We start from the raw sequence: 57,671 nt of genomic DNA, 5'->3' as shown, positions 1-57,671 counted from the left end.
CGGTTCCGGGACACGCCGTCGATCCTGCCGCCGTCGAGGCCCGCCTCGCCGACGACGTCGATCATGACATCAAGAGCATCCTCGTCGTCCTCACCGATACGGCGACCGGGGTGCGCAACGACATCGCGGCGATCCGCCGAGCGATCGATGCCGCCCGGCACCCGGCGCTGCTGATGGTCGATGCGATCGCGTCGCTCGGGTGCGATCGCTACGAGATGGACGAGTGGGGCGTCGATCTCACCGTGGCCGCCAGCCAGAAAGGCCTGATGACACCGCCGGGAATCGGCTTCGTCTGGGCGGGCGAGAAGGCCCTGGCCGCACACGCGCGGGCCGACATGCGCGTCGGCTACTTCGACTGGGCGTCACGACGCAACGTCGACGCGCACTACCAGCTCTACAACGGCACCCCGCCGATCTCGCACCTGTACGCGCTGCGCGAAGCACTCGACATGATCTTCGAGGAGGGGTTGGAGTCGGTGTGGAACCGCCACGAGATCCTGGCGTCGTCGGTCTGGGCAGCCGTCGATGCCTGGGCGACCGATGACGGCATCTCGTGCAACATCGCCGAGCGGGCGTCACGCTCACACGCGACCACGACCGTGCGCACCGGCAGCATCGATGCCGACCGGCTGCGAGCGATCTGCGAAGAACAGGCCGGCCTCACGCTCGGTCTCGGGATCGGCGGCGACGAGCCCCGATTTCGCATCGGCCACATGGGTCACCTCAACCCCCCGATGCTCCTCGGCACGCTCGGCACGGTCGAAGCGGCGCTCCTCGCGCTCGGCGCACCGATCGGTGGCTCGGGTGTCGCCGCCGCCGCTGCCGTCATCGCCGACGCGCTCGATGTCTGACCGGCCGGCCTAACCGCGCCGTGCGAACCGGAACGGCAGAACCGGCGAGTTCGGCTCGCGGCGAACGAACGGGCGCCGCCCTCAGCGTCCGAGCGCGACCATGGCTCCCGGCGCGACATCCTCGGACGCGTCGCCGACCCGAACTCGCACCGCCGCGTCGTTCGCGGCGGCAGTGACGACACGCACCTCGTCCGGCGTCACCGTCACGCGCACCCGCTGGCCGCGCCAGCGCAGCGGATACGAGATCGAGCGCCACGACGACGGCAGTGCCGGGGCGATCACCAACGTGTCATCGTCGAAGCGCAAACCGCCGATGCCGTAGACGGCCAACTGCACCGTGCCTGCGCACGCCGCGGTGTGGATGCCGCCGATGAAGGTGCCGGCGACCACCGCGTGATTCGCGTTGAGCAGGTCGACGGTGGCGGTGGCGCGGAAGTGGCCGAGCGCCACCTCGGCGCGCCCCAGCCGAGCGGAAACCATCCCGTAGGCGGCATGGCTGAGCGACGAGTTGTGCGAGCAGCGCGGCTCGTAGTACTCGTAGTTCGCCGCGGCGACCGCGTCGTCGAAACGGTCGGCGTGCAACCACACCAACATCGCGACGTCGGCCTGCTTCGACACCTGCGTCCGCACCGCTACACCGTTCGGCCAACCCCAGTACTCGGACGGATCGAGCAGACGCGACCGCACGACATCGGGCGTGACGTCTTCGAGGTCGAAGAACCCGTCGAACTGCTCGATCAACCCGGTGTCGGGATCGGGCTGCGGCAGATGCAGTCGTTCTCGAACCCGTCTCCACGCATCGAGGTCGTCGTCGGTGACGCCGATCCGCTCGCAGAGCTCTCGCAGCTGCTGCGGGTGGCTGACGGCGAGACGCTCGTGGATGCCGATCGCGACGTCGAGCGCAGCGTGCGTCTGATAGTTGGTGAACGCGTTGTCGTCGACGTTCTCGTGCCACTCGTCGGGTCCGAGCAGTCGGATGTTGTGGAACGTGCCGCGCCAGTCGTCGTAGCGGACGAACGAGCGCAGGAACTTGGCGACCTCGAACGCGATCTCGGCACCGTGGTCGACGAGGAAGTCGACATCGTCGGTGACGTCGAGGTAGCGCTGCAGCGTCGTCACGATGTCGGGCGCGATGTGCATCTGCCAGACGTTGAAGTGGTTGCGGATCGGCCGCCCGGTCAGCACGTCGTGGAAGAACACGTCGGGGCACAGCTCGTCGCCGGTGGTCCCCGAGATCCAGGCGTAGTACGCGCCGTCGTAGCCGAGCCGCGCCGCCTTGCGACGTGCGCCGTCGAGCGTGCGATGTCGGTACACCAGCAGCGACCGGGCGATCTCCGGGTCGGTCGCCAGGAACGCCGGCAGGTTGTACACCTCTTGGTCCCAGAACGCCGCTCCCTGGTACGCCTGACACGACAACCCCCGAGCGCCGATCGGCAGGTGATCGGTGTGCGCGGGGGTACAGATCCGATTGTGGAACGCACTGAAGCGGAGTGCCGCCTGGTCGGTGATCGAACCCTCGATGACCACGTCGGTCTGGTCCCACACCTGCCCCCACGCGCGCCGGTTCCGGTCGCGACACGCATCGAAGACGTCCTCACCGCCCACTCGGACGGCGTCGACGACGAAGGGGCGCGGTGCCACACCGTCGTTCGACGACGCCACCGCCGCGACGAGGTCGACCACGAGGGTCCCCGCGTCGCAGGTCCCGACCTGCGACGTGACGGCCCGCCCGTCCGCCGGCTCGACTGCCGCCAGCTCGACATCGAGCGGCGTCCAGTTCGTCGCGGCGCTCGCGTCGACGGCGACGGACGTGGCCGTCGCGATCTCGATGCCGCTCTCCACCGTCGTGGCGAACGCCGTCACGATCGACCGGCCACCCGAGCTGTCCCACTCGTGATCGACGCTCGGGAGGTGCACCCCGTTGAGACTCCACGGCACGAGATCGACACCGGCGCTCACGTCGACACGCGCCGGACGATCGAGCGTGATCGACAGCCGCTGGCCGAGCAGATGCAGGTCAGCGAGGCTGGCGAAGCGCGCGACGTCGAGCGTAACATCGACGTCGCCGACGACGTGGCGCCGGCGCGCCCGGAACTCCCCGGCGGCGAGATCGAGCGTCGCCTCGACGTCGACCGCGTCCTCGATGCGCAGCGCGACGCCGTCGATGCTGACCTCGACGTACAGCGGATTCGGCGCGGTGGTCAGCTCGCGCCAGTGACCGTCGGCGCAGTCGTAGGTGTCACTCACCACCAGCGCGACGTAGCCGTCGGCGCGCTGCTCGGGCCAGGTGGCTCGATAGCCGAGATATCCGTTGCCACACATGAAGTTGGAGCCGACTGCGACGGCGTGCTCGACCTCCCAGCCGGTTTCGGTCAGCTGCCAGCCCCCGAGGTCGGACACCCACAGCGAGTCGGTGAAACGTGCGTCGGATCGGGCGGGAAGGGTCGAGGTCATGGTGCGCATCGGCCGGCATCGCACAGCCGAAGGTCGGTGGGCGCCCACGACTGTAGACAGCGCGGCGCGGCATCGTCGACCGTCGTAGCCTGCGACGTGTGAAAGACCTGGTGACTCCGGACCCTTGGGCGGTCGTACAGCACGGCTTCGACGCAACCCGACATCGCATCTACGAGAGCTTGTTCAGCCTCGGCAACGGGCACTTCGGCGGGCGCGGCAATCACGAGGAGCGCTACTCCGGTGACACCCTCCGCGGCAATTACCTGGCTGGCGTCTACTACCCCGATCCGACCCGTGTCGGCTGGTGGAAGAACGGCTACCCGGACTACTTCGCGAAGGTCCTCAACGCGCCCGATTGGAAGGCGCTGGATCTGCTCGTCGACGGCGAGCCGGTCGATCTCGCGACGGCCGAGATCGTCGACTACCGACGAGAGCTCCACCTGCGAACCGGTGAACTCGAGCGCCACGTCCGCGCCGTCCTCGCGAACGGACGCAGCGTGGCGATCGAGTCAGTGCGCTTCATCTCGATGACGCGGCGCCACCTCGGTGTGTTGCGCTATCGCCTGACCGTGCTCGACGGACCAGCGTCGGTTTCGATCGAGTCGCAGGTCGACGGTGACGTGGTCAACGAGGACTCGAACTACGACGAAGGGTTCTGGAACCGCGTCGAGGAATCGGTCGACGGCTCGCGGACCACGATGATCACCTCGACGAAGAAGACCGAGTTCGTGGTCGCCACGTCCGCCGACGTCCTGATCGGCGTGGGCAGAGCACCCGAACCCGTACCCGCGGAGCAGTGGCGGCCGAGCACCCGTGATCGGTTCGCGTCGGCGACGACATCGATCGACGTCGACCGGGGGCAGACGATCGAAATCGTGAAGTTCGGTTCGACCATCTCGACGCGCGACCGACCGGGGGCCGCGGGAGCGGAGTTGGTCGGCGCAGCGCATCACGAACTCGACGACGCGATCTCGGTCGGCTTCGACCTGCTCCGAGCGGAACACCGCGCCGCATGGGAACGGCGGTGGGAGATCAGCGACGTCGTCATCGACGGCGACCCGGCCGCCCAGCAAGGCATCCGCTTCAACATCTTCGGGCTCAACTCCACCTTCACCGGCGACGACCCCGATCTCAACATCGGACCCAAGGGCTTCACCGGCGAGAAGTACGGCGGCGTCACCTACTGGGACACCGAAGCGTTCTGCCTGCCGTTCTACCTCGCCACCGCCGAACACGAGGTCGCCAAGAACCTCCTCCGGTACCGACATCGTCACCTCGACAAGGCGATCGAGAACGCCGCGAAGCTGGGGTTCCGCGACGGCGCTGCGCTGTACCCGATGGTGACGATCAACGGCGAGGAGTGCCACAACGAGTGGGAGATCACCTTCGAGGAGATCCACCGCAACGGGGCGATCGCGTTCGCGATCTTCAACTACATCCGCTACACCGGCGACGACGCGCACCTGCTCGAGGGAGGCATCGAGGTACTCGTCGCGATCTCGAGGTTCTGGGCGCAACGGGTGTCGCAGTCGCAGGTCGACGGGTCGTGGGTGATGCTCGGCGTGACCGGGCCGAACGAGTACGAGAACAACGTCGACAACAACTGGTACACGAACCTGATCGCCCAGTGGACGCTGCGCTACACGCTCGACGCGATCGAACACGCTCGGTCGATCGACCCGGTCCGGATCGACCAGGTCCTGACCGAGATCGGCTTCGACGCAGCGAACGAGCCGGCCCGCTGGACGTCGATCGCGGACGGGATCCGCCTCCCGCACGATCCCGAGCGAGACGTGTTCCTCCAGCAGGACGGCTACCTCGACAAGGAGCACCTCACGGTCGCCGACCTCGATCCGGTCGAGCGGCCGCTGAACCAGCACTGGTCGTGGGATCGGATCCTGCGCTCACCGTTCATCAAGCAAGCCGACGTGCTGCAGGGTCTGTGGGTGTTCGAGGACCGCTTCGATCTCGACACGCTGCGGCGCAACTTCGACTTCTACGAGCCGCGCACCGTGCACGAGTCGTCGCTGTCACCGTCGGTGCACGCCGTACTCGCCGTGCGGCTCGGACGCCTCGACAAAGCGCACGAGATGCTGCTGCGAACCGCACGCCTCGACCTCGACGACTACAACCACGACACCGAAGACGGCTGCCACACGACCTCGATGGCTGGGACGTGGATCGCAGCCGTCCACGGCTTCGGCGGCCTGCAGGTCGTCGACGGAACGCTGCATCTCGATCCGGTGCTCGCGCCCGGATGGACGCGCTTGGCGTTCCAGGTGCAGTACCGCGGACGTTGGCTATCGGTCACTGCGACCACCGATCACGTGACGATCGTCAACCGCAGCGACCGCGACGTCGCGATTCGCCGCGGTGACGCCTCGATCGACATCGTGCGCCTCGGAACCGTCACCCTGCCAGCCTGAGGCCAGCCGTCCTGCCGGTGTGCGCCATCGTGGTCGCCCGACCGGTATCGCGCAGCCATGAGTGCACAGGGCCGGCCGCATAGGCTTGTCACACCGTGACGAGTACCGCTGACGACGCCGACGAATCCGTTCGCAGCACGTCGAGCTCAGTGCTGCTCTTCCCGTCGCCGCCGTCATACCAGCGGTGGTCGGCCGGTCATCTGCTTCGACTCCTGATCGGACTGGGTCTCGTCGGCATCGGACTGTTCGCAGCAGCGTTCGCCGAATCGACGATCTCGGGGTTCGAGCGCGACGTGGTCGATGCCGTCAGCCGAATCCCCAACCAGATCGAACAGGCGGTCCTCGGCGCAGCGCAGATCATCGCGACCTTCGTTCCACTCATCGCCCTCACCTTCATCATCTGGACACGACGCTGGCGACTCCTCGCGACCCTGTGGTTGTCGTCGGCAGCTGCGAGCGTCGCCGTCTCCCTGCTCACCTCGTGGCTGGGCGACCGCAATGTGGCCGACATGCTCGCCGACCGCACCGAGAGCGGCACCACGCTCATCGCCGCATCCTTCCCGACGACGGAGTTCCTGAGCTCGGCGGTCGCCACCGTGGTGGTCGGAGCGGCGCATCTCCCTCGTCGATGGCGACGCGCGTGCTGGACGTGGGTCGTGATCTTGATGGTCCTCCGGCTGCTCGGGCCGGGCCAGCCGCCACTCGACGTCTGGATCGGCGCCTCGATCGGTCTCGTGGTCGGCTCGCTCGCCCTGGTGCTCTTCGGGTCACCCAATCTCGAACCCCGACCCGACCAGGTGCTCGCTGCGCTCCACGTCATCGGACTCGACCCGATCGAGGTGCGGCGCCTCGAAGGAATCAGCAACGGCGCCGTGTATGAGACCACCGAGCGCGACGGTGCAGAGCGCTTCGTCAAGCTGCGCACTCCCGAAGACCGCAGCTGGGATCTCCTGACCCGGTTGTATCGCGCGGTGCGACTCCGATCGTCGGAAGTCGGACGCCCGTACAGCACGCTCAAGCGCCGCGTCGAACACGAGGCCCTCGCCGCTCGTACCGTCCGCGACGGCGGTACTCGCAGCCCGACGGTGGTCGGCCTCGGAGTCACCGACGCGGGAGCCGCGTTCCTCGTCGAGGAGCGCATCGCTGGGCGGCGTCTCAGTGCGGTGCCGACCGAGGAATTCACCAACGACGTGATCCGTTCGATCTACCGCAGCGTCCGATCCGTCCACGAGACGCGGACAGCGCATCACCATCTGACGCTCGACAACATGATCGTCGACGGCGACGGAGAGGTCTGGCTCGTCGACTACGACGACGCCGAACTCGCCGCGCAGCCGCGGGAGATCTCGCGTGACGTCGCCGAGGTACTCGTCGCGATCGGGCTCGTCGTCGGTCCGGAGCGCAGCGTCGCCCTGGGAGTCGACGAACTCGGCGCCGATGCCGTGGCCCGAGCGTTGCCGCTGGTGCAGCCGCTCGCCTTGAGTCGTTCGCTCGGCAAGTCGATCAAGGCGGAGCGCGATCTGCTCGACCGACTCCGGCACGAGATGCACGAACGCACCGGTGCCGACGACGTGCCGCTCGAACGCCTCGCCCGGGTTCAGCGGCGAACGCTGCTGATGATCGTCGCCGGCGCGCTGGCGTTCTATTCACTGCTTCCCCAGTTCGGCAATCTCGGCGACACCGTCGACGCCTTCGGCGCGGCACGTTGGGAATGGCTCCCGGCCGTGCTCGCTGCGGCTGCGGCCTACTTCGTGTTCGCGACGATCTCGTTCCTCGGCTCGGTCGCGCAACCGATGTCGGTCGCCGCGTCCGCCCGCAGTCAGGTGGCCTCGTCGTTCGCTCAGCTCGTCGGCCCGGCCAGCGCCGGCAAGATGGCGCTCGCCGGTCGGTTCCTGCAACGCAACGGGCTCACGCCCGCAGAGGCGAGCGCCTCGGTGGCGCTGAACACGATCGCCGGTCTCGTCACCCACCTGTTGTTGATGGCCGGGTTCTTCGCGTGGGCCGGTGGTGCCGACGTCGGAGGCGTGTCGCTGCCGAGCCTCGGCACCCTGCTGCTCGTCGCCGCCGTCGCGATCGCAGCCGCCGGAATCGCCTCGCTGTTCTCGGTGGTCAGGCGCACCGTGATCCGCCCGATCATCGACGGAATCAGGCGGGCGGCGGGCTACGTGGCTCAGGTCGTGCGCAGCCCGATCCGGGTCACGGCGCTGCTCGGCGGGTCGTCGCTGATCACCCTCAGCTATCTGTTCGCGCTCGTGTTCGCGGTCGAGGCGTTCGGCGGCGGGCTCACCGTCGCGCAGATCGGAGCTGCCTATCTGGGCGCCGCTGCGATCGCGAACATCGCGCCGACACCCGGCGGGCTCGGACCACTCGAGGCGGCGATGATCGCAGCGCTCACCGGGTTCGGGCTCGAAGCAGCCGTCGCGATCTCGTCGGTGCTCACCTTCCGTCTCGCGACGTTCTGGCTCCCGATCGCACCGGGCTGGCTCACCTTCCTGTGGATGGAACGCCGCGGCGAGATCTGACGCGAGGCGACGCTGTATGCCGACGCTTCGGCCCGAGGTCCGGACCGTCGATCGGGTACGTTTCGCCGATGTCTCTCAGCGGCCGGTGTCTGTGCGGATCGATCTCCTATGAACTGTCGGGCGACGTCATCGCCACGGCTGTGTGTCACTGCGACAACTGCCAGCGACAGGGTGGCAGCGCGTTCTCGGTGAACCTCGTCGCCCACGAGAGCCAGTTGACGGTCACGGGCGAGTTGGCGACCTTCGAGGATCGCGGCGAGAACGACGACGACGTCTACGTGCTGCGCCGGTTCTGCGGGTCGTGCGGATCGCCGATCTACTCGGCGCTCGTCTACTCCGAGGGCATCATCGCGGTGAAGGCGGGCACCCTCGACCACAAGGCCGATGTGAACCCGACCGTCCAGGCGTGGTGCGACCACAAGCAACCGTGGGTCGACCTCCCCGGGATGGCGATCTCGCTCGACCGGGAGTGACGCTCAGCCGTCACCCTCCGGAGCGTCACGGCGGGGGAGTTCGTCGCGATGTCGGGCGTGGTCGACCTTGATGCAGCGATCCTGCACGACATCGAGTCCCGCGGCGACCGCACGCGCCGCTGCGGTGTCGTCGACGAGTCCGAGCTGGAACCACAGCGACGACGCGCCGACGGCGATCGCCTCGTCGGTCACCGTGGCCAGGTCCTCGGTCTTGCGGAACACGTCGACCATGTCGGGGACGACGGGGAGGTCGGCCAGCGAGGGCACGACCGGGCGACCCAGGATCTCGGTTTCGAACGGGTTGACGAACAGCAACTCGTAGTGCGCATGGTGCAACAGGTACGCGGCGACCTCGTGGCTCGCCCGCATCGGGTTCGCCGAGATCCCGACGACGGCGATGGTCTGGGTCCGTCCGAGGAGTTCGACGAGCGAGCGTTCGTCGGTGATCGACGATCCTGGTGATGATCCCGGTGACGCGGCGTTCATCTCGGCAGTGTGGTCGCCGCGCCGGCGAGATGGAACACTGGGGCGATGTTCAGACACGTGGTCATGTTCAAGTGGAACGACGATGTCGACGACGCGCACGTCGACGCGACGGCCGCCGCGCTCGACGAGTTGACCGCACGGATGCCGGAGGTGCGCGGCTACCGACACGGCCGTGACCTCGGGCTCACCGAGGGAAACTTCGACTACGTGATCGTCGGGGAGTACGAGTCGATCGACGACTACGTCACGTATCGAGATCACCCCGATCATCGGGCGCTCATCGCGAACTACATCGCCGGTCGCGTCTCGGCTCGCGCAGCGGTGCAATACGACGCCAGCTGACTCGAGCCCGGTTCAGATGCCAGTCAGATGGCAGGTTCAGGCGAGGTGTTCTGCGAGGGAGATGATCAGCTCGCGTTGCGGGCCAGCCTCGGGACCGGCGCCGCGACGCTCGGAGGCGACCTGACGCAGCGCCTCGGGCATCGGCACGCCCAGCATCATGAGGGTCCCGACGGCCATCGTTCCCGCTCGGCCGATGCCCGCCGAGCAGTGCATCAACACCGGATCACCCGCGTGGAGGAGCCCACTGATCTCCTGGAGGATCGGGAGCGCATCGGCGAGTCGCGGCGCGTGGAAGTCGGGCATCGGAAACCAGCGTGCGTGGCGGGACGTTCGCAGCCAGTCGACGTAGCCCGGGAACCGCTCGAGGTCCCGCTCCTCGTTGAGACTGACGACGTAGGTCGACGGGCCGAGATCGGCTCGCACCGCTTCGGGGTCGGGAGCGACGACGTGTTTGCCGCACAGCCAGAGATCGCTCGCGCCGTCGGGCGTGGTGATCCGGTCGAGGCCGCCGTCGAGTTGACGGCCGATGGGCCAACTCATGTCGCTGCTGTTCTCTCGTTCTGCACGATGCCTCCCGTCACCAGCGCCGCAGGTTAGTACGAACGTCCGCGCCACGTGAGGCCAACCCGCAACCGGTTCGGATTCGTCCACGATCGGCCGACACCGCGAGGATGGGCGGATGAAGACTGCTGTGACCGACATGCTCGGCATCGAGTTCCCGATCCTCGCCTTCAGCCACTGCCGCGACGTCGTCGCCGCGGTGACCAAGGCGGGCGGCATGGGCGTGCTCGGTGCCGTGGCACATTCGCCCAAGCAACTCGAGATCGACCTCGACTGGATCGAGAACGAAGTCGGCGACCGACCGTACGGCGTCGACCTGATCGTCCCGGCCAAGTACGCCGGTGACGGCGACGGCGGCTACACGATGGACGACATCCGCAAGCTGATCCCCGACACGCACCGCGAGTTCGTCGACGACATCCTCGCCCGCTACGACGTGCCCGAACTTCCCGACGGCGACGAGTCGCCTGGCACCTACGGCAACGACGGCGCCGCCCCGTTCAGCGCGAAGAACGCGATGCCGCAGCTCGACATCGCGCTCGCGCACAAGACCGCGTTCGTCGCGAACGCGCTCGGCCCGCCCCCGCAGTTCCTCATCGACCGCTGCAAGCAAGAGGGCAAGCTGATCGGCGCGCTCGCCGGGCGTCCGCAGCATGCCGAGCGCCATCAGGCGGCCGGCGTCGATCTGATCATCGCGCAGGGGTCTGAAGCCGGTGGCCACACCGGTGAGATCGGCTCGATGGTGCTGATCCCCGAGATCGTCGACGCGGTCGACATCCCCGTACTCGGCGCCGGTGGCATCGGTCGAGGACGCCAGATGGCCGCGGCGATGGCGCTCGGCGCGCAGGGTGTGTGGTGCGGCTCGGTCTGGTTGACGACCGACGAAGCCGAGACCCACCCGGCGGTGAAGAAGAAGTTCCTCGCCGCGACCTCGGCCGACACGATCCGGTCGCGATCGCTGACCGGCAAGCACGCTCGCATGCTGAAGTCGAAGTGGACCGAGGAATGGGAGCGCTCCGACACCCCCGACCCGCTCGGCATGCCACTCCAGCCGATCCTGACCAACGCCGCACAACAGCGGATCAACCGCGCGGCCAACACGCCCGGCTCCGGTGCCGAGGAACTGGCGAACTACTTCGTCGGACAGATCGTCGGCACGATGAATCAGCCGAAGTCGGCCGGCCAGGTCGTGATGGACATGATCGAAGAGTTCATCGAAGCGACCGAGGCACTCGCCGCGCAGCTCAGCTCCTGACCCGCTCAGCTCGATACCGGGTACCGGAGTACGGTCTGCGCGGTGAGCGAGCAGGCGGCTGAGCAACAGGCCGATCGCCACACGCAGGTCGTCCAGACGCGAGGTGGTCGCCTCGCGGTCGGCGTGGCCCTGGTGATCGCCGCGATCTGGATCGTCGGGCCGAACGTCCCGGTTGGGCCGATGCGGTCGTCGATCGACGTCGTCTGGAGTCCGGCGGCCGAGATCGGTCTCGTGCAGGACTGGGCCGTCTTCAGCCCGAACCCTCGCGATCAGTCGCTCGACGTCCGAGCCGTCATCGAGCACGAGGACGGCAGCGCCGAGCTCTGGGACGTGCCCGAGTTCGATCCGGTACTCGGCGCGTACCGCCAGTACCGATGGCACAAGTGGCAGGAGCGCATCCGGCTCGACGCGCAGAGCGAATCGTGGGAGCCGACGGCGCGTTGGCTCGCCGAGCGCCACACTCGCGACGGCGAGCTGCCCATCCGGATCACGCTCGTCCGACGGTGGATCGATCACGAACCGCTCACCGCCGACGGCACCGTCGACAGCGACGCGAACGAGTTCGCGTTCTACGTCTGGGAGCGAGACGCGTGAGCACCGTGTCGGCAGTGGCGCAGCGCGTCGATCGGCTGCTGTTCGTACCGCAGTCGGCGTGGCCGATCGCCATCGCTCGCATCGTCATCGGCGTGGCGGTCCTCGGCTGGAGCGTGTCGATGATGTTCGACGTCGACGCGTTGCTCGGCAGCGACGCGTTGATCGGACCCGAGTTCGCCAGCGACCGGTGGCGGTGGATCGCGCTCGACTCGACGGCGGCGGTGTGGATCGCGCTCGTTCTCTTGGTCGTGGCCTCGGTCGGCATCATCGTCGGCTTTCGGTCGACGTGGTTCCTGCTCGCCGCATTCGTGCTGCTCGTCGCCGTCCAACGCCGCAGCCCGATGATCCTCAACTCGGGCGACATCATCGTCCGCAACCTCACGCTGTTGCTCGCCTGCTGTCCGACTTCCGCCGCGCTGTCGGTCGATCGCTGGCGTCGCGAAGGGCGTGCAGCGCTTCGCACGGCGCCGCTCGTCGCACCCTGGGGGCTGCGGCTCGTGCAGTTGCAGGTGATGGTCGTCTACTTCTTCGCCTTCTGGGGAAAGAGTGGCGACCTGTGGCGTGACGGCACGGCGGTGTCGACGTCGTTGCGCCTCCTCGACCTGCAGCGGTTCGGCCAGCTCGACGTCCTGGTCGACAGCGTCGTGGTCATCGCCGTCCTCACGTGGGGGACGCTCGCCGTCGAGCTCGCACTCGCCGGACTGCTGTGGCATCGACGCGCCCGGCCGATTCTGATCGTGCTCGGCATCACGCTGCACCTCCTGATCGACTCGTTCCTGCTGGTCGGATTCTTCGGCATCGCGATGATCGCCGGCCTGATGACGTTCCTCGACGGCGAACGCATCCACGCTCGGCTCACTCGCCGTTCGACAGCCAGCACATAATCCTCGACATCGCGGCACGGCGATACGCAACACTTCGTACTCCGCCGTCGAAGGGACCCGCCATGAAACGATTGCTGCTTGCGCTCGCGCTCGCTGTGTCGACCATTGCAGCAATCGGTACACCGCCTGTGTCGGCGGAGCGCTCCGAGGCACCGCCGGGCGCTGCCCGTGAGACGGCCGCCCGCCTCGCGAACGGCGCGGTGAACACCTGCATCATCCTCGACAACGAGCAGGTTCGGTGCTGGGGCAGCCTGTCGGCAACCGGTGTCCCGGATTCCGGCAACATCGGCGACGACGAGACCCCCGACCAGGTCAGAACCGTCGACGTCGGCCCGGGGCGAACCGTGAAAGAGGTCGGGGTCGGCGAGAACTTCGCCTGCGTGATCCTCGACAACGGCGACGTGCGCTGTTGGGGCTACCAGACACTCGGGCCCACGCTCGGTGTCCCCGAATCGAACGGCGCGCGGATCGGCGACAACGAAGAACCCACGTCGATCCCGACCACGAACGTCGGCGGCAAGGCGGTCGCCATCGCCACCAGCTACCGCGGCGGCTGTGTCATCCTCGAGAGCGGCGACGTCCAGTGCTGGGGCTCGAACGACGGGGGGCAAGTCGGCACCGGTGACAACGGACCCAGCGGAGACACCCTGCGCGACATCGGCGACGACGAGACGCCGGCCAGCGTCGGCCCCGTCGACCTCGGGCCCGGAAACACCGCGACGGCCATCGCCGGAGGGCGCTTGCACAACTGCGCGATCCTCCAGACCGGCGAGGTGCGGTGCTGGGGTGCGAAGGAAGCGATGCCCGGCCAGGTCGAAGACATCGGTGACAACGAGTCCGTCGCGTCGGTGCCCGTCGTCGATCTCGATGGCGAGAAAGCCGTGGCGATCAGTGCAGGTTCGCGCGCGACGTGTGCACTCACCGATGACGACTCGATCTGGTGCTGGGGACAAGGAACCGCCTCACGCAACGCCACGGGCGGCAACTCGAACAACGTGCAGCCAGACAAGATGGACCTCGGCGGCAACGTGCCGGTCTCGGTCACCGTTGGCTTCGACCACGCCTGTTTCGTGAACGACGTCGGCCAACTGTTCTGCTGGGGCGACGGTGACGACGGACGCCTCGGCTACGGCAACGAGGACGACGTCGGTGGAGGAACAGTCGGAGACCCAGGGTCACCGTTGACGGGCGGGCCGGTCGACGTCGGCGCCGGTCGCACCGTGCTGGCCGCGTCCGCTGGATCCACGACGACGTGTGCACTGCTCGACAACCTCACCGTTCGCTGCTGGGGTCAGGGAGGGATCATCGGCACCGGCACGACCGACAACGTCGGTGACGACGAACTGCCCGGCTCGGTACCCGTCGTCAACTACGTCGGCACCGCCGCCTTCACGCCGCTGTCGCCCGCGCGCATCCTCGACACGCGCCCGGGCATGATGGCGCCCGCCGGCAGCCCGAAGGGCATCGTCCCGCCGGGTGGCACGATCGACGTGCAGATCACCGGCGAAGGCGGCGTGCCAGAGACCGGCGTGTACGCGGTCGTGCTCAACGTGGCGATGGCGAGCCCGACCAACTTCGGTTTCGTCACCGCGTATCCGACCGGAAGCGGTCGTCCGAACGCTGCCAACTTGAACGTGCAAGACGGCAACGCCTCGAACTCGGTGATCGTGCCCGTCGGCGACGACGGGCGGGTCTCGCTGTTCTCCACGGGTGGCGGACATCTCGTCGCCGACGTCTTCGGCTACTTCGAGCAGACCGGTTCGTCGACATCGGGACGCCTCGTCGGAGTGGCACCGTCGCGCATCTTCGACACGCGGCCCGGCTCCCCGCAGCCGGGGCCGAAAGGTGCGATTCCGAGGGGCGGCACGATCGAGGTGCGGGTGACCGACACCAACGGGGTACCCGGAGCCGGCGTGTCGGCAGTCGTGCTCAATGTCACCGCCGTGCGAGCCAACGGCAACGGGTTCGTCACCGTGTGGCCCGGCGACGAGGCGCAACCGACGACGGCCAACATCAACGTCTCGACGCGCACGCTCACACGACCGAACACGGTGATCATGCCGGTGTCCGACACCGGCACGATCAAGCTGTTCACCAGTTCCGGCGCGCATCTCGTCGCCGACGTGTTCGCGTACTTCACCGACGACACCGCCGCCGACACCGACGACGGGTTGTTCGTACCGATCTCGCCGACGCGACTCTTCGACAGCCGACAGGTCGGCCCACCGTTGCCTGCCGACGGTCAGACCAGCTTCGCGGTGACCGGTCGTTTCGGGATCCCGACGACGGCGAACGCCGTCGTGCTCAACCTCGCAGCGATCCAGGGCCAGCAGGGCTACATCACCGGCTGGCCGGCCGATCAGGCACGGCCGGACACGGCGAGCCTCAACGCGCCCGGGCCCGACACCAACATCTCGAACCTGGCGATCCTGCCGCTCAGCCTGCCGTCGGGCCAGATCAGCGTCTACAGCGAGAAGGGCGCCCACGTCGCCGCCGACACGGCGGGCTACTTCATCTGACGATCACCCATCCAGAGGTGGCGAACGACCACCGAGCACGACGGTGCTTTTCCGCGCGATTCGGGGCACCGTAGACCGGTGGAACACGTCGACATCGCAGTGATCGGAGGCGGTCCGGCTGGTGCAGCGACCGCCATCCGCGCCGCCCGCCAAGGCGCCAAGGTCGTCGTCTTCGAAAAGGGGGCGCACGGTCGCGACAAGGTGTGCGGCGACGGACTGACCCCTCGCGCCGTCGGTGCGTTGAACGAATTGGACATCGACATGAGCGATGCGCATCGCATCCGTGGATTGCGCATGATCGCCGGGAAGAAGGTGCGCGAGCTCGACTGGCCCACGACCGATCGCTTCCCGAACCATGGAGCCGTCTGGCCGCGGCGTCGACTCGACGCCGCACTGATCGACGCTGCTGCCGCAGCCGGTGCCGACATCCGTTTCGAGACCGAGGCGGTGCCGCTGATGGACGGTGACCGCGTGATCGGTGTCGAAGCCAAACCGAGTGGCGATGCCAACCGGTCAGCGCCGTCGCACAAGATCGGCGCCGACCTCACGGTCGCAGCGTGCGGCCCTCCCGGCGCGGTCGCTCGGATGCTCGGCGCCAACCGCGTCGAGGGTGAGACGTTCGGGCTGGCGATTCGCACCTACGCCGAGACCCCACGGCACGATGACGTGCACCTCGAGGCCATGCTCTCGTTGAAGGACGAGCACGGCACCGCGGTGCCCGGCTACGGCTGGATGTTCCCGGCCGGCGACGGCACGGTCAACATCGGTGTCGGCGCGTTGTCGACGATGAAAGGTTTCAAGAAGCTCAATCTCAACACGATGATCGAGATGTACCGCGGCGCGGTCAGCGACGAGTGGGAACTCGGCCCGAACCTCGAGCGGCCTCGGGCGTGGCGGCTGCCGATGTCGGCACAGAAGCGGCACGGCCCCGGGTGGGTGGCCATCGGTGACGCGGCCGGTCTCGTCAACCCGATGAACGGTGAAGGCATCGACTACGGGTTGGAGTCGGGGATGCTCGCTGCCGACTTGTTCGTCGACGATCCGGCAACGGCGCCGGCTCGCTACGACGAGCTCGTCGGAGAACGCTTCGACGCGTTCTTGCGGACCGGTCGGCGCTTCTCGTTCCTCATCGGGCATCCATGGATCCTCAAGACCGGGCTGCGCATGTCGGTCAGTACTGACGCCATCGCCAACATCACGCTCGCCGTGATGGGCAACCTCGTCGACAACTCGACCCCGGGTGCGGCCGGCAAGGTGATGTGGCTCGCCGACAAGTCGCTCGGCCTCGCCGATCCGATCCTGCGCAAGACCCGCGCCGCCGCCTGACCGACTGCCAGGCGTATCGGTTTGTGTCAGACACAAACCGTTACGCCTCAGTCGATGTCGTGGCGGGCCAGTCGCCAGGACGCGACGGCGAGCACCGCGACCGCGACGAGCAGCGGCACGATCACGCCGGTCGCGGTCGAGAAGTCGGCGAGGCCTAGATCGGCACCGGTCTGGTCGGCGATGATCGAGCGGGTGTACTTGCGGATCGCGAACTGTGCGACGCCCGCGCCACCCAGCGCAACGAAGCCCTCCCAGATGAGGATGTAGGCGAGCCCCCAAACGATGAACCGCCGCAGGACGACGCCGAGCATCGTGAAGATCGCCGTATAGGCGACCAGCGCGACGACTCCAGCGAGCAGCGTCGCGCCGACGATCCCGTTGCCGACGCCCGTCAGCACAGCGGCGACCACCACCGCCGGCAGCGTGACCGGCACCGCGATCGTGAGCGCAGCCAGCGCGGCGCCGACCACCATCGGCCAGCGGTCCATCGGCCGGAGCCACAAGTAGACGAGCGTCTTGTCGTCACGCAGATCGCCGAGTGCTCCGCCACCGAACACCAGCGCGACCACCGGGATCACGACCGCGAATCCGAGGTTCGCGATCACGCCGGCTGCTGCGTCGATGTCGGCGTCGTTCGAGGTGCCCACGGCGAACCCTGCGACGGTCGTGGTGAGTGACAGCGCGACGAGCGCGACGATCCGCCCCACGCTGAGCAGCTGACGGAGCACCACTCGATACGTGAGGCGCAGCGCACGGCTCGGGGAGACGGACGACGAACGGTGCACGACCGGCGGGGACGGATCGACGGAACTCATCGGCCCTCCACCAGGTACCTGAACACGGACTCGAGGTCGTCGTCGAGCGGCGTGATCTCGGTCAAGCGGACTTCCAGCTCGACCGCGATCGTCGCGATCTGTCGGCCGAGCGCATCGATGTCGAGTGTGTCGACGACGACGTGGTCAGCTCGCAACGACAGCGCCGTCACCAGCCCACGTTCCACGAGCGTCGTCGCCAACCGTTGCGGTTCGGTCGCCCCGATGCGGATCCGATGCGGACGGTCGTCCATCAGCTCGCGCAGGTCCCGATAGTCCCCGCTCGCCACCAGTCGGCCCTGCGCGACGACGAGCACGTTCGACCCGAGGCGCGCCACTTCGTCGAGGACGTGACTCGACACCAGCACGCAACGGCCGTCGTCACCGAGTCGATGAAACAGCGCGATCATCCGACGACGCTGCACGGGGTCGAGGCCCGTCAGAGGTTCGTCGAGGATCAAGACCTGCGGATCATGGACGAGCGCTGCGGCCACCTTGACACGCTGACGCATCCCTTTCGAGAACTGCCCGACCACTTTCGAGCCGACGTCGGCGAGATCGACCTGCTCGAGCGCCCAATCCGCCGCACTCGACGCATCCGACCGGGCGATGCCGTGAGTCTCGGCCGCGATCGACACGAACTCGCTCGCCGACAGATGGTCGAACAGTGCGTCCTGCTGCGGCACGAGGCCCAGCCGGCCGCGCACCTCCTTGTCAGTGCGAGGATCGGCGTCGAGCACCCGGAGCTGACCGCGCGACGGAGGCGTGAGACCGCACAGCATCCGGAACAGCGTCGACTTGCCCGCCCCGTTCGGGCCGAGCAGCGCCGTGACGCCGCCGCCGATGGAGAAGCTGACGTCGCTGACGGCGACGACCGACCCGAAGAACTTCGACACGTTGTCCACCACGATCATCGGGCGATCACCAACCGTGAGTACTTCCATGCGACGACGGCGAGGCCGCCCAGCGCCCAGGCGACGTTGACCGCGACGACGTTGATCGTCGACACCTCGGGGAAGTTGCCCGGTTCGCCGAAGATCCGGAACACGAGCTCGAACGGCATCGTGAACACGTCGATCAGTCGCCAGTTCGGCGACAACTCGGCGCCGTCGACGAGCGCCGAGGCAACGGCGGGTGACGCGAGCGCCAGCAGCACGACACCGATCGACGCGAACGCCCGACGGTCGGTGATCGACGACGCTGCCATCGACACGGCGGTGAGTGCGGCCGACACCGCGACACCGGAGACGATGATCCGGCCGAGGACGAGCATCCAGTTGCCGAACCCGTCGGGACCGACGTTGTCGAGGGTGTAGCCGACGAGCACCAGGATCGGCGGGCCGAGCGTGACGAGGGCGAGCGTCAACGAGACCGCCAACGCCTTCGCCGCGAGGTACGTCCCGCGATGCAACGGCGTCGACAGGTACATCGCGAGCATGCCGTTGCGGCGATCACCGACCAACACCTCCGGCGCGACGAGTCCCGCGAAGAGCAGGATCGCGGCGGTGATGAAGCCGTAGTAGCTGGCGTAGTCGGCGACTTCGTTGGGATCGAGGATGTCACCGACGAGCACCGAGATCCCCACGAAGACGACGGCCGGGAGGTACGCGATGACCACGGCAATGACGGGGAAGATCTTGTGTCGTGCCGGTCGGCCGAGGCCGAGCGTCGAGCGCATGCTCTGCCACGTCACGCTCCAGATCGACCGCCACAGGCTGGCGCGCGGCCCGTCGTAGCGTTGGAAGCCGCGCTCGACGATGTTGGCGCCGGTCCGGGCAGAATCGGGGGAGGTCATGATGCTGCCTCGCTCGTCGGCGGTCTCGCTCGCGTGGTCGCGCCGACGACGTCGTCGGTGAAGACATCGTCGAGCGTTCGACGCCGCAGCCCGAGTCGCCGGACACGCGCATCAGATGCAGCGATGGCGGCCGTCGCCGCATCGAGCACATCGGCGTCGCTGCCACCGCCCACCGTGACGACCAGGTCGCTGCGCCGCACTTCGAACCCAGCCGCCGCCAGGTGATCGACGACCGCCAGGGCTGCGTCGGGGCGATCGGGCAGGTCGACGAGTTCGATCTCGACGCCCCCGGATGCCCCGGCCAACTCCGCCATGGTGCCTTGCGCGACGAGTCGGCCAGCGTCGAGCGCGACCACGTGGTCACAGATCCGTTCGACCTCTTCGAGGACGTGCGACGACAGCATCACGTCGATCCCGAACTTGCGGTTGACCTCGACGATGATGTTCAGCATCTCGTCGCGCTGCATCGGATCGAGACCATCGGTGGGTTCGTCGAGCACGATGAACGACGGGTCGGCTGCGATCGCCTGCGCGAGCTTCACCCGCTGGCGTTGTCCGGTCGACATGGTGCCGAGCGCACGGAATCGTTCCTCACCGAGACCGACGAGGTACAGCGAGTCACTGGCCCGCGACCGCGCTTCATCGCGCGGCAACCCCTTCACCTCGGAGAAGTGGCGCACGAAGTCGTAGGCCCGCATGTCGTCGGGGAGCACGTTGCGTTCCGGGCCGTACCCGATGCGGGCTCGGATAGCGGGTCCGTCGCGGGTCGGATCGAGACCGAGCACGCTGATCGAGCCGTTGGTCGGCTTCAGGAGCCCGAGCACGAGCGAGATCAGCGTCGTCTTGCCCGCACCGTTGGCTCCCACGAGCCCGGTCACTCCCGACGGCACGACGACGTCGAGACCGTCGAGCGCGCGAGTGGAGGCGAAGTCCATGACCAGGCCCCGGGTCTCGATGATCGCGCTCACGTCCGGCAGTGTCGCAGGAGCAACGGCCCGTTCGCGTCCACCCCGAGGATCACGACCGTCCCCCGCGAGGCTGATCCCCGCCAGGCGTAACGGTTTGTGTCTGACACAAACCGTTACGCCTGGTGGGCTGGGGTACGGTCTCGACATGAGCGTCGTTCATCTGCCGGCGTCGGCTCCCGCCGCCGAGATCCACGAGGTGTTGGCCCGCGACGGCGTGCTCGTCATCGACTCGCTCGCCTCGCACGAACTCATCGACCGCATCCTCGACGAGCTGGCACCTCACATCGAGGCGACCCCGTTCGGCGCCGACGGCTTCACCGGCCGGAACACGAAGCGCACCGGCGGCCTCATCGCGCGGTCGCCGGCAAGTCGTGAACTCGTCACCCACCCGCTGATCCTCGATGTCACGCAACGGCTGCTGCACCGGGCGAAAAGCTTCCAGCTCCACCTCACGCAGCTGATCTCGATCGGACCCGATTCGCCCGCGCAAGCGGTGCATCGTGATCAGTGGGCGTTCGACTTCTTCGAGTTCCCGGCCGACTACGACGTGCAGTGCAACACGATCTGGGCGATGACCGACTTCACCGAGACGAACGGTGCCACCCGCGTGATCCCTGGCAGCACCGACTGGCCCGACGATCTCGGGCACACGTTCGACGAGACCGTGCCCGCCGAGATGTCGAAGGGGTCCTGCCTGCTCTACACCGGCAAGGTGTACCACGGGGGCGGCGCCAATCGCTCTGACGAGATCCGGCGCGGCCTCAACATCACCTACAACGTGGGCTGGCTCCGCCAGGAGGAGAACCAGTACCTGTCGTGCCCCGCCGAGGTCGCGCAGACCCTCGACGACGACCTGCTCCGCCTGATGGGATACCGCATCGGCGCCTACGCCCTCGGCTACGTCGACGACACCCGTGACCCACTCGACGTCCTGCGCAGCCGCGCCACCGACCGCGACGCGTCGTTCGCGCCGCGGTGAGTGCCACCGAACGGCCCCGGGTCGCGGAAGGCGATCTGCTCGTCGACGTCACGCTCGTCGATCACGACGGCGAGGACTGGCGGCCGAGCGATCACCGCGGTCGGCCACTCGTGCTGATCCTGCATCGACATCTCGCTTGACTGCCGTGCCAGGAGCACGTGCTCGCCGTGAGCGAGCACCTCACCCAGCACCTCACCCAGCATCCGGCGCGCGAGACGGTCGACGTCGTGGTGGTCAGCTTCGCCGACGACGCGTCGCGCCTCGCTGCCTACCGTGATCATCTCGGCGTCGACGTCCGACTCGTCGCCGACCCCGACCGCGAGCTCTACGGCTTGTTCGGCGCCGGCCGAGGATCGCTCCGACGGGTCTGGTCGCTCGGCACGCTGCGCCTCTACGCCGCCCTGCTGCGCCGCGGCCGTCGCCTACAGCGCACCACCGAAGACACACGCCAACTCGGTGCCGACGCCGTGATCGACGCGTCCGGTCGCGTGCACCGACTCTGGCTCCCCGACGGCCCCGACGACCGGCCGCCCGTCGCCGACGTCATCGCCGCCGTCGACGAAGCGCTGAAATCTCCGCCGTAGCGGGCGTGACGACCGGTCTTCGAACCGTCACTTCTTGGCGGCGCGCCATTCGTTGAGCAGCCCGATCAGCGCAAACGGGATGATCAAGACGACCAGGAGCACACCAAGGCGACCAAACACCAAGACCGAAACAGCCGACGCAGCAATCGCTCCCGACAGCAGCCAGACCACCGACCAGACCACCTACCGGCCACGTGGCTTCACGAACGGATGCACTGCCCCTCGTCGACACCTATATCGGGGGGAGGCAGGTCACCGCACTCCACGATCTCGGTCACGGCGAGCTCGTCGTCGAGCTCGATCACGACGTACTCGTTTCGTTCCAGTTGCTCGGACGAGATCGAGGCGAGCACCGCCCCCAGGGTGTTCGTCGCGACGTCGAAGACGACGATCTCGACCGGCGAGCCTGGTGTGTACGACGACCACACCGGACCGGATCCGAGCAACGAGCATTCGCCCAAGACACCGCCGCTGACGAGACAGACACCCTCGTCGCGAACCTCACCGGTTCTCAGCTCGACCACCACGCTGCCGGTCCGCGCTGCCGTGTCGATTCCCGAGGCGCCCGCTTCACCGTCGGTGAGACCGGGCACGTACTGCGGCAGCGAGGAGTTGGTGCTCGTCGCTGGTGCGACACCCTCGAGCCGGGTCTCGAAGTAGCCGACGAGGTCGCCTTCGGTGCGGCCGACCAGTGCGATGATGACCTCCGACGCGGTCTCGCCGAACAGCGCCTCGAACATCGCGGTGCGTTCGTCTTCGCACCCGCCGGCGAAGATGGCTCGGCCCCGCTCGATCACCACGGTCAAGGGGCTCTCGGAGCCCTGCATCGCGAGGAACACCTCGGCCTCGACTCGTTCAGCCGCTGCGACGTCGTCTGCGCTGAAGATCTCGATCGAGTTCGTGTGCGCCTCGACCGTGGTCGTCGCTGTGTCGTCGAACGACCAGGACCCGTCGTTTTCGAAGATGACACGGCGGGCCTCGATCTGGTGCTCGACGACGTCACCGAACGGGTCGCCGGGGCGCACGGGCGGTGTCGTTCCTGCGATCAGAGCTTCCTGGGGCGCCACCGCCAGCCACTCGTCGACCTCGGCGAACACGTCCCGCAACGGGAGCCACTCGACGACGGCCGTTGCCGGACACACACTGTCCGCTCGGACCCGATCGAGGAGCGACTCCCACTGCGACGCCGCATCTCCGAGCGAATCGGACACCACCACTCGGTCGGAACCGGATTCGACCGCGCCATCGGCGTCCACCGAATCGGATCCTCCGCCACCGCACGCCGACGCGACCAACAAGGCGATCAGCGTGAGCGCCCGTCGCATCATCGCATGCTCCTCTCTGACCGAACCGTCGACACGGTGCCGTCAGCGTCGATCGAAACGTACCGCGGCCGTACCGCGGCACTGCGTCAGGCGCTGGTGGAGGAGGAGAACTTGCGGATCGAGATCGCGGCGAACGCGACGGTGATGCCGACCGACCAGGCCAGCGACACCCACAGGTCGGAGCCGACGGGGAGCCCGTTGTAGAGGGCACGACACGCGTTGGTGACCACGGTGAACGGGTTGTTGCGAGCGATCGGCTCGAGCCAACTCGGCAACTGCTCGGTCGACACGAACGCCGACGACACGAACGTCAACGGGAACATCCAGATGAACCCGGCAGAGTTCGCCGCCTCCACCGACTTCACACCGAGTCCGATCAGCGCCTGCACCCACGACAACGAGTAGCTGAAGAACAACAGCAGCGCCGTCGCGGCGAGCGCTTCGAGCAGCGACCCTTCGAAGCGGAAGCCGATCAGGAACGCAACGATCAGCATCACGGCGAACGTGATGATGTTCCGGACGAGATCCGACACCGTTCGCCCGATCAACACCGCGGCGCGTGACATCGGCAGCGAGCGAAGCCGGTCGATGTAGCCCTTCTGCATGTCTTCGGCGATGCCGATCGACGTGAACGCCGAGCCGAACACCACCGACTGTGCGAACACGCCGGGGATGAGGAACTGGTCGTAGTTGGCGAAGCCGGGAACCTCGATCGCGCCGCCGAACACGTACACGAACAGCAGCACGAACATGATCGGCTGGATCGTCGCGAACATCAGCAGCTCGAGGTTGCGCGGCACGATGCGCAGATGGCGCGTCGCTTCGACCCACGAGTCGCGCAACGCCCACATCACGCCGGTACCCGGCTCGGGCCGATCGATGTGATCGCCAGACCGAGCGGAATGAGTGTCCTGGTCCACGGCGGTCATGACGCCACCTCCTCGAACTCGTCGTCGGACGTGTCGGCTTCGGCTCGCTTGCCGGTCAGGGTGAGGAACACGTCGTCGAGCGTCGGTCGGCGCACCTCGACGTCGAGCACGTCGACGCCAGCATCGTCGAGCGCTCGGATCGCGCTCGGCACGACGCGGTCACCGGCTCGGATCGACGCCAGCAGGTGTCTCCCGTCGCTGTCGGGATCGACGCCGACGTCGCCCGAACACAGCGTCTTCAACGCGTCGATCGCCCGATCGACGTTGTCGCGATTCGCGATCGTGACCGACAACCGGTCGCCGCCGATCTGATCCTTGAGCTGATCGGCGGTGCCGTTGGCGATCACCTTGCCGGTGTCGATCACGATGATCCGCTCCGCCAGGCGATCGGCTTCGTCGAGGTACTGCGTGGTCAACAGCACCGTGGTGCCGTCGTTGCCCAACTCCTCGATGAGCTCCCACATGGCGAGTCGACTGCGCGGGTCGAGACCGGTCGTCGGCTCGTCGAGGAACAGCACGGCCGGGCGCGCGATCAAGCTCATCGCGATGTCGAGTCGACGCCGCATGCCACCGGAAAAGCCCTTCACGATGCGGTCGGCGGCGTACGTGAGGTCGAATCGAGCGAGGAGTTCGACCGAACGCTGGCGGACCTCGGAGCGTGGAAGATGGTAGAGCCGACCGATCAGGTCGAGGTTCTCCTTGGCGGTCAATCGCTCCTCGACCGCCGCGTACTGGCCGGTGAGACCGATCCGGGAGCGAACGAGGCCCGGCTCGGCGACCACGTCGATGCCGTCGACGAACGCCGTGCCGCCGTCGGGGCGCAGCAGCGTCGTCAACATCTTGACCGTCGTGGTCTTGCCCGCACCGTTCGGGCCGAGCAATCCGTAGATCACCCCGCGCGGCACCTCGAGATCGACGCCGTCGACCGCCCGGTTCTCGCCGAACACCTTCACCAAGCCGGATGCTTCGACGGCCAACTCACGATTCACCACCCCAGCCTGCCAGGTGTGGCTGGTGAACCGCACCACGGGTTTCGGTCTGGTCGACGCGTCATCCGCAGTCAAGGAGCGATCGCAGGCGTTGGCGCGCCAGGTGACGAAGCCGCTCGATCTCGTCCGGGTCGGCAGGATCGTGCCAGTCGTCGTCGCACCGGTCGCGATCACACCAGGCGTCGTGAACCGGCGCGTCGTCGTTCGGGTCAGCGAGGCGTTGCGTGTCGCCGAGGAGCATCGGCCGCGTGACCCCGACGGGCAGCATGATCGTGCCGTCGGCGCGCACCGTGTAACTCCGGCCTCGTCGGGATCGTCGACGTCGCCATCGGTGGCGGTGCTTGGCGGTGTTGTGTCCGCCGCAGAGCACCCCGGCGTTGGCCTGGTCGGTCGGCCCACCGTCGACCCACTCGAGGTTGTGGTCGACCTCACAGAACCCGGCCGGAAGATCACAGCCGGGATGCTCGCAGCGACGGAGCAACAACAACGCCGCCTCCCGAGCCGCGCCGGTGTACAGACGTTGCGTTCGGCCGAGGTCGACCACGCGGCCCGACTCGTCGAGCACGACCCGACGGATGTGACCCGCCAGCGTCGCCCGCAGGACGTCATGCGGGTGCAGTGGCACACCGCCGTCGGTTTCGCAACGAACCGACTCGAGCCGCTCGACGTCACCTGCCAGATCGCACAGCAACTCGTCGGGCGCAGCGAGACCGGTGAACGGGTCGATCGCCTGGCCGTCGAGCGTGGTCGGTGCCAGGCCGGTGCCTGCCTGCATCCGGGCGAACGCGCGCTGGTCGATCAAGATGTTGACGACCGTCGATGCCGGCGCGCCAGCCGACGTACCCGTCGAGGCGGCGTCGGCAGCGAGTCGGAAGATCGCGACGGTCGCGTCGAAGGCACGCTGCGCGGGCGTACGCGCCAGCTCGTGCTCGCCGGCCTCGTCGCCGTGGAGTGCCCGACGGGCAGCGACGTCAGCCTGGTACTCGCGGTCGCAGAATCGACGGTGGATGGCGATCATCTCGGCGGCGGTGAGCCCGTCACCGCCGAACACGCTCATGTCGAGCGCGCCGCCGTTGTCGTCGACCCGAGCGCGGCGATGCTGCATCGCATCGTCGCGGGCGTCGTGGGAGCCATCGTCGTCGGCGAGGCGTACGAAGTGACCGATCGCCGTCGTGAAGTCGTCGAACGACAGTGCCTCGGCGTACTCGACGAGCTTCGACGAGAGGGCGGTGAGCGCATCTCGGATCCGGCGATTGCCGTACGCGCGACCCAGCGCCGCGACCTGCGGCGACCCGATCCGGCCACCGATCCACGCGTCACCGACACCGGGCAACGCGTCGAAGACCGCCGCGGCGGACCGCCACCGACCGACCTCGTGGTTCGACCAGTTGCAGGTGGCCTTCAAGTAGTTCCGCATGGAACGGTGGGCGTCGATCTGGTTGAGCTGGCGCGCATCGGCCACGGCGATCGCTGCTGCGAGTTCGGCCTCGATCCGCCGCCGCTGCAACTCCAGTGCACCGATCCGCTCGTGCAGGTCGGCGTCACTCGAGCCCACCAGTTCCTCGACGCATTCCGAGAACATGTCCGGCAGCGTAGTCGAACATGTGTTCGCTTGCAACTCACCAGACGGGGAAGATCCAGGTTGCTGCTCCACGACATCGGGGAGCGGAACGGCTCGGTCACCGAGAAAGTGCAAGGCTTCTCGACGATCGCCCTCTGGAAGGCAACGGCGCTCATGTCCGACCGCCACCGACCAGGAGAACCTCATGATCCCCACTGCGCATTCCGCTTCCCGAACGACACGACGTCATCGCCCTCGCATCATCGCCCTCGTGGCTGCGGCCACCGTCGCCATCACCGCATGCGGTGGTGCCGACGGCGACGGGTCGACCACCAGCGACTTCGGTGCCGTGCTCGACGACACCAGCGACGACGCGGACCTCGATCTCGACACCTCGGGGCTCGACGACGGCCAACTCGACATCCTCGATGACGTCGCCGACGGTCTCGGTGATGAATTCGCCGATGACGACGGCGACGTCGCGGCTGCATGGAACGGCATCCGCCTCGTCAACGGTTGGGGCAACGGCCGACTCGACGTCGTCGACAGCGAGTCGTTCGGCGGAATCACCGAAATCTTCTCGACGCCGATTCCCGACGGCCGGAACAATACCGATGACGGGTTTCGCCTCCTCGACAGCAGCGTCGTCGCCGGAGGAGATCTCTGGATCAGTGCGAAGACCGGGGTGCACCGGGTGTCGCTCGTCGACGGTTCGATCACCGCCACCGTCACCATCGACGAGGTGCTGCCTGGGGGCGAGTTCGGCGACATCGCCGGAGACGACGCCGGCGTGTACGTCATCGCGTTCGTCACCGGTGGAAGTGATGTCATCGCGCAGATCGACCCGACCAACGGATCACTGCGCGGCACGATCGATCTGAGCAACGAGTTCACCTCCCTGTACGCGCTCGCCAGCAACGGGACCCACGTTGCTGCGGCGTACAAGGACGCCCCCGGGATCCCCGTGAAGTTGATCGACCGAGCAACCGGCAGCGTGAACGACATCGGCGACTACCTCGACTTCGTCGACGTCCACATCGTGCGTGACCAACTGTGGGTCGTGAGCGAAACCGGAGGCGTGTCCGATCCCAACACCTACGAGGTGTTCGACCTGGAAGGCACGCCGATCTCGAGTGGCACGCTGCCCCGTCCCGGGAAGGTTCGCACGTTCGGTGACCGTCTCGTCCTCCTCGAGACGAGCAACGCAGCCGACCCGTCTGCACCCGTCGCACCGATCGAGATCGAGCCGCAGGGAACCCCGATCGAGACGTTTCTCCCTGCCGGGATGGTGACGCTCACCGGCTACGCCGAGATCGACGGCTTCGCCATCTCACACGGCAGTTGCTGCGTGGTCGATCGGGATGGCTTCGGGGTCAACGGTGCCGTGATCGACATGTCGACGGGCGAGGTCGTGCAGACCCTCGACGGGGCCGCAGCGAGCATCATCCTCCCGCCGGTGTGATCTCGACGCGGCCTCCGACCCGTAACGGTTTGTGTCTGGAGCGTCAGCGGATAGGGCGGTAGTTGGTGTTGCGGTGGTCGATGAGTCGTGCGGTGATGAGGAACACGGTTGCGAGGCAGAGGGCGGCGTGGCGGTGTGTTGCTCGGCGGTCGGTGTTGCGTTGGATTTGGCCGTAGTTGGTGAACCAGGAGTGGGTGCGTTCAGCGACCCAGCGGCGCCCGAATCCGACGAGTTGGATGCGGCCCTGACCTGGCTGGTTTCGTGGGATCACGTTCACGTCGCCGATCGTGTAGTCGGCGAGTCTGTCGGGGAGTGATTTGTAGCCGAATCCTCGGTCGAGGTGCAGGGTGCCGATCCGTGCGGTGACGGGATGTGCGGTGATCGCGTTGAGGGTGGGTTGCAACAGTCGGTAGTCCTGGCGGTTTGCGCCGTCGATGACCCAGCCGATCGGGATGCCGTCGGCGTCGACGCCGGCGCACCACTTCCAGCCCAGACGACCGTGGGTTTTCGGGCCTGCAGCGGTTCCTTCACCCCCGCACGGGGCAAAGTGTTCGCTGCCGTCGATGGTGACATGGGTCGGGTCCAGACCGATGATTCGGTCGTACGCGGCCAGTGCTTGCTCGAGCAGTTGATCGAACACCCCGGCGTCGATCCACTCGTCGCGACGGGACCGCAGGGTGGTGTCGGACACGGTGTAGCCCATCAAGAACTCGACGGTCTCCCACGATGCGCCCGTCACGAGACGAATCAACAGACCCCGCAAACAGACCAGGTCGTCGATACGGGGCCGATGACAACCCAACGGATGTTCGGGCCGGTCCGGGAGCAAGCCTCGGATCGTTTCGAACACCGCATCGTGGACTTCAGAATCGAGCGCGCGCATCATATGGGTGACCTCCCCGGTCGGTTAGTTGGGTCGCACTCGGTATGAAAACCGAGCCAACCCACCGACCGGTGGATGGTCACCTATCCGCGCGACCTCCTGACACAAACCGTTACGGGTCAGGCGCGCTGGACGACGACGCTGCCGACGCTGTAGCCGGCGCCGAACGAGCAGATCACGCCGAGGTCGCCGCGACCCAGATCGTCGCGGTGCAGGTGGAACGCGATGACCGAACCCGCCGACGACGTGTTGGCGTAGCGGTCGAGGATGACCGGCGCCTCGTCTTCGTCCGGCACACGCCCGAGCACGCCCTTCGCGATCAGCTGGTTCATCTTCAAGTTCGCCTGATGCAACCAGAAGCGACGCACCGACGTGGCGTCGATGTCGACCTCGCCGAGGTGACCGCCGATGTGCTTCACGACGAGCGGGCACACCTCCTTGAACACCTTCTGGCCGTTCTGGCGGAACACGACCTCGTGGGGGTCGCGCTCGTCGACCTCGGACGAGTTGAGGAAGCCGAAGTCGTTACGGATGTTGTTGGAGAACTGCGTGGCGAGCTTCGTGCCGAGCACATCCCACCGCGGCGCCCGTGCGGGATCGCTCCCGTCGACAGCAAGCGCGTCGCTCGTGCGTTCGAGCACCACCGCGGTGCAGGCGTCACCGAAGATGAAGTGATGGTCGCGCAACTCGAAGTTGTTGTGGCCCGACGTGATCTCGGGGTTCACCACGACCACGCACGACGCCGTGCCGTTGCGCAACGCATCGACCGCGCTCTGGATCGAGAACGTGGCCGACGAACAGGCGACGTTCATGTCGAACGCCCAGCCGCCCGCGCCCAGTTCGTTCTGGATCTCGATCGCCACCGCCGGATACGCCCGCTGCAGGTTCGAGCAACCGACGATCACGGCATCGACCTCGTCACGGCGGCGACCCGCCTGCGCGAGCGCCTCGAGCACTGCGGGCATCGCCATCTCGGCCTGCACGCCGAGCTCGTCCTCCGAGCGGGTCGGCAGACGCGGGCGCATCCGTGCGGGATCGAGCACCCCCGACTTCTCCATCACGAATCGTGAGCGGATGCCCGACGCCTTCTCGATGAACTCCGCATCGGGGATCTCCCGTGCGGTGACCGTGCCTGCTTCGATCTCGTCGGCACGCGCCTCGTTCCACGCCAGCACCGATTCGGTCAGCGACGCAGCCAGCTCAGCGTTGCTGATCGACTCCCCCGGGGTGAACAGTCCGGTCCCGGTGATCGACACGCCGACGGCAGCAACACTCATTCGATCGACGCTACGTGACTACCCGTGGGTAACCAGCCCTCGGCCGGACGACGACGCGCCGCCCCACCGTCCTCGTCACTCGAGCAGGTGCATCCGCACGAGCGTTCGCAAGCGGTCGATCCCGTCACCTTTGGTCGAACTCACCCACACCACGTCGCCGGGGTCGAGTTGGCAGCCGGCCGCGAGTTCCTTCGTGCGCGCTGGACGCTTGCTCGGCTTCACCTTGTCGTGCTTGGTGGCGACGACGGTGTGCGGGAGGGTGTTGAAGCGCAGCCAATCGAGCATCTGCACGTCGAGCTTGGTCGGGCCGATCGCGCCGTCGACCAGCACGAAGATCATCACCAGCTCCTCGCGTTCGAGCAGGTAGCCCTCGATCATCGCCGGCCAGTCACCGCGGATGCTCTTCGACGCTTTCGCATAGCCGTAGCCGGGGAGGTCGACGACCGTGCCGAGCAACTCGACGTCGCTGTCCGCCGACGCGTTCGCCGGCCGCTGGCGCGATCCCGACCCCTCGTCGAGTCGGAACATGTTGATCAGCTGCGTCCGGCCGGGCGTGTTCGACACCCGCGCCAACTGTTTGCGGTTCGCCGCCGCGTTGATCAGCGACGACTTGCCGACGTTCGATCGACCCACGAACGCGACCTCCACCGGTGACGGCGGCAACGTGCGCGCGCGACTCGCCGACTCGACGAACGTCAACTTCAACGGGCTGGCCATGCGATGAGTCTCTCAGCCGAGCGCGATCAATTCGCGCGACACGTCGCGAATCACGCGCTCCTTGGCCTCGAGCGGCGGCAGGACGACGATCTGATCCAACCCGGCCTCGCCGAGTTCGGTCACGCGCTCGCGCAGTGCGGCGGGTTCACCGACGAGACACGACCGCTCGATGAGTTCCTTGGTGACGAAACGCTCCTCGTCCGGGATCACCCAGCAGTTGTGCCCGAGGTGCGTGCGCAGATGCCGCCGCTCGACCGGTACCGACTCGACGGCCGCCACGTAGTCGTCCCACATGCCGTGCAGGTGTCGCCCGGGCTCGCGACCCAGCTGCACGTACTGCTCGTAGGTGTAGTGGAGCGCAGCGATCGCGAACGCGCCCACCTCCCGCTTCACCCGATCGGAATCGATGGCTTCTCCGGGCTGCAGCACGCACACGGTCGTGAGGGTCGAGATCGGGAAGTCGGCGCGCTCGGTCGAGCGACCGTGTTCCTGGCGTCGCTCCGTGACGGCGGCGCGCAGCCCTCGGATCGCGTTCGGATCGGGCGGCGCCGAGGTGATCAGACCATCGCCGTGCTTCGCCGCGAGATCCAGTGCTCGCGGTCCGAAGGCCGACACGTGGATCGGGACCGGTGGGTCGAAGCGGACGAAACCGTCGTCGGGCATGAGGTGGCGGATCGGGGCCCGATGCCCGCGCCACTCGTAGTCGATCTCCTCGCCGCGCAGCAGCGGGCGAAGATCCGCGAGGTAGCGGTCGAACTCGGCGATTCGCAGCGGTTTGTGGCCCATGATGCGCATCGCCGTGTTCCCGGTCCCGATGCCGCAGAACGCGCGTCCGGGTGCGAGTTCGTTGATCGTCGCCATCGCCGCAGCCGTCACCGGCGCGAGTCGTGTGCCGGCGACGGCCACACCGGTGCCGACGTGCATCGTGGTCGTCCGATCGGCGACGAGCGCGAGCATCGCGTAGACGTCGGACCAGATCATCTGGCTGTCGGCCATCCACGCATGGGTGAAGCCGAGTTGCTCGGCCTCGACGACGTAGTCGAGATCAGCGGGGCGGGAGGCGACACAGATACCGAAGTCCATCGATGCAGCGTGCCAGAACCGGGACCAGCGTCGCCCGCCGGAGGAATCAGCGCGCGAAAAGTGCAAGACCGAGCTGCCGCCGAGCTCTTGGACCGTGACGGAGCCGCACCGGGCGGCCCCGACCGAAGGAGAACCTCACATGACTGCCGACTCGACCAGCAACCTGACCAGCGACGCCACCGTCATCGTGACCAGCGGCACGGCGTCGGATGCGACGATCGCACCGTCGAACTCGCGTCGTTCCGGGCGCCCGGTCGTCTTCGCGTTGGCGTTGGCCGGGGTCGTCGCGTTCAGCGGGTGCAGCGCCATCGCCGACAAGGCGACCGAGGAAGGCGTCGAGCGCATGATCGAATCGAGCCTCGACGACGAACTCGGCGACGTCGACATCGACTTCGGCGGGCTGATGGGCGATGGCGGCGGCGACTTCAGCATCCGCACCGACGACGGCTCGTTCTCGTTCGGCGAGGACGGCAGCATCGTCATCGACACCCCCGACGGCACCTTCACCGGGCAGGCCGACGACGCCGGCATCTCGCTCGAGGGCGACGACGGCAGCCGGTTCGACATGGAGTTCGACACGGAGTTCGACACCGAGTTCGACACGGAGTTCGACACGGAGTTCGACACGGAGTTCGACGACGCCGGCGACGGTTCGGGTTCGATCAGCTTCGAGACGGCCGACGGCGAGTTCAGCAGCCAGTTCGGCGACGAGGCCTGGAGCATCTGGCCGAGCGACGTGCCTCGCCCCGACTTCGATCGCGATCCGTGGGTCAGCGGCACCGAGACCGACGGCGTGATCTGGATCCTCGCCGGCGGCACCAGCGATGCTGCACCCGCGACCGCACTTGCCAGCTACACCGAGCGGTTCAGCGGGTACGAGGTGACGACCGAGTCGTGGGACGGCAGCGAGATCGCCACCCTCACCAACGGCACCTACACCGTGATCGCCTCGGCGAACCACGACGACTACCTCGGCGCCACGGCGCTCTCGGTCAGCCTCAGCAGCCTGTGACGACCGGGCGAAATCGACCTCACACCACACCGTCGACGACGTAGCCTCGCCAGAGTCCACGACCGCCAGTGTCCACGACCATTCGCCGCCCCCTCATCAGCCGGCACCCGCCACTTCTCGACCATCGGAGCCTCACCATGTCACGCACCATCTCCACCAAGCACCCACTCCTCGGCGGCCTCGCCGTCGTCGCACTCATCGGCACTGCCTGCGGTGGCGAATCCACCCAGGAAGCAGCGCTCGAGCGACTGATCGAGAGCGAATCGGGCGAAGACATCGACCTCGATTTCGACGGCGACGGCGGCTTCTCCGTGCAGACCGAAGACGGCGAGTTCTCGATGAACATCGACGAAGACGGCAACGTCCAGTTCCAGAGCGACGAAGGCTCCGGTGAGTTCTCCTCCGACGGCGACGGCGGCGGCGAGCTGACCTTCGAGGGCGAGGACGGCTCGGCGTCGGTCGACGTCGACGAGGACGGCAGCTTCGTCGTCACCGACGAGGACGGCAACGTCATCAGTGGCGCCTCGAGCGACGACGGCACCTTCACCGTCGAAGGCGAGGACGGCTCGGCCAGTTTCTCATCGGGAGCGGGCATCCCCGAGGAATGGCCCACCGACGTACCGCGGCCGGACGGTCTGAGCGACATCACCAACACCTACTTCAACGAGGCCGGAGCGATCAGCGTCGTCGTGAACGGCATCGCAAGCGCTGACACGTTCGCTGCCTACGCAGCTGCCCTACAAAGCGCGGGTTTCAGCGAGGACACCGAGCCGTTCGAGAGCGAGACCTTCTCGAGCGCCAGCTACGCCCGCGGCGAGGAGGTGGTGACGATGACCTCGACGCCCACCACCGGCGGCGTGCAGATCAGCATCATCTACACCTCGTCCTGATTCGGTTCGCGGCGCTGCTCAACCCGACACGAGGGTTGCGATCGCCCAGATCGCAGCCACCAGTCCGATCGCCGAATAGCCGAGGCTTCGCACGACCGGCGCACGTTCGAGGTTCGAGTCGTCGAGTTGCTTGTCGGGTGGGCGCACCACTGCGAGCAGATTGCCGACGAACAACGCTCCGCCGAATGCCAGCACCAAGAACGGCAAGAGATCGTCGCCGAGGAACATGGAGCCAGGATACGGCCGCCGTCCGGCGACAGAGTGGGTCAGACCCACTCTGTCGCTCGACGCCCAGCGGTGCCATGCTCGCGCGATGACGTTCGATCCATCGCTCGACACCGCCCCGGCCACGCCGCTCGACACGGCGGTGGATGCAGCCCGCCAGCGCTACGTCGACGACCGGCCGGTATCGGCTGCCTGGTCGGATCGGGCTCAGCGGGTACAGCCCGGCGGCAACACCCGCTCGGTGCTGTACTTCGACCCCTTCCCGTTCCGCGTCGAACGCGCCGAGGGCCGATACCTGTGGGACGTCGACGGGCACCGCTACGTCGACCTGCTCGGCAACTACACCGCCGGGCTCCTCGGCCACTCACCCCAGCCGGTGCTCGACGCGGCTCGCATCGCTCTCGAGTCGGGTTGGTCGCTCGGCTCGGTCCACACCAACGAGGTCCGGCTCGCCGAACTGCTCGTCGATCGCTTCGAGTCGATCCAGCAGATCCGCTTCACCAACTCCGGCACCGAAGCGAACCTGATGGCGCTGGCCGTCGCGCTCCATCACACCGGGAGGGGCAAGATCGTCGTGTTCCGCAACGGCTACCACGGCGGCGTGATCACGTTCGGCGACGCGTCGAGCCCGGTCAACGTGCCCCACGACTGGCTGCTGTGCGACTACAACGACCTCGGCTCCGTCGACGCTGCGTTCGACGAACACGGTGACGACGTCGCCGCCGTCCTGGTGGAGCCGATGCAGGGTTCCGGCGGCTGCGTTCCGGCGACGACGCCCTTCCTCACCGGGCTCCGGAACCTTTGCGACCGACACGGCGCGCTGCTGATCTTCGACGAGGTGATGACGTCACGGTTCTCACCGGGTGGCGCGCAGCAACTGCTCGGGATCACGCCCGACGTGACGACGCTCGGCAAGTACCTGGCGGGCGGTCTGACGTTCGGAGCGTTCGGCGGCCGCGCTGACGTGATGCGCCACTTCGATCCGACGTCGGGCGGCACGTTGGGCCACGCAGGAACGTTCAACAACAACGTCGCGTCGATGGCGGCGGGCGTCGCCGCGCTGACCGAAGTGCTGACCCCCGAGGTGCTCGCCGACACGCACGCACGAGGCGACCGCCTGCGGACGCGTCTCAACGAGACGTTCACGGCTGCGGGGGTCCCGATGTGCGCGACCGGCACCGGCTCGTTGATGAACGTCCACGGCACGACGGGCCCGGTCGTCACCGCCGACGATCTCAGCGACTCCGATGATCGCTGGAAGGCGTTGCTGTTCTTCCGTCTGCTCGAGGCCGGCTTCTACATCGCGCGACGAGGGTTCATCGCGCTGAGCATCGAGATCACCGACGACGACATCGACGACGTCGTGGCAGTGGTGCGAGAGATGGCAGCGGAGATGGCAGCGACGTCGTGACTGCGATGCGACAGAGTGGATCTGACCCACTCTGTCGCTTCGACATCGGGGGTGGGGTGCGGAGGTGGGAGCATGGGGGATGGCTGAATTCGACCTGATCGTTCGCAACGGCACGCTGATCGACGGCACCGGCGCCGAACCCCGGCACGCCGACGTCGCGGTACGAGACGGCGTGATCGTCGACGTCGGACGCGTCGACGGCACGGCGGATCGCCAGATCGATGCCGACGGTGCACTCGTCATTCCTGGCATCGTCGACATCCACGCGCACTACGACGGCCAGGCGACGTGGGAGGAGCGCATGCAACCGTCCTCGTGGCACGGCGTGACGACCGTCGTGATGGGCAACTGCGGTGTCGGGTTCGCTCCGGTCCACGACATCGATCACGACCGACTCATCGAGCTCATGGAAGGCGTCGAAGACATCCCCGGCGCCGCGTTGCACGAAGGCCTCGCGTGGAACTGGAATTCGTTCGGTGAGTTCCTCGACGCCGTCGACGCCCGACCGCACGACATCGACATCGCCGCGCAGGTGCCCCATGGCGCGCTGCGACTCCACGTCATGGGCGAGCGTGGAGCGAACCACGAAGACGCGACCCCTGACGACATCGCGTCGATGGCCGAACTCGCTCGGGAGGGCATCGAGGCGGGTGCGCTCGGTTTCACCACCAGCCGGACCCGCAACCACAAGACCTCGACCGGCGCGTACACCCCGACGCTGACCGCGGCGCCCGACGAGTTGATCGGCATCGCCGAAGGCGTCGGCGCGACGGGAACCGGCGTGCTGCAGGTCGTGTCCGACTTCCTCGACGTCGACGCCGAGTTCGCGACGCTGCGGGCGATGATCGAGCGGTCAGGTCGCCCGATGTCGATCTCGGTCGCTCGCAATCCGATGGTGCCCGACGCCTACCGCGGCATCCTCGACCACATCAGCGCGGCGAACGCCGACGGGTTGTCGATCACCGGTCAGGTCGCCGCCCGCGCCGTCGGATTGATCCTCGGACTCGAGTGCACGCTCAACCCGTTCCTCACGAACCCGGTCTTCGCCGAGATCGCGAATCGACCGATCGCCGAGCAGGCCGCCGCGCTACGCGACCCGGCGTTCCGCGACCGGCTGCTCGCCAGCCACCGCCAGCATCAGGCGACACGCGAACGCGACAAGCTCGGCGGTTCGCTGATCACCAAGTTCGAGCTGCTGTTCGAGATGGCCGACGAGCCCGACTACGAACCCGCGCTCGCCGACTCGCTCCACGGCCGGGCGACCGCCGCGGGCACGACCCCGGAGGAACTGGCGATCGACGCCATGCTCGGACCGGACGGCGACGGCTCCGGCCTGTTGTACCTGCCGTTCCTCAACTACGTCGACGGACGCCTCGACGCGGTCCACGAGATGCTCACCCACCCGTTCACCGTGCCCGGACTCGGCGACGGCGGCGCTCACGTCGGCACGATCTGTGACGGCAGCTTCCCGACCACCCTGCTGCAGTACTGGGGTCGCGATCGCGACCATGACACGATCGACCTGGCGTTCCTCGTGCAACGGCACTGCCAGCAGACGGCACGCACGGTCGGGCTGTTCGACCGAGGCGTCGTCGCTCCCGGCTACCGGGCCGACCTCAACGTCGTCGACTTCGACCGACTCCGCCTCCACAAACCCACGATCGCGCACGACCTCCCGGCTGGTGGCCGCCGCCTGCTCCAGCGCGCCGACGGCTGGCTCCACACGATCGTCGCCGGCCAGGAGACGTACCGCAACGGTGAAGCCACCGGTGCGCTCCCCGGTCGCCTGATTCGCGGCGCCAAGCGTTCGCCGAGCGGAGCGATGGCGTGAACCCCGTCGCGCATGACCCGATGACCGTGGCCCCACTCGAGACGCATGCCGAGTGGCGAGCCGCCGATGTCGCCGATCCCGATGCGTGGACGATGCGACTCGACGCCGCCGATCTCGACGAACTCGACGGTGCGCTGACGACGGCGAAAGCGGCCTGCACCGACCTCCTCGACGTGACACGCGACGTGTTCCCACTGCCGACTCTGGCCCCTCGCCTCGCCGACTTCGCTCGCGGTCTGATCGACGGACGCGGCTTCGGTCGCATCGGCACCCTCGACGTCGAACGCCTCGGCGCCGACGACTCGTCGTGGATCTACTGGGGCATCGGCCTGCACCTCGGCGACCCGTGGCCACAGAACGCGAAGGGGCACCTGCTCGGCGACGTCCGCGATCAGGGCAAGGCGCCCGACGACCCGACCGCACGCGGCAACGAGATCGGCGGACATCCGCTCACGTTTCACAGCGATGGTTCCGACCTCGTCGGGTTGCTGTGTCTCGACAGCGGGGTCAGCGGCGGCGAGAGCATGATCGCCAACGCGCTGTTTGCTCACAACGAACTGGTGCGCACCCAGCCCGACCTCGCCGCCGAGCTGTACGAACCGCTCCCCTACGACTTCCGTGGTGAGCAGCAAGCCGGGTCGCGCCCGTACTACTCGGTACCCACGTTCACCGCACACCGCGACCGTCTGTTCGTCCGCTACATCCGCCCGTTCATCGAAGCGTCACAGCGCCACGACGAGGCGCCGCGCCTCACCGACGCTCAACGGGCCGCGATGGATGCCTACGACGCGCTGATCCACGACGCCGACAACCAGGTGGAGATGCTCCTGCAACCGGGCGAGATGCAGTTCATCAACAACTACCACGTGCTCCACGGGCGCCGCCGCTACGTCGACGACCCGGCGAAGGGTCGCGTCCGATGGCTCAAGCGACTGTGGCTGGCCACCGACGTGCTCGGCCCCGACGATCGGCCCGAGCGGTACCAGCGCAGCGGCGCCATGACCCATTGGGGCGCTCGGCGCACCAAAGCCTGAACTCCTCCTCGACTCACCTCCGGTACCCGAAACCCCCGACACCGGTTGCGGCGACGGTTCACAGCCGGTTCACGGCGCTCTGGTCCGGTGGGCGACATGTTGAGAGGACCGAACACGAAGCCCGTCACCCGTTCCGTCGTCGCCCTGCTCCTGGTCGCGTCCGCCGTGATTCCTGTCGGGCTGGCCGGGCTCGGTGAATCACCGACCGTGCAGGCAGCGGGTCCCGGCACGATCGCCGTCGGTGGCGACCACGCGTGCGCCATCCTCGTCGATGCCACGGTGGCCTGCTGGGGTCAGAACGACGACGGACAGCTCGGCGACGACTCCACCGATCCGTCGTCGACACCCGTCGCCGTGACCGGCCTCAGCAACGTCGTCGACCTAGCCCTCGGTGACCGCTTCTCGTGCGCGCTGTTGGCGACCGGCGAAGCGAAGTGTTGGGGCGCCAACAACGCTGGAGCGCTCGGCACCGGGTCGCTGGGCCTCTCGCAGGACACACCCCAAGATGTCATCGGTCTCACCGACCTCGTGGACATCGCTGCTGGTACGGGTCACGCCTGCGCGATCGACGCCGTCGGCGACGGGTGGTGCTGGGGATCGAACGGAGCTGGCCAGCTCGGCATCGGCACCTCAGGGTCCGCCAATCCCACACCGACGGCACTCGATTCGGCGGAGTCCTACATCTCGATCGCCGCGAGCGGCTTTTGGACCTGCGGCGTCGTCGATACGGGTGACGTCGACTGCTGGGGCAACGGAGCATTCTCCAAGTTGTCCCCGACGAGCGACGCCGATCGCAACTCACCGTTCACGCGCGCTGGGCTCGGCGGCGTCGCCGACCTCGCGTTGGGCGACAACCACGGGTGCGCGCTTCGCGGCGACGGTTCGGTTGCATGCTGGGGCGCCTCGCACGACGGGCAGACGGCCAACGGATTCAACACCCCCTCCGAGACTCCCCTCGACGCCCCCGGTCTGGACGACGTCGTGCACATCTCGAGCGGATCGCAGCACACGTGCGTGACCCGCGCGACGGGCGTCGTCGAGTGCTGGGGCGACAACGACTTCGGCCAGCTCCTCAACGACACGACGACCGACGCGAGCGCGCCGTTCCTCGTTCCCGGCCTCACCACGGCGACCGGAGTCGCCGCAGGTAGCGACATGACCTGCGTCTTGCTCGACACCGGTGAGGTCCGATGCGGAGGCGAGAACAATGCGGGCGGCACCGGGCGCGCCCCGACCTCGGTCATCGCCTCCCCGACGGACCGAGCCGATCTGCCCATCGCGACATCGGTGGCCACGAGCGACGACCACACCTGCGTCACTCTGTTCGACGGAACCGTCGAATGCTGGGGCCTCAACAGCAACGGTCAGGTCGGCGACGGCACCACCGTGAGCCCGCGCACCAACCCGACCGAGGCCGGGTCGTTCAACAACGCCACACAGGTGGCGACGAGCCTCGAGCACAGCTGCGCACGGCGTTCCACCGGTGCGGTGTCTTGTTGGGGGCGCAACGCCAATGGCCAGGTCGGCTCGGGCAGCGGAGCGCTTCGGCTCCTCGATCCCACCACCGTGGTGTCGCTGAGCACTGCCGAGCAGGTCGTTGCCGGCGGCAGCTCGGCCTGCGCTCGGGGGGCGACCGGCGCGGTGTCGTGCTGGGGCGACGGCGATGACGGGCAGCTCGGCGACGGCAACGGCGCCGATGCGTCCACCCCGGTGTCGGTGTCCACCATGACCAACGCGGTCGACATCGATCTCAACCGAGGCCACGCGTGCGCGGCGAAGAGCGACGGCACCGCGTGGTGTTGGGGCAGCAACTTCGCCGGCAAGCTCGGCGACGGCACCACGACCGCTCGTTTGTCACCGGTGCAGGTGGTCGGTCTCACCGACATCGTCGAGGTGGCGGTGGGCATTCAGCATTCGTGCGCGGCAGAGTCGGACGGCACCGTGTGGTGCTGGGGGCAGAACACCCAAGGTCAGCTCGGTGACGGCACGACGTCCGGTTCGCTCGTGCCGATCGAGGTGACCGGCGCGGGTGCGGGCGTCGACGAACTGGTCGCCGGCGAACTTCACACATGCGCACGAGCCGCCGCCGGCACCGTGACCTGCTGGGGCCGCAACACGTCCGGCCAGCTCGGCGACCCGACCGCCGCGTTCCGCGAGCTCTCGCCGATCACGGTGCCGGGGCTCGCGTCGGTCGTCCAGATGAGCGCCGGCGACAACTCGAACTGCGTCCTGCGCTCCGACGGCACGGTCGCCTGTTGGGGCGAGAACGTCTTCGGGGCCATCGGCCCGCCCAGTTGGGATCCCACACCGGTGTCGGTGTCGCTCCCCGACGACGCGGCCCAGCCCACGAGCACCACGTCGACGACGTCCACGACCACCACCACGACCACCACCACGACCACCACCACCACGACCACCACGACCACCGTCCCGACGACGAGTACCCCGACGACGAGTGCTCCGACGACGGTTCCGGGCGGCCCGACCGAGCCGGATCCCGAGGTGTTCACACCGGTCGGCCCCGTTCGACTCGTCGAGACCCGCGACATCGACGCCTCCTCCACCGTCGACGGCGACGACGACGGCATCGGAAGACGCACGGCCGGGTCGAACACCCCGATCCAGATCGCAAGCCGGGGCGGCATCCCCGACGACGCCGCAGCGGTCGTCGTCAACGTGACGGCGATCGGGGCCGATGCGACGGGCTTCGTCACCGTCCATCCGTGTCTCGACGACCGCCCGAGCACGGCCAGTCTCAACTACACCGCTGGCGTCAACCTCGGCAACGAGATCATCGCCGAGCTCGACGGCGATGGGCAGCTGTGCCTGTACACCTCCGCCGACATCCACGTCACCGTCGACGCTGTGGCATTCCTCGGAGATTCGTCGCCATACCGAGCGGTCGGACCCGCCCGGCTGGCAGACACCCGTGCCATCGGGCAGACCGTCGACGATCGATTCGCTGCGATCGGCCGCCTCGACGCGGGCGACAGCCTGGTGCTCGACGTCGCCGGCCGCGCCGGCATTCCTGGCGGAGCGGAAGCGGCGGTGCTGTACGTGACCGCAGTACGTGCCGACGGCGTCGGCTTCATTACTGCGCATCCGTGCGCGGCCGCTCCCCCCACGGCGGCATCGCTCAACTTCGTCGCTGGCGTCAACCGCGGCAACGAACTCGTTGCACCGCTGAGCGACGACGGGCGGGTCTGCATCTTCACGTCGACCGGCACCGACGTCACCGTCGATGTCGTCGGCTTCCTCCCCGCAGGCACTCGCTACACAGCGGTCACGCCAGCACGTCTGCTCGAGACGCGCACCGCCGCCGGTCTCACCACCACCGATGGTGAGTCGGCCAACGAGGGCCGCACCACCGCCGGCGGTACGGTCCGTCTCGCCGTCGCCGGGCGGGGAGGAGTGCCCGTCGACGCAACCACGGCGACCATCAACGTCACCGCGATCGGAGCACCGGGCGTCGGCTTCGTCACGGTGCACCCCTGCCTGTCACAGGTGCCCAACGCGTCGTCGCTGAACCACGTCGGTGGAGTGAACGGTGGCAACGAGATCATCGCTCAACTCGACGACGACGGCGACATGTGTCTGTTCACCAGCGCGTCGGTCCACCTCACGGTCGACGTTGCCGGCTACACCCGGTCGGAGACCGCGTGAGCCGAGCACATTCCGATGAGAGCGATCAGCACCAGGCGGGGTTGTAGACGCCAGGTGGGGCGGGCACTCCTTGCGGGCGAGCGAACTTCTGCGTCCACCAGATCCGGTAGCTCGTCGCTGTCTCGAGGTATCCGACGCCGAGTTCGGTGTAGCCAGGGTTCAAGATGTTGCGACAGTGGCCGGGGCTGTTCATCCAGCCAGCCATCACCGCCTCGGCCGTGCGGTATCCGGCCGCGACGTTCTCGCCCCACGAACTGAAGGGGTACCCCGTCGCGGCGATCCGCTCACCGGGGCCGGTGCCGTTCGGAGCGACGTGGTAGATGTCCCCGGCGGCCGCTTGATCACTGGTGTGGCGATCGGCAGCTTCGGTCAGGCGTTCGTCGAGCTCCAGCGGCTGTAGGCCGCGCTGAGTGCGCTCGGCGTTGACGAGGCTCAAGATGGCGACAGCCTGCTCCGAGAACGTCGGGGGCGGCGGCGGCAACTCGACGACCGACTGCGCGTGTCCGATTCGATCGGCGGGTTCGTGGCTGGTGGCGATCCGCACGATCCCCTGCTGGCCGATCTCCGTCGAACTCGCCGAGGTCAGCGAGATCATCGACGGCAACGACAGCGGAACGAGCGACAGCACCAGTCCGAGTCCGGCAGGCAGCGCGAGGGCGCGCCAACGCGGCGTCCGGCTCGTCGGCTCGCGCTGCAACCTCACGAGCGTGGATTCGGCACCGCCGCAGATCGGCATGAGTCAAGAGTACGAGAAGTTCTGCCACTCAGTGTGGTCAGGCTGTCACGAAATCACAGTTCGTTCGCTTCGGTGACCGGCTGGTTCAGAGGGCGCGCACGAGCGCCGTCGCCGTCGCCGCGGCGATGATCACCACCACGAACGGAGCGCGGCGCCAGAGCGCAAGGCCGGCGACGGCCAGCCCGACGAGGCGAGCGTCGATCGAGACACGTTCCCCATCGCCGACCGTGGAGACGATCGCCAACGATGCGAGCAGCGCAGCCGGCAAGAGATCGACCATCGTCTGGATCCGAGTCGGCAGCTTGCGTTCGCCGAGCACGAGGGGCCCGGCCGATTTCAGCGCGAACGTCCCGGCTGCCAAGACGACGAGGACGATCGCAGCGTCACTCATCTTCGGCTCCGGCCGCGTCGTGATCGGGGGTTGCGAGTGCACCGCGCGGCGACCACACCGCCAGCGCCGCCAGCATCGAGGCGAGGATCGGCACGCCCGCCGGAGCGAACGGGGTCAAGACCACGGCGATCGCCGCCCCGACGACGGCGACGATCAGCTGCGGACGATGCACCAATCGTGGCCACAGCAACGCGAGAAACGCAGCGGGCCCCGCGACGTCGAGACCGAGGTCGGTGATCAACTCGCCCGCCTCGTCGAACACGACGAACCCGGCGATGGTCAGCAGGTTCCAGACGGCGAACACGCTGAGCCCGCCCACGAGAAACCCGTAGCGCCGCCATCTCAGTTCGTCGCTCGACGTCCCGATCGCGGTCGCTTCGTCGATCATCAACTGCGACATCGCGGCCCGCTGCCAGAACGCACCCACCAACGCCGGCGCCATGATCACACCGAACGCCAGCGACCGGACGTTCAGCAGGAGACCGGCGAGCGCCGCCGACGCGATCGATCCACCGTCGCCGAGAATCTCGACGGCAGCGAACTGCGAGCTCCCGCCGAACACGAAGACCGAGAACCCGATCGTCTCGAGCAAGGAGAGTCCGGCGGTCGCAGCTGCGGCGCCGAACACGATGGCGAAGGGTGCGACCGCGGCCGTGATCGATGCTGCCTGTCGATGGATCCGCCGACGAATCCTGCTCTCGTCCGTGCCGCAACGAGTACCGCCGCCAGCATCGCCGCCGGTGTCACGGCCCGTGTGCTCACTCCCCGGATCGGCCGTCGACATCGCCCGCACGATAGGCCGACGTCGCTCGACCGTCGTCGTTGCGGTCCATCCCGTCACGAAGCGACTGCCGCGGATCGGGAATACGTGCGATCGTGGATGGTTCCATTCATGTTCGGCGCACGTGCGGCGGCCCGTACCTCGGTGCGGTGGAAGAAACAAAGGCTCCGCCATGACGACGCTCCCTCGCTCCCCCCAACTGCACCGCCGACACCCGGCACGCTCGACGAAGGCCGTCGCGGGCGGATCTCTCACGAGGCTCGCCGCCGGGATCGCGACGGCGGGTGCGCTCCTCGCGATCAGCGCGTGCGGCGGAGGTGGCGGAGGCGAGTCCAGCGAGCCCACCGGACCGACGATTCCACCGAACCCCGACACGATCATCAGCGCGTCGGCGGCGGCCATGGGCGAGGTCGAAAGCGTCGAGTTCGAGTTACTGCGCGAGGGCGCTCCGGTGTTCATCGACAGCTTCGATGCGATCGCACTCAACCGTGCGACGGGCCAGTTCACCGTGCCCCGATCCGCTCAGGCGTTGCTCGAAGTCGAGGTCAACGGCTCGCTCACGACCGAACTCGGCGCGGTCGCCCTCGACGACGAGATCTGGCTGTCGAACCCGGTCACCGGTGCGTTCGAGACCCTGCCCGCCGGCTACGACATCGACCCCTCACTGTTCTTCGATCCCGAGAACGGATGGAAGCCGTTGATGGCCAACCTCACCGACGTCGAGTTCATCGGCACCGACGACGTCGACGGCGTCGACCGTTACCACATTCGCGGGATCGCCCCGGCAGAACAGGTCTCGATCATCACGGCCCGACTGGTCCGGAACCAAGACGTCGAGATCGACTTCTGGATCCAACCGGTGACCGGACTCGTCGCGCGCGCCGAGTTCTCGACTGAGGCAGGCGCCGACGAGTCGGTCACGATCGACTGGACGCTCGTCCTCTCCGGGTACGGCGAACCGTTCGAGATCGTGCCGCCCGAGAACGTGACTGGCACGACATGAACCACGGAGCCCACGACACGGGCGCCGTGATCATCGCGAGCCGACCCGACGGTGGTCGTCGGGTCGCCTCGCCACGAGCGATCCTGTGGACGGTCGGCTTCAGCGTCTTCGTCGCGGCCGACGACCTCACGGTGGTCTCGACGATGTTGCGCCCGATGATCGGCGACCTCGGCCTCGTGCTCCCCGATGGCCTCGACGACGCCGCGTGGATCGTCAACGCCTACCTGATCGCGTTCATCGCGATCATGCCGATCGCCGGGCGCATCAGCGACGTCATCGGTCGTCGCCGCACGTTCATGCTGGCGTACGCGACGTTCATGGTCGGCACGATCTGGATTCCGCTCGCCGACTCGCTCGGCACGCTGCTCGTCGGACGCGTGCTCACCGCGCTCGGCGGTGGCGCGATGGTGCCGGTCGCGCTCGCCGTCGTCGGCGACGTCTACCCGGCAGCGAAGCGTGCCCGAGCGCTCGGAACCCTCGGCGCGATCGAGACGCTCGGCTGGGTGTGGGGCCCGCTGTATGGTGCGATGCTCGTTCGCTTCCTGTCGTGGCAGTGGCAGTTCTGGCTCAACATCCCCCTCGCCATCGGCGGCGCTGCCGCGGTCTGGTGGGCGCTCGCCGATCACGACACGGCGCAGCGAACGACCAAGGTCGACTGGCTGGGTGCCGGTCTCCTCACCACCGGCCTCGTCTCACTCAACTTGGCGTTGCTCGGCAGCGCGGAGGTCCAGAGTGTGGAAGGGCTCGACCAACTCACCGGCAACAACGGCACCGACTACCGGGTGCTGTACCCGGTCGCTCTCGCGTCGATCGCCGGGTTCGTCTGGCAGCAACGACGACGACGCGCAACCGGCCGTGACCAGTTGATCGACACCCGCCTGTTTCGCGGCCGCAACGTGCGTGTGGCACTGATCGTGAACTTCCTCGTCGGGGCTGCGCTGGTCATCGCGATGGTCGACGTGCCGTTGTTCGTCAACGCGGTCGAGATCGATCTCGAACGCTCGGCGGTCGTCGCCGGATGGATCCTGTCGGCACTGACGGCATCGATGGCGATCGCGTCGTACGTCGGCGGTCGGGTGACCGAGCGCACATGGTACGGGCCGCCGATCCTGCTCGGCCTCGTCGCCTCGACCCTTGCGTACGGCCTGATGGGATTCACGTGGGGCGCCAGCACGCCGTACCCACTCCTCGCGTTGCAACTGGCGCTGCTCGGCGCCGGCATCGGACTCACCGTCGCACCGACCACGTCAGCAGTGGTCGACCACGCCGAACCCGACGCTCGCGGCGCCGCCGCCGCCGTCGTCATGGTCGTGCGGATGATCGGTTTGAGCGTCGGTCTGTCGGCGCTGACCGCGTGGGGGCTGGCGCGCTTCAATGCGTTGCGAGGCGACCTCGAACTCCCGCCACTCACCGACCCCGGCTTCCCCGATGCGCTTGCCGCAGCGACCCAGGAGCTCACCGCCCAGTCGATCGCCGACACCTTCCTGGCCAGCGCCGCTGCACTCGGCGTCGGACTCGCGCTCTGCGTGTTCCTCCTCCGACGGCGAGATGCCGTCGGACCCCACACCATCACTTCCCAAACCAGCCCTTCCCACACCAGCCCTTCCCACACGAACCCTCACGAGGAGGTCGCCATGTCGACCGACGACACCGATACCCCGAACACGCCGGAGACCGCGACACCTGAGACCGCGACACCCGAGTCCGCGACACCTGAGACCGCGACCCCCGAGGAGGCGCTCGCCCGTGAGGTCGGCGACACCGACGAGATGCCGGTCCTGGCGCTCGCGGCCGCCGACGGAGCGCTCGCCGGTGTCGGTGACGAGGACGGCGCGCTCGACGACGAGTACGGCGACGGCGAGACGGATCGATGGATCCAACGCCATCTCACCGCGATCGTCGCCACGTTCGCCGTCCTGCTCCTCGTGTCGCTCGTCGCGATGGCGGTCATGTTCGCTCAGGTGGTCGCCACCCAATCCGAACTCGACGACACCCGCGCCGAACTGGCCACCACACGCTCCGACATGGAACGCGTCGAGGCGGGCGCCGCGCTCTTCGCGTCACAGGTCAACGGCTTCGTCGAGACGATCGGCGAGCTCGGTCCTTCGATCGACGACGGACTCGATCAGGCCGTGACGGGCCTCGAGGAATTCGGCTCATCGACGATCGAGTTCACGGTCAACATCGACGAGAACGTGTCGATCACCGAGGACTTCGCGATCAATCGAACCGTCCAGGTCCCGATCAACACCTCGATTCCGATCGACGAAGAGTTCGACACCACGATCACGATCGACGGCCCCTTCGGCATCGACGTTCCGCTCGACATCACCGTGCCGATCGAACTCGACGTGCCGATCGAACTCACCGTCGACATTCCCATCGACGAGACGATCCCGATCGACGTCGACGTGCCCGTGCGACTCGACGTGCCGATCTCGATCGACGTCGAAGGCACCGAGTTGGCGTCGCTGGCTGCGTCGTTGATCGAAGGTCTCCGAGCGTTCCAAGACGGCCTCGGCGGACTCACCGGCAACTGAGCTCGCACTCGATCTACTGCTCGACTCCTCGATCGGGACGTGTGTTGTCAGGCCGGGATCAGGTCGTCACTCGACTCGAATGGTTCGCCGGCTCGAACGAGTTCGAGCGCGTTGTCGAGCCCCGGGTCGGCGCCCGCAACGGACGCGAGGACGAACGGGTCGAAGCCTCCCTCGAGCACGAGCCGACGCGATGCGTGCAGATAGAACGGCACGCCATCGGAACAGAAGACGTCCGGATCGCCGAGCCGATCGATCGCGTCGACGACATCGACCGGGAATCCCCAGAGCCGCAACAGATGGCAGCCGACGTCGAAACGGTCCGCGCCGAACAGCGCTCGCTCGACATCGGGATACACGTGCGTGTTCAGCGGTGCGGTCACGTTCACACTCATGCCCGGCACCCGGGCCATGACGAGGAGGCCGATCTCGTTCACCATGCCGGCGAGGAACGCCGCCCCGACGTCGTCGGCTGACGCGCTGTCGCGCAGGGCCAGCGCTCGGGCGCCATACGCCACCGACTTGCACCGATGATCGAGCAACTCCAGGTCGAGCCAACTCTCCAGGTCGCTCGCGGGCTGGTACAGAGTGTTGCCGAGCACGACCGTACGAACGAGATCGACCCCGAGCAGCGACACCGCCCGCTCCACCGACTTGACGTCACCGAAGTAACCGAAGAACGCCGAGTTGACGAGCTTGAGGACCTCCGCGGTCAGCGCGACGTCGGCGCTGAGCACCTCCGCGACACCGTTGATCGTCCACCGACCGGAGTCGACCATGTCGAGGATCTGCTTGAAGATCGTCGGCGGACTGGGCAGACGATCCGTCTGTCCGATGAGGGTACGGATCGGGTCGTACAGCCCACCGCGCGAACGGTTGCGGATGTCGTTGACGACTTGCGCGAGCGCGTCGATCTCCACGGGCTTCGACAGGAACTGCTGTGCGGGTCCGACCGCCCGAAGGGCCGCATCGCGCCCCGCCTGGCCCGACAAGACGATGCGGGCCGTGTGCGGCGAGCGCTCGCGGATCTCAGCGAGCAGCTCGGCTCCGTCCATGCCCGGCATCCGCATGTCGGTGATCACGATGTCGATGTTGCCGAGCCGGTCGAACAGTTCGAGCGCGGCCGCGGCGCCCTCGGCGACGTGCACGTCCCAGACGTGGCGGAACCGACGAGTCGAACGTCGCAGCGACTGCAACACGACCGGGTCGTCGTCGACGAACACGATCGTGAGCAGCCCTTCGGGGCTGAGGTCGCTCACGACGCGCCACCTGCCTGGGCGCTGCCCGGGTCGTCCACCCCTGCCGGGCCGTCGATCGGCAGGTCGACGGTGAACGTCGTCCCGACACCGAGCACCGATTGGACCCGGATGTCGCCGTCGTGCGCGTCGACGATTTTCTTCACGAGCGCGAGTCCCTGACCGGTGCCGCGGCCCGGCTCCTTCGTCGTGAAGCCGTTGTCGAAGGCGCGACGCTGTGTCTGTGGCGACATGCCGATCCCCGTGTCGCTCACACTGAGCCGGACGAGTCCGTCGACCATCTGCGAGTTGACCACGATCGTGCCGAGTTGACCGTTCGTCGTGCGATCCGAGATCGCCTGCGCCGCGTTCACCATCAAGCTGAGCACGACCTGCTTGAGCTGTCCGGAGTTGCAGCGCACGAGCGGCAGCGACGGTTCGAGCTGGAGGTCGAGGTTCGCGACGTAGCGCCATTCGTTGCGACACAGCGTCGACGTGCTGCGGATCGCGACGTTGAGATCGACGAAGGTCATCGAGGTGCCGGGGTGCGAGAAGTCCTTCATCGCCCGGACGATCTCGCTGATCCGGTTGAGCCCCTCACGACCCTGTTCGAGTGCACCGGGGACTTCCTCGCGGATGAACTCCATGTCGACCCGATCGAGGCACCGCTCGACGGCCGCCGGGTCGTACTCGGCGGCGATCCCGACCAGCTCGTCGATTCCGGCGACCAAGGCGAGGAACGACTCGTCGAGGAAGGTCCCGTTGTCGGACAGGAACTGCACCGGGGTGTTGATCTCGTGCGCGACGCCGGCGGCCAGTTCGCCGATCAGCTCGAGTTGACGTGCCCGCGAAACCTGCTCGTCGGTGATGTCGATGTCGGCCACGGCCTCGACCGCGCCGTCGACCTCCGCGGCGGCCTGAGCGCCTACCTTTCCACGGCGTCGCAACATCCAGACCGAGGCGACGGCGAGGACGGCCAGCATCTGGACCGCGATCCATCCGGCTGGGGACCCGACGATCGAACCGAGGCGTTCGGCGATCGACGTCGAGCCGAGTGCCGAGGAGACACCGACCACCACGCCGCCGACCGCCACGACGACGGCGACCACGCCCAGGTAGCCGAGCGCCCAGCGCGCCGGTCGGCCGGCTGCGCGACGCGGCGAGTCCGGCGACGCCGGGGTTGCTTGCGGCGGCTCGGCCGCTGGCGCCTCGATGCTCGCGTCACGAGGATGCGGAGCCGGCGCGGGCGGCGGTGGAATCGTCGCGGCTGGCCCGCTGGTGAACACCGACGAGGTCGGAGCGAGCGCGCTCGGCGGCGGAGCGACGGGGGGCGCTGTCACGGGGGGCGCTCCCGGCGCGGCGAGCGACGGCTGCGACGGGGTGGGTTCGTGACGATCGCGCATCTGTGGCGGCGCCCACGCGTCCGCTGCGCGTTCGACCGTCGCGATCCGACCTCCGGAAGACATACCTTCGATCGTCCGGTGTCGAGCGCCCTGCGCACGGGTTCTCGCGACCGCGGCGAGCATCACTCGGTAGCGTCGTCGCCGTGCAGGTCGCGGAACTCGTCGGTGCCCACGATGCAGCTCGCACGAGCACCGCATCTCGCGCGCTGGACTGGCTCGTCTCGTGCGATGTCGGGATCGATCCGACGCCGGGACGAACCCATCGAGCGACGATCGCCGAAGCGCTGCTCGTCGTGTTGTTCGCCGATCTGCTCGACCGCGTACCGAGCGCGAGGACCTACGTGCGTACGCAACTCGCGGGCGACCGCCGGATCCTGCTCGATCACGGAGCGATCCGAACCGTCGCGTGGCCGACACCGCAGCTCCCGGCGGGTATCGAACAGGTCCGGCGCGTCCTCGAACCACTCGGATGGCGTCACGCCCAGGTGTATCCGCTCCCGAAGCTGTCGATGACCGGCGGCTCGTGGACCCACCTCGACGGTCCGCCGCAGATCGGCCAGTGGTTCGTCAGCGAGTTCCATCCCGACGAGTTCTCCACCGAGTTCCGGTCGACCGTCGAGCGCGTGCTCGCCACCTCGATCGACCCGCTCGATCCGGCGACGGTGTCACGCCTCGACGAACTGACGAACGTCGGATCACTTCCCGACGACGATGCGGTGGCGGTCCTCGGCGTCGTGGCCAGCTGCTTCCGACGGCTCCACGACATGCCGTCGTTCGACGACTACGAACGGCTCAGCGCCGAATCGGCCGAGATGGCGTGGATCTCGACCGAGGGAACGTCGTTCAATCACGCCACCGATCGGGTGGCCGACGTCGCCGCCACCGCCGATGAGGAACGCATCAGCGGGCGGCCGATCAAGGACACGATCGAAGTGTCGGCATCAGGCCGGGTCCGCCAGACCGCTCACCGAGCCACGATGGTGGAGCGGACGTTCCCGTCCACCGACGGCCCCGACGTCACCACCACCGTCCCGGGCTCGTTCTTCGAGTTCATCGAACGTCGCACCGTTCCCGGCACGGGCGAACTCGATCTGGCCTTCGACACCTCGAACGCACAGGGGATCTTCGCCATGACTCGCGCCGTCCAGCACGAGCACGACGGTGACGCAACAGCGGCGACGTCGGGCACGGAGGCGCGGATCATCACGCGACCGGCGTTGACGTTCAAGGTGCGCCGGAGACGCCTGTCGCCCAAGCGCCAGCGCGAGTTCGACGAGTGGCTGCCTCGCTGGAGCATCCCCCTCGACGGACCGCCGCTCGACTGGGACGAGGTGTTCGGTCGCGACGCATCGACCTCGACGGCCGGCATCGAGCGCGGCGTGGTGCTCGACATCGGCTTCGGGCACGGCGAGTCGACGATCCAGATGGCTCGAGCCCAACCGCATCTCGACGTGATCGGCATCGAGGTCCACGATCCGGGCATCATGACCGTCATCGACGCGATCGAGAACGAACCGCTCCGGCACGTCCGGGTCGTGCACGGCGACATGATCCGGTTCTTGCGCCGCATTCCTCGCGAGTCGTTGCGAGGGGTGCGGATCTTCTTCCCCGATCCGTGGACGAAACAACGCCAGCACCACCGACGTCTCGTGCGTGCCGACGTCGTCGGCGCACTCACCGATCGACTCGAGTTCGGCGGCGAACTCCACCTCGCCACCGACATCGACGACTACGCCGAACAGATGCAGCGCACGTGCGACGCCGAGCCTCGACTGGTCGGCGGCGTCGTCGCACGGCCCGCCGAGCGTCCCATCACGCGCTTCGAGCAGCGCGGCCTCGACAACGGTCGGATCGCCACCGACCTGCGGTACCAGCGCACCGTCTCGCGCACCGACCGGGATGCGCCGTGAAACGTCACGGAACCCGCAACCGGCAGGTTTCGGGCAGACTGGTCGGATGAACATCCTCGAGGAACTTCTCGCTGAACGCGGCGTGCTGTTGATCGACGGCGCAATGGGCACCGAGTTGTTCTCGCGCGGGCTCGACTCGGGCGGTGCGCCCGAGTTGTGGAACGTCGAGCACCCCGACCGAGTCACCGCCGTGCACGCCGAGTACATCGCAGCCGGTTCCGACATCGTGCTGACCAACTCCTTCGGCGGCACCGGTTTCCGACTCAAACTGCACCTGGCCGACGATCGCGTGATCGAGCTCAACGAGGCGGCCGCACACGTCGCTCGAGCGGCTGCCGATGCGTCCGGCCGGCGAGTGATCGTGGCTGGCTCGATGGGCCCGACCGGCGAACTCCTCGAGCCGATGGGCACGATGACCCCTGAGACCTGCGCGGCGGCGTTCGCCGAGCAGGCCAAGGGCCTCGACGCCGGCGGCGCCGACGTGCTGTGGATCGAGACCATGAGCCACCTCGGCGAGATCGAAGCCGCCGTCGCCGGCGCTCGATCGGTGAGCGCGCTACCGATCTGCGCGACCCTCAGCTTCGACACCGCAGGACGCACGATGATGGGGGTCACCGGTGCCGACGCTGTCGCCCGCCTGGCCGAGATCGGCGTCGATGCCGTCGGCGCCAACTGCGGGAACAACCTCGCCGACACCGAAGCTGCGCTCATCGAGATGCGAGCGACTGATCCCGACATCTTGCTGATCAGCAAGGCCAATGCCGGGATGCCGCAGTGGGTCGGCGCCGAATTGCACTACAGCGGCACGCCCGAGACGATGGCGGCGCACGCCATCCGCCAGCGCGACGCGGGCATCCAGATCATCGGCGCGTGCTGCGGCAGCGCGCCGAGCCATCTCGCCATGATGCGTCAGGTGCTCGACGGTGCGATCGAGGTGCCCGAGGTCGACTTCGAAGCCGCCGCTCCTCGCCAGGCGGCACCGGAGCGAGTGCGCCGCGGTCAGCGCCGACGCCCCGGCACCTCAGCGGGCTGATCTCGACCGGCGGTCACCGCGCGAGCAGAGCCTCGCGCAGTGCGACGACACGACGCTCGGCCTGATCCGGCGTGTCGGCGGTGACCGTGACGTGGCCCATCTTTCGCCCCGGACGCGGCTGCGACTTGCCGTAGAGATGCAGCGTGGCGTGTGGGTCGTCGAAGATGGCCTCCCACCGCGGCTCTCGCACCCGTCCGTCGCCCCCTGACGGCAGCCACAGGTCCCCGAGCAGGTTCGCCATCGCCACCGCCGGGGCCGTCATCGACGTGTCACCGAGCCCGACGCCGCACACGGCACGAATCTGCTGTTCGAACTGGCTGGTCACGCTGGCGTCGAGCGTCCAATGACCGCTGTTGTGCGGACGCGGCGCGAGTTCGTTGACGAGCAAGGAGTCGTCGCCGTCGTGCCCCGCGACGACGAAGAACTCGACGGCGAGGACGCCGACGTAGTCGAGCGCGTCGCCGATCGCCATCGCCAGACCGATCGCTCGGTCGGCCAGAAGCGGATCGACGCGCGCCGGCACGACCGTGAGGTCGAGGACCCCGCCGACGTGACGATTCTCGGCAACGGGCCACCACTCGACTCGCGCGTCGACGGTGCGGGCGATGATCACGCTCAGCTCCGCACGGAGATCGAGTCTCGATTCCACGACGCAGTCGACTCCTCCCAGTTCGGCGAGCGCAGCGTGTACCCCCGCGACCGAATCGACCGAACGCTGCCCTTTGCCGTCGTAACCGAGTCGGGCGGTCTTGACGATCGCCCCGCCAGCGACCACCGACGAGAGACCCGTGCCGGACGCGATGCCGGACTGGTTGTCGCTCCCGTCGGCGATCACCGCGAACGACCCGACCGGGAAGCCGTTGTCGACGAGGAACGCCTTTTCGGCAATGCGGTCCTGGGCGACCGCCACCGACGCCGGACGAGGCGCCACTCGCGTGGTTGCCGCGAGGCGTTCGAGCACCGCCGCCGGCGGGTTCTCGAACTCGGTCGTGACGACGTCGCACTCACGCAGGAGCCGGTCGAGTGACGCGTGGTCGTCGTACGCAGCAACCAGGTGATCGTTCGCGTGGGCTCCGGCAGGTGCCGACGGGTCGGGATCGAGCACCACCGTTCGGTACCCCATCGCGCTCGCCGCCATCAGTGCGTACCGACCGAGTTGACCGCCACCGAGCATGCCGATCGTCGCAGGAGGAACGATCTGCTGGGTCATCGACGTCGTAGCCACCCGAACGTCCTCACGGTGCCGCGTCGGGTGGCAGCACCGACGACGCCGCACGGTCACGGAGTTCGGCGCGGTGGTCGAGCAGTCGCCGGCGCAGCTCATCGTCGTCGTGCGCGAGCAGGGAGACGGCGAAGAGCGCCGCGTTGGTCGCCCCCGCCTCGCCGATGGCGAACGTCGCGGTCGGAATGCCACCGGGCATCTGCACGATCGAGTACAGCGAATCCTGTCCCGACAGGTGCCGTGACGCGACCGGCACACCGAGCACGGGGACGATCGTCTTCGCGGCGAGCATGCCGGGGAGATGTGCCGCACCGCCCGCGCCGGCGATGATCGCTCGAAGGCCGCGCTCCAGTGCAGCTTCGGCGTACGCGAACATCTCGTCGGGCATCCGGTGGGCGCTGACGACCTTGGCTTCGTGTGCGATGTCGAACGAGGTGAGGACGTCGACGGCCTTCGACATCGTCGGCCAGTCGCTGGCCGACCCCATCACTACGCCGATCGTCGGCTGCGCGTCGCTCACCCGGCGATCATAGAAGCGGTCGGCGCAAGGACCGCGACCGTCTGCGCCGCAGCAGCGCCGAGCGGTGCTCCCGAATGCGTGGTGGAACGCACGTCGCCGAACACGACGAAGATCAACGCGAGCACGGCGATGATGACGATCACTGCCAACACCCACTCCATCGTCGGCGTCAGCAAACGACGGCGATCCAGGACCGCGTTGCGCGGCATCGTCGCACGCCCTTTCGGGTCGGTTCGGGCCTTACCGGCGTTCGTCGATTTCGCTGACATGCCACCATTCAACTCGCGACACCCCACCCGCGTCACGCCGTTTCGCAAACCATTCGCATCGCAACCATCTCCGCCCACCGACATCCGACCGGCGCCGCGGTGAGCGAGCCGCAGCCCGCTCACCGCTGGGTGGGCTGAGTCTCAGGTCAGGACGGCGAGGTCGACGGCGGCGCGGGCGGCGTCATCGCCGACGTTGTGTTCGCCTGGGCCGCCGCTGCGAACGAGCGCCTGATCGTGGTCCTCGACGGTCAAGACACCGAAGCCGATCGGCACGTGCGTGTCGAGTTGCACCCGCATGACGCCCGACGCGCACCCGTCGGCGACCAGTTCATAGTGAGTCGTCTCGCCGCGGATCACGCAGCCGAGCACCACGATCGCGTCGACGTCACCCGACCTGGCGACCACTGAGGCGGCGAAGGGCAACTCGAAGGCTCCGGCGACGGTCCATTCACGGACCGAGACGCCGAGATCGTCGAGCGCCCGGTGCGCGCCCGCGGCCAGCCGCTCGACGATGTCGGTGTTCCACGTCGCTCGAACGATCCCGACCGACAACGGTCGATCCTGCACGGCCCTGCTCGTCGACGTCGGCTTGGCGTGCGGCGCCGTCACGACGCACCCTGCGGATCGAGGTCGAGATCGATGGTCAGGTCATGACCCATCCGTTCACGTTTCGTGCGAAGGTAGAACGCGTTCTCCTTCGTCGGTTCGATCTCGATCTGGATGCGTTCGACGATCTCGACTCCGAAGCCGAGCAACCCTCGGTACTTCGCCGGGTTGTTCGTCAGGAGGCGCAAGCTCGTCACGCCCAGGTCGACCAGGATCTGCGCGCCGATGCCGTACTCGCGGCTGTCGACCGGCAAGCCGAGCTCGAGGTTGGCGTCGACGGTGTCGCGACCGCGATCTTGGAGTTCGTACGCCTTGAGCTTGTGACCGAGGCCGATGCCACGCCCTTCATGGCCGCGCAGATACACCACCACGCCGGAGCCGTGCTCGGCGACCATGCGCATCGCAGCGTCGAGTTGCGGCCCGCAGTCGCATCGGCGCGAGCCGAACACGTCGCCGGTCAGACATTCGCTGTGCACTCGCACCACGACGCCGGCGGCAGCGTTGTCAGCCCCGATCGCCTCGTCGTCGCCCATCACGAACGCCAAGTGCTCGATGCCGTCGAGCGTCGACGAGAACGCGACGCATCGGAACACGCCCCACTGCGTCGGCATCTCGACGTCGGCGATCCGCTCGACCAACCGCTCGCTTCGGCGTCGATGGCGGATCAGGTCGGCGATCGTGATCATCACCAGATCGTGTGTCCGAGCGAACTCGGCCAACTCCGGCACTCGTGCCATGCCGGTCTTCGCGTCGTCGACGATCTCGCACAGCACACCCACCGGCTGCAGGCCGGCGAGCCGCGGGAGGTCGACGGCCGCTTCGGTGTGTCCCGCCCGCTTCAGCACACCACCGTCGCGGGCCTCGAGCGGCATCACGTGGCCCGGCCGAGCCAGGTCGTTCGGCTGCGTGTGCTCGTCGACCAGCGCACGAATCGTCGCCGCACGATCAGCCGCCGAGATGCCGGTGGATGTGCCGGCCTTGACGTCGACGCTCACGAGGAACGCCGTCTTCATGCTCTCGGTGTTGTCGGTCACCATCACGTCGAGATCGAGTTGGCGCGCCCGTTCGGACGTGATCGCTGTGCAGATGAACCCCGACGTGTGCCGGATGAAGAACGCCATCGCTTCCGGTGTCGCGAACTCTGCCGCCATGATGAGGTCGCCTTCGTTCTCCCGATCCTCGTCGTCGACGACGACCACGATCTCACCGCGTCGGATCGCATCGAGCGCCTGGTCGACCGTCCCGAACGGTGACCCCGCATCCACCGTGCGCTCCGAGGTCATCGCGGTCATGACTCGCTCCCGGTCTGGTTCGCATCGGTGAGGTTCGCGACCAGCAGCTTCTCGGCGTACTTCGCCATGACGTCGACCTCGATGTTGACGCGATCCCCGGGGCCTTTGACCCCGAGCGTCGTGATCGCTGCGGTGTGGGGGATGACCGCGACGGTGAAACTCGATGGCTTCGGCTCCACCACCGTCAGGCTGATGCCATCGACGGTCACCGATCCTTTCTCGACCACGTAGCGCATCAGCGCAGGGTCGACAGCGACTTCGAGATCCGGTGCGGCCGCCACGATCGTCCCCACGCCGTCGACGTGGCCTTGGACGAGATGACCACCGAGTCGGTCCTGCAGGCGGACCGGCCGTTCCAGATTGACCGATTCGCCGATCGACAGCGAACCGAGGCTCGTTCGATCGATCGTTTCTTGCGTGACTTCGGCGTCGAATCCGTCATCATCCCAGCTCACGACCGTCAGACAGCAACCATTGATCGCTATCGAGTCGCCGAGGCCGACATCGTCGAGCACCGCGTACGCACGGATGCGCAGGCGTTGACCATCACGCTCGGCGACAGCGCCGAGCTCTTCCACGATTCCCGTGAACATGTTCAGTTGTCTCCCAG

At 67.7% G+C, this 57,671-nt stretch carries 52 protein-coding genes (1 of these 52 running past the window's edge); 24 read left to right on the top strand and 28 right to left on the bottom strand.

Annotated features, from left to right (window positions below):
- A protein-coding gene (locus ACE37B_RS20680) for a pyridoxal-phosphate-dependent aminotransferase family protein (RefSeq protein WP_409925228.1) crosses the window boundary here: on the top strand, positions 1-851 show its 3' portion. Its footprint begins 334 nt before the window's first position; only the last 851 of its 1,185 coding nucleotides appear in the window; its start codon lies beyond the left edge, outside the window; the stop codon is at positions 849-851.
- A gap of 81 nt (positions 852-932) precedes the next feature.
- Here the strand turns inward: ACE37B_RS20680 and ACE37B_RS20675 are convergent, their stop codons facing one another.
- Positions 933-3,314, bottom strand: a complete 2,382-nt coding sequence (locus tag ACE37B_RS20675) for a glycosyl hydrolase family 65 protein (RefSeq protein ID WP_409925227.1) — start codon at positions 3,312-3,314, stop codon at positions 933-935.
- An 89-nt stretch (positions 3,315-3,403) separates the two neighbouring features.
- On the opposite strand from ACE37B_RS20675, the gene ACE37B_RS20670 reads away from it, so the two are divergent.
- From ACE37B_RS20670 to ACE37B_RS20660, 3 genes are all read left to right on the top strand, one after another.
- The gene (locus ACE37B_RS20670; protein WP_409925226.1) at positions 3,404-5,731 is read left to right on the top strand and encodes a family 65 glycosyl hydrolase domain-containing protein; all 2,328 of its coding nucleotides are present in this window, start codon (positions 3,404-3,406) and stop codon (positions 5,729-5,731) included.
- A 95-nt stretch (positions 5,732-5,826) separates the two neighbouring features.
- Positions 5,827-8,253: a lysylphosphatidylglycerol synthase domain-containing protein gene (locus tag ACE37B_RS20665; RefSeq protein WP_409925225.1), complete on the top strand. Its 2,427-nt coding sequence runs from the start codon at positions 5,827-5,829 to the stop codon at positions 8,251-8,253.
- Positions 8,254-8,321: 68 nt separating this feature from the next.
- Positions 8,322-8,726: a GFA family protein gene (locus tag ACE37B_RS20660; RefSeq protein WP_409925224.1), complete on the top strand. Its 405-nt coding sequence runs from the start codon at positions 8,322-8,324 to the stop codon at positions 8,724-8,726.
- A gap of 3 nt (positions 8,727-8,729) precedes the next feature.
- Here ACE37B_RS20660 and ACE37B_RS20655 read toward each other — a convergent pair whose 3' ends face one another.
- Positions 8,730-9,212: a CoA-binding protein gene (locus ACE37B_RS20655; protein ID WP_409925223.1), complete on the bottom strand. Its 483-nt coding sequence runs from the start codon at positions 9,210-9,212 to the stop codon at positions 8,730-8,732.
- 45 nt (positions 9,213-9,257) lie between these two features.
- On the opposite strand from ACE37B_RS20655, the gene ACE37B_RS20650 reads away from it, so the two are divergent.
- Positions 9,258-9,554, top strand: a complete 297-nt coding sequence (locus ACE37B_RS20650) for a Dabb family protein (protein WP_409925222.1) — start codon at positions 9,258-9,260, stop codon at positions 9,552-9,554.
- A 36-nt stretch (positions 9,555-9,590) separates the two neighbouring features.
- On the opposite strand, the gene ACE37B_RS20645 is transcribed toward ACE37B_RS20650, so the two are convergent.
- Positions 9,591-10,094, bottom strand: coding sequence for a tyrosine-protein phosphatase (locus tag ACE37B_RS20645; RefSeq protein ID WP_409925221.1), 504 nt, complete (start codon positions 10,092-10,094; stop codon positions 9,591-9,593).
- A gap of 139 nt (positions 10,095-10,233) precedes the next feature.
- On the opposite strand from ACE37B_RS20645, the gene ACE37B_RS20640 reads away from it, so the two are divergent.
- The 5 genes from ACE37B_RS20640 (at position 10,234) to ACE37B_RS20620 (ending at position 16,693) form a co-directional block, all read left to right on the top strand.
- Entirely contained in the window at positions 10,234-11,370 is a 1,137-nt protein-coding gene (locus tag ACE37B_RS20640) for a nitronate monooxygenase (protein WP_409925220.1), read from the top strand.
- A 42-nt stretch (positions 11,371-11,412) separates the two neighbouring features.
- Positions 11,413-11,964 (top strand): hypothetical protein, encoded by a 552-nt coding sequence (locus ACE37B_RS20635; RefSeq protein ID WP_409925219.1) that lies wholly within the window; start codon positions 11,413-11,415, stop codon positions 11,962-11,964.
- Positions 11,961-12,848: an HTTM domain-containing protein gene (locus ACE37B_RS20630; protein ID WP_409925218.1), complete on the top strand. Its 888-nt coding sequence runs from the start codon at positions 11,961-11,963 to the stop codon at positions 12,846-12,848. Before ACE37B_RS20635 ends, ACE37B_RS20630 begins: the two co-directional genes overlap by 4 nt.
- A gap of 62 nt (positions 12,849-12,910) precedes the next feature.
- Complete coding sequence (locus ACE37B_RS20625; RefSeq protein WP_409925217.1) at positions 12,911-15,367, top strand: RCC1 domain-containing protein; 2,457 nt, start codon at positions 12,911-12,913, stop codon at positions 15,365-15,367.
- A gap of 78 nt (positions 15,368-15,445) precedes the next feature.
- Positions 15,446-16,693: an NAD(P)/FAD-dependent oxidoreductase gene (locus ACE37B_RS20620; protein WP_409925216.1), complete on the top strand. Its 1,248-nt coding sequence runs from the start codon at positions 15,446-15,448 to the stop codon at positions 16,691-16,693.
- Positions 16,694-16,740: 47 nt separating this feature from the next.
- Here the strand turns inward: ACE37B_RS20620 and ACE37B_RS20615 are convergent, their stop codons facing one another.
- From ACE37B_RS20615 to ACE37B_RS20600, 4 genes are read right to left on the bottom strand one after another with little or no spacing between them, the layout of a single operon-like run.
- The gene (locus ACE37B_RS20615; RefSeq protein WP_409925215.1) at positions 16,741-17,508 is read right to left on the bottom strand and encodes a hypothetical protein; all 768 of its coding nucleotides are present in this window, start codon (positions 17,506-17,508) and stop codon (positions 16,741-16,743) included.
- Positions 17,505-18,449 (bottom strand): ABC transporter ATP-binding protein, encoded by a 945-nt coding sequence (locus ACE37B_RS20610; RefSeq protein WP_409925214.1) that lies wholly within the window; start codon positions 18,447-18,449, stop codon positions 17,505-17,507. Before ACE37B_RS20610 ends, ACE37B_RS20615 begins: the two co-directional genes overlap by 4 nt.
- Positions 18,416-19,300 (bottom strand): ABC transporter permease, encoded by an 885-nt coding sequence (locus ACE37B_RS20605; protein ID WP_409925213.1) that lies wholly within the window; start codon positions 19,298-19,300, stop codon positions 18,416-18,418. The genes ACE37B_RS20610 and ACE37B_RS20605 overlap by 34 nt, the downstream gene beginning before the upstream one ends.
- Complete coding sequence (locus ACE37B_RS20600) at positions 19,297-20,268, bottom strand: ATP-binding cassette domain-containing protein (RefSeq protein WP_409925212.1); 972 nt, start codon at positions 20,266-20,268, stop codon at positions 19,297-19,299. Before ACE37B_RS20600 ends, ACE37B_RS20605 begins: the two co-directional genes overlap by 4 nt.
- A gap of 145 nt (positions 20,269-20,413) precedes the next feature.
- Here ACE37B_RS20600 and ACE37B_RS20595 point away from each other — a divergent pair, with 145 nt between their 5' ends.
- Genes ACE37B_RS20595 through ACE37B_RS20585 form a run of 3 tightly spaced genes read left to right on the top strand, consistent with a single transcriptional unit; the run spans position 20,414 to position 21,831 of the window.
- Positions 20,414-21,247 (top strand): phytanoyl-CoA dioxygenase family protein, encoded by an 834-nt coding sequence (locus tag ACE37B_RS20595; protein WP_409925211.1) that lies wholly within the window; start codon positions 20,414-20,416, stop codon positions 21,245-21,247.
- Positions 21,244-21,387: a hypothetical protein gene (locus ACE37B_RS20590; RefSeq protein WP_409925210.1), complete on the top strand. Its 144-nt coding sequence runs from the start codon at positions 21,244-21,246 to the stop codon at positions 21,385-21,387. The genes ACE37B_RS20595 and ACE37B_RS20590 overlap by 4 nt, the downstream gene beginning before the upstream one ends.
- Before the next feature lie 27 nt (positions 21,388-21,414).
- The gene (locus tag ACE37B_RS20585) at positions 21,415-21,831 is read left to right on the top strand and encodes an AhpC/TSA family protein (protein ID WP_409925209.1); all 417 of its coding nucleotides are present in this window, start codon (positions 21,415-21,417) and stop codon (positions 21,829-21,831) included.
- Positions 21,832-21,858: 27 nt separating this feature from the next.
- Here the strand turns inward: ACE37B_RS20585 and ACE37B_RS20580 are convergent, their stop codons facing one another.
- The 5 genes from ACE37B_RS20580 to ACE37B_RS20560 all read right to left on the bottom strand — a co-directional run bounded on the left by ACE37B_RS20580 (position 21,859) and on the right by ACE37B_RS20560 (position 26,656).
- Complete coding sequence (locus ACE37B_RS20580) at positions 21,859-22,002, bottom strand: hypothetical protein (protein ID WP_409925208.1); 144 nt, start codon at positions 22,000-22,002, stop codon at positions 21,859-21,861.
- A 29-nt stretch (positions 22,003-22,031) separates the two neighbouring features.
- Positions 22,032-23,159: a hypothetical protein gene (locus ACE37B_RS20575; protein WP_409925207.1), complete on the bottom strand. Its 1,128-nt coding sequence runs from the start codon at positions 23,157-23,159 to the stop codon at positions 22,032-22,034.
- An 83-nt stretch (positions 23,160-23,242) separates the two neighbouring features.
- The gene (locus ACE37B_RS20570; RefSeq protein WP_409925206.1) at positions 23,243-24,085 is read right to left on the bottom strand and encodes an ABC transporter permease; all 843 of its coding nucleotides are present in this window, start codon (positions 24,083-24,085) and stop codon (positions 23,243-23,245) included.
- Positions 24,082-25,074 (bottom strand): ATP-binding cassette domain-containing protein, encoded by a 993-nt coding sequence (locus tag ACE37B_RS20565; protein WP_409925205.1) that lies wholly within the window; start codon positions 25,072-25,074, stop codon positions 24,082-24,084. Before ACE37B_RS20565 ends, ACE37B_RS20570 begins: the two co-directional genes overlap by 4 nt.
- Positions 25,075-25,135: 61 nt before the next feature.
- Positions 25,136-26,656, bottom strand: coding sequence for a DUF222 domain-containing protein (locus tag ACE37B_RS20560; RefSeq protein ID WP_409925204.1), 1,521 nt, complete (start codon positions 26,654-26,656; stop codon positions 25,136-25,138).
- Positions 26,657-26,906: 250 nt separating this feature from the next.
- On the opposite strand from ACE37B_RS20560, the gene ACE37B_RS20555 reads away from it, so the two are divergent.
- Positions 26,907-28,097, top strand: coding sequence for a hypothetical protein (locus ACE37B_RS20555; RefSeq protein WP_409925203.1), 1,191 nt, complete (start codon positions 26,907-26,909; stop codon positions 28,095-28,097).
- 43 nt (positions 28,098-28,140) lie between these two features.
- Here the strand turns inward: ACE37B_RS20555 and ACE37B_RS20550 are convergent, their stop codons facing one another.
- The 4 genes from ACE37B_RS20550 to ACE37B_RS20535 all read right to left on the bottom strand — a co-directional run bounded on the left by ACE37B_RS20550 (position 28,141) and on the right by ACE37B_RS20535 (position 32,057).
- Positions 28,141-28,983, bottom strand: a complete 843-nt coding sequence (locus ACE37B_RS20550; RefSeq protein ID WP_409921328.1) for an IS5 family transposase — start codon at positions 28,981-28,983, stop codon at positions 28,141-28,143.
- A 116-nt stretch (positions 28,984-29,099) separates the two neighbouring features.
- Positions 29,100-30,257, bottom strand: coding sequence for a beta-ketoacyl-ACP synthase III (locus ACE37B_RS20545; RefSeq protein ID WP_409925202.1), 1,158 nt, complete (start codon positions 30,255-30,257; stop codon positions 29,100-29,102).
- A gap of 75 nt (positions 30,258-30,332) precedes the next feature.
- On the bottom strand, positions 30,333-30,974 hold the full coding sequence (locus tag ACE37B_RS20540) for a GTP-binding protein (protein WP_409925201.1): 642 nt from the start codon (positions 30,972-30,974) through the stop codon (positions 30,333-30,335).
- A 12-nt stretch (positions 30,975-30,986) separates the two neighbouring features.
- Complete coding sequence (locus ACE37B_RS20535) at positions 30,987-32,057, bottom strand: LLM class flavin-dependent oxidoreductase (protein ID WP_409925200.1); 1,071 nt, start codon at positions 32,055-32,057, stop codon at positions 30,987-30,989.
- 139 nt (positions 32,058-32,196) lie between these two features.
- Between ACE37B_RS20535 and ACE37B_RS20530 the strand changes: the two genes are divergently transcribed.
- Entirely contained in the window at positions 32,197-33,069 is an 873-nt protein-coding gene (locus tag ACE37B_RS20530; protein ID WP_409925199.1) for a hypothetical protein, read from the top strand.
- 137 nt (positions 33,070-33,206) lie between these two features.
- Entirely contained in the window at positions 33,207-33,959 is a 753-nt protein-coding gene (locus tag ACE37B_RS20525) for a hypothetical protein (protein WP_409925198.1), read from the top strand.
- A gap of 18 nt (positions 33,960-33,977) precedes the next feature.
- Here the strand turns inward: ACE37B_RS20525 and ACE37B_RS20520 are convergent, their stop codons facing one another.
- The gene (locus ACE37B_RS20520) at positions 33,978-34,187 is read right to left on the bottom strand and encodes a hypothetical protein (protein WP_409925197.1); all 210 of its coding nucleotides are present in this window, start codon (positions 34,185-34,187) and stop codon (positions 33,978-33,980) included.
- Between the two features lie 85 nt (positions 34,188-34,272).
- Between ACE37B_RS20520 and ACE37B_RS20515 the strand changes: the two genes are divergently transcribed.
- The 4 genes from ACE37B_RS20515 to ACE37B_RS20500 all read left to right on the top strand — a co-directional run bounded on the left by ACE37B_RS20515 (position 34,273) and on the right by ACE37B_RS20500 (position 42,123).
- Positions 34,273-35,595, top strand: coding sequence for an aspartate aminotransferase family protein (locus ACE37B_RS20515; RefSeq protein ID WP_409925196.1), 1,323 nt, complete (start codon positions 34,273-34,275; stop codon positions 35,593-35,595).
- A 79-nt stretch (positions 35,596-35,674) separates the two neighbouring features.
- Positions 35,675-37,426 carry an N-acyl-D-amino-acid deacylase family protein gene (locus tag ACE37B_RS20510; RefSeq protein ID WP_409925195.1) on the top strand — a complete coding sequence of 584 codons (1,752 nt, stop codon included), beginning with the start codon at positions 35,675-35,677 and terminating at the stop codon, positions 37,424-37,426.
- Between the two features lie 20 nt (positions 37,427-37,446).
- Positions 37,447-38,460, top strand: a complete 1,014-nt coding sequence (locus tag ACE37B_RS20505; protein ID WP_409925194.1) for a TauD/TfdA family dioxygenase — start codon at positions 37,447-37,449, stop codon at positions 38,458-38,460.
- Positions 38,461-38,556: 96 nt separating this feature from the next.
- Positions 38,557-42,123 carry a hypothetical protein gene (locus tag ACE37B_RS20500; RefSeq protein WP_409925193.1) on the top strand — a complete coding sequence of 1,189 codons (3,567 nt, stop codon included), beginning with the start codon at positions 38,557-38,559 and terminating at the stop codon, positions 42,121-42,123.
- A gap of 25 nt (positions 42,124-42,148) precedes the next feature.
- On the opposite strand, the gene ACE37B_RS20495 is transcribed toward ACE37B_RS20500, so the two are convergent.
- From ACE37B_RS20495 to ACE37B_RS20485, 3 genes are all read right to left on the bottom strand, one after another.
- Positions 42,149-42,859 (bottom strand): CAP domain-containing protein, encoded by a 711-nt coding sequence (locus ACE37B_RS20495; RefSeq protein ID WP_409925192.1) that lies wholly within the window; start codon positions 42,857-42,859, stop codon positions 42,149-42,151.
- A gap of 85 nt (positions 42,860-42,944) precedes the next feature.
- Positions 42,945-43,250: an AzlD domain-containing protein gene (locus ACE37B_RS20490; protein WP_409925191.1), complete on the bottom strand. Its 306-nt coding sequence runs from the start codon at positions 43,248-43,250 to the stop codon at positions 42,945-42,947.
- Positions 43,243-44,034, bottom strand: coding sequence for an AzlC family ABC transporter permease (locus ACE37B_RS20485; protein ID WP_409925190.1), 792 nt, complete (start codon positions 44,032-44,034; stop codon positions 43,243-43,245). The genes ACE37B_RS20490 and ACE37B_RS20485 overlap by 8 nt, the downstream gene beginning before the upstream one ends.
- Before the next feature lie 169 nt (positions 44,035-44,203).
- Between ACE37B_RS20485 and ACE37B_RS20480 the strand changes: the two genes are divergently transcribed.
- Both ACE37B_RS20480 and ACE37B_RS20475 read left to right on the top strand, forming a co-directional pair.
- A complete protein-coding gene (locus ACE37B_RS20480) occupies positions 44,204-45,034 on the top strand; it encodes an LppX_LprAFG lipoprotein (protein ID WP_409925189.1) in 831 nt (276 codons plus the stop codon).
- Positions 45,031-47,574 carry an MFS transporter gene (locus tag ACE37B_RS20475; protein ID WP_409925188.1) on the top strand — a complete coding sequence of 848 codons (2,544 nt, stop codon included), beginning with the start codon at positions 45,031-45,033 and terminating at the stop codon, positions 47,572-47,574. The genes ACE37B_RS20480 and ACE37B_RS20475 overlap by 4 nt, the downstream gene beginning before the upstream one ends.
- A gap of 47 nt (positions 47,575-47,621) precedes the next feature.
- Here the strand turns inward: ACE37B_RS20475 and ACE37B_RS20470 are convergent, their stop codons facing one another.
- Both ACE37B_RS20470 and ACE37B_RS20465 read right to left on the bottom strand, forming a co-directional pair.
- Positions 47,622-48,830 carry an HDOD domain-containing protein gene (locus ACE37B_RS20470; protein WP_409925187.1) on the bottom strand — a complete coding sequence of 403 codons (1,209 nt, stop codon included), beginning with the start codon at positions 48,828-48,830 and terminating at the stop codon, positions 47,622-47,624.
- Positions 48,827-50,272, bottom strand: coding sequence for a sensor histidine kinase (locus ACE37B_RS20465; RefSeq protein ID WP_409925186.1), 1,446 nt, complete (start codon positions 50,270-50,272; stop codon positions 48,827-48,829). Before ACE37B_RS20465 ends, ACE37B_RS20470 begins: the two co-directional genes overlap by 4 nt.
- 80 nt (positions 50,273-50,352) lie before the next feature.
- Between ACE37B_RS20465 and trmB the strand changes: the two genes are divergently transcribed.
- Together trmB and bmt are read left to right on the top strand one after the other, a co-directional pair.
- On the top strand, positions 50,353-52,119 hold the full coding sequence (trmB, locus tag ACE37B_RS20460; protein ID WP_409925185.1) for a tRNA (guanosine(46)-N7)-methyltransferase TrmB: 1,767 nt from the start codon (positions 50,353-50,355) through the stop codon (positions 52,117-52,119).
- 46 nt (positions 52,120-52,165) lie between these two features.
- Positions 52,166-53,152, top strand: coding sequence for a betaine--homocysteine S-methyltransferase (gene bmt, locus ACE37B_RS20455; protein WP_409925184.1), 987 nt, complete (start codon positions 52,166-52,168; stop codon positions 53,150-53,152).
- 13 nt (positions 53,153-53,165) lie between these two features.
- Here the strand turns inward: bmt and ACE37B_RS20450 are convergent, their stop codons facing one another.
- The 6 genes from ACE37B_RS20450 to ACE37B_RS20425 all read right to left on the bottom strand — a co-directional run bounded on the left by ACE37B_RS20450 (position 53,166) and on the right by ACE37B_RS20425 (position 57,654).
- Positions 53,166-54,377, bottom strand: coding sequence for a 5-(carboxyamino)imidazole ribonucleotide synthase (locus ACE37B_RS20450; protein ID WP_409925183.1), 1,212 nt, complete (start codon positions 54,375-54,377; stop codon positions 53,166-53,168).
- 10 nt (positions 54,378-54,387) lie between these two features.
- Entirely contained in the window at positions 54,388-54,861 is a 474-nt protein-coding gene (purE, locus tag ACE37B_RS20445) for a 5-(carboxyamino)imidazole ribonucleotide mutase (protein WP_409925256.1), read from the bottom strand.
- A gap of 29 nt (positions 54,862-54,890) precedes the next feature.
- Positions 54,891-55,163 carry a hypothetical protein gene (locus ACE37B_RS20440; protein WP_409925182.1) on the bottom strand — a complete coding sequence of 91 codons (273 nt, stop codon included), beginning with the start codon at positions 55,161-55,163 and terminating at the stop codon, positions 54,891-54,893.
- 141 nt (positions 55,164-55,304) lie between these two features.
- Positions 55,305-55,772 (bottom strand): 6,7-dimethyl-8-ribityllumazine synthase, encoded by a 468-nt coding sequence (gene ribH, locus ACE37B_RS20435; protein ID WP_409925181.1) that lies wholly within the window; start codon positions 55,770-55,772, stop codon positions 55,305-55,307.
- A complete protein-coding gene (locus tag ACE37B_RS20430) occupies positions 55,769-57,061 on the bottom strand; it encodes a bifunctional 3,4-dihydroxy-2-butanone-4-phosphate synthase/GTP cyclohydrolase II (RefSeq protein WP_409925180.1) in 1,293 nt (430 codons plus the stop codon). The genes ribH and ACE37B_RS20430 overlap by 4 nt, the downstream gene beginning before the upstream one ends.
- A complete protein-coding gene (locus tag ACE37B_RS20425; protein ID WP_409925179.1) occupies positions 57,058-57,654 on the bottom strand; it encodes a riboflavin synthase in 597 nt (198 codons plus the stop codon). The genes ACE37B_RS20430 and ACE37B_RS20425 overlap by 4 nt, the downstream gene beginning before the upstream one ends.
- Between the last annotated feature and the right edge of the window lie 17 nt (positions 57,655-57,671).

The organism is Ilumatobacter sp. (assembly GCF_046290335.1).
Lineage (GTDB): Bacteria > Actinomycetota > Acidimicrobiia > Acidimicrobiales > Ilumatobacteraceae > Ilumatobacter_A.
Note: the sequence above shows the minus strand (reverse complement) of the source record. Positions and strands in the feature narration are given on the sequence as shown.

Coding starts and splice junctions, on each gene's coding strand:
- ACE37B_RS20675 (WP_409925227.1), bottom strand. CDS start 3,314: ATGCGCACCATGACCTCGACCCTTCCCGCCCGATCCGACGCACGTTTC.
- ACE37B_RS20660 (WP_409925224.1), top strand. CDS start 8,322: ATGTCTCTCAGCGGCCGGTGTCTGTGCGGATCGATCTCCTATGAACTG.
- ACE37B_RS20655 (WP_409925223.1), bottom strand. CDS start 9,212: ATGAACGCCGCGTCACCGGGATCATCACCAGGATCGTCGATCACCGAC.
- ACE37B_RS20650 (WP_409925222.1), top strand. CDS start 9,258: ATGTTCAGACACGTGGTCATGTTCAAGTGGAACGACGATGTCGACGAC.
- ACE37B_RS20645 (WP_409925221.1), bottom strand. CDS start 10,094: ATGAGTTGGCCCATCGGCCGTCAACTCGACGGCGGCCTCGACCGGATC.
- ACE37B_RS20640 (WP_409925220.1), top strand. CDS start 10,234: ATGAAGACTGCTGTGACCGACATGCTCGGCATCGAGTTCCCGATCCTC.
- ACE37B_RS20625 (WP_409925217.1), top strand. CDS start 12,911: ATGAAACGATTGCTGCTTGCGCTCGCGCTCGCTGTGTCGACCATTGCA.
- ACE37B_RS20615 (WP_409925215.1), bottom strand. CDS start 17,508: ATGAGTTCCGTCGATCCGTCCCCGCCGGTCGTGCACCGTTCGTCGTCC.
- ACE37B_RS20610 (WP_409925214.1), bottom strand. CDS start 18,449: ATGGAAGTACTCACGGTTGGTGATCGCCCGATGATCGTGGTGGACAAC.
- ACE37B_RS20605 (WP_409925213.1), bottom strand. CDS start 19,300: ATGACCTCCCCCGATTCTGCCCGGACCGGCGCCAACATCGTCGAGCGC.
- ACE37B_RS20595 (WP_409925211.1), top strand. CDS start 20,414: ATGAGCGTCGTTCATCTGCCGGCGTCGGCTCCCGCCGCCGAGATCCAC.
- ACE37B_RS20575 (WP_409925207.1), bottom strand. CDS start 23,159: ATGATGCGACGGGCGCTCACGCTGATCGCCTTGTTGGTCGCGTCGGCG.
- ACE37B_RS20570 (WP_409925206.1), bottom strand. CDS start 24,085: ATGACCGCCGTGGACCAGGACACTCATTCCGCTCGGTCTGGCGATCAC.
- ACE37B_RS20560 (WP_409925204.1), bottom strand. CDS start 26,656: ATGTTCTCGGAATGCGTCGAGGAACTGGTGGGCTCGAGTGACGCCGAC.
- ACE37B_RS20550 (WP_409921328.1), bottom strand. CDS start 28,983: ATGATGCGCGCGCTCGATTCTGAAGTCCACGATGCGGTGTTCGAAACG.
- ACE37B_RS20545 (WP_409925202.1), bottom strand. CDS start 30,257: ATGAGTGTTGCTGCCGTCGGCGTGTCGATCACCGGGACCGGACTGTTC.
- ACE37B_RS20540 (WP_409925201.1), bottom strand. CDS start 30,974: ATGGCCAGCCCGTTGAAGTTGACGTTCGTCGAGTCGGCGAGTCGCGCG.
- ACE37B_RS20535 (WP_409925200.1), bottom strand. CDS start 32,057: ATGGACTTCGGTATCTGTGTCGCCTCCCGCCCCGCTGATCTCGACTAC.
- ACE37B_RS20530 (WP_409925199.1), top strand. CDS start 32,197: ATGACTGCCGACTCGACCAGCAACCTGACCAGCGACGCCACCGTCATC.
- ACE37B_RS20525 (WP_409925198.1), top strand. CDS start 33,207: ATGTCACGCACCATCTCCACCAAGCACCCACTCCTCGGCGGCCTCGCC.
- ACE37B_RS20520 (WP_409925197.1), bottom strand. CDS start 34,187: ATGTTCCTCGGCGACGATCTCTTGCCGTTCTTGGTGCTGGCATTCGGC.
- ACE37B_RS20515 (WP_409925196.1), top strand. CDS start 34,273: ATGACGTTCGATCCATCGCTCGACACCGCCCCGGCCACGCCGCTCGAC.
- ACE37B_RS20510 (WP_409925195.1), top strand. CDS start 35,675: ATGGCTGAATTCGACCTGATCGTTCGCAACGGCACGCTGATCGACGGC.
- ACE37B_RS20505 (WP_409925194.1), top strand. CDS start 37,447: ATGACCGTGGCCCCACTCGAGACGCATGCCGAGTGGCGAGCCGCCGAT.
- ACE37B_RS20500 (WP_409925193.1), top strand. CDS start 38,557: ATGTTGAGAGGACCGAACACGAAGCCCGTCACCCGTTCCGTCGTCGCC.
- ACE37B_RS20495 (WP_409925192.1), bottom strand. CDS start 42,859: ATGCCGATCTGCGGCGGTGCCGAATCCACGCTCGTGAGGTTGCAGCGC.
- ACE37B_RS20490 (WP_409925191.1), bottom strand. CDS start 43,250: ATGAGTGACGCTGCGATCGTCCTCGTCGTCTTGGCAGCCGGGACGTTC.
- ACE37B_RS20485 (WP_409925190.1), bottom strand. CDS start 44,034: ATGTCGACGGCCGATCCGGGGAGTGAGCACACGGGCCGTGACACCGGC.
- ACE37B_RS20480 (WP_409925189.1), top strand. CDS start 44,204: ATGACGACGCTCCCTCGCTCCCCCCAACTGCACCGCCGACACCCGGCA.
- ACE37B_RS20475 (WP_409925188.1), top strand. CDS start 45,031: ATGAACCACGGAGCCCACGACACGGGCGCCGTGATCATCGCGAGCCGA.
- ACE37B_RS20465 (WP_409925186.1), bottom strand. CDS start 50,272: ATGTCTTCCGGAGGTCGGATCGCGACGGTCGAACGCGCAGCGGACGCG.
- bmt (WP_409925184.1), top strand. CDS start 52,166: ATGAACATCCTCGAGGAACTTCTCGCTGAACGCGGCGTGCTGTTGATC.
- purE (WP_409925256.1), bottom strand. CDS start 54,861: ATGGGGTCGGCCAGCGACTGGCCGACGATGTCGAAGGCCGTCGACGTC.
- ACE37B_RS20440 (WP_409925182.1), bottom strand. CDS start 55,163: ATGTCAGCGAAATCGACGAACGCCGGTAAGGCCCGAACCGACCCGAAA.
- ACE37B_RS20430 (WP_409925180.1), bottom strand. CDS start 57,061: ATGACCGCGATGACCTCGGAGCGCACGGTGGATGCGGGGTCACCGTTC.
- ACE37B_RS20425 (WP_409925179.1), bottom strand. CDS start 57,654: ATGTTCACGGGAATCGTGGAAGAGCTCGGCGCTGTCGCCGAGCGTGAT.